This is a genomic window from Streptomyces sp. NPDC048291 (genome assembly GCF_043201715.1).
GTDB lineage: Bacteria > Actinomycetota > Actinomycetes > Streptomycetales > Streptomycetaceae > Streptomyces.
In genome coordinates, this window is sequence record NZ_JBICZC010000002.1 from 647737 (window position 1) to 702576 (window position 54840).

At 70.9% G+C, this 54840-nt stretch carries 53 protein-coding genes, 2 tRNA genes and 1 riboswitch (1 of these 56 only partly in view); of the genes, 18 read left to right on the forward strand and 37 right to left on the reverse strand.

Annotation, left to right across the window (positions count from 1 at the left end):
* Positions 1 to 131: 131 nt before the first annotated feature.
* From ACGF5O_RS07220 to ACGF5O_RS07235, 4 genes are all read right to left on the reverse strand, one after another.
* The gene (locus ACGF5O_RS07220; RefSeq protein WP_393808887.1) at positions 132 to 875 is read right to left on the reverse strand and encodes a DUF1707 domain-containing protein; all 744 of its coding nucleotides are present in this window, start codon (positions 873 to 875) and stop codon (positions 132 to 134) included.
* 50 nt (positions 876 to 925) lie between these two features.
* Complete coding sequence (locus ACGF5O_RS07225; RefSeq protein WP_393808888.1) at positions 926 to 1987, reverse strand: ATP-binding cassette domain-containing protein; 1062 nt, start codon at positions 1985 to 1987, stop codon at positions 926 to 928.
* Positions 1988 to 1991: 4 nt separating this feature from the next.
* A complete protein-coding gene (locus ACGF5O_RS07230; RefSeq protein WP_393808989.1) occupies positions 1992 to 2756 on the reverse strand; it encodes an ABC transporter permease in 765 nt (254 codons plus the stop codon).
* A 76-nt stretch (positions 2757 to 2832) separates the two neighbouring features.
* Complete coding sequence (locus tag ACGF5O_RS07235) at positions 2833 to 3627, reverse strand: ABC transporter permease (protein WP_393808990.1); 795 nt, start codon at positions 3625 to 3627, stop codon at positions 2833 to 2835.
* Between the two features lie 734 nt (positions 3628 to 4361).
* On the opposite strand from ACGF5O_RS07235, the gene ACGF5O_RS07240 reads away from it, so the two are divergent.
* Complete coding sequence (locus ACGF5O_RS07240; protein ID WP_393808991.1) at positions 4362 to 6686, forward strand: transglycosylase domain-containing protein; 2325 nt, start codon at positions 4362 to 4364, stop codon at positions 6684 to 6686.
* A 35-nt stretch (positions 6687 to 6721) separates the two neighbouring features.
* Here the strand turns inward: ACGF5O_RS07240 and ACGF5O_RS07245 are convergent, their stop codons facing one another.
* The 3 genes from ACGF5O_RS07245 to ACGF5O_RS07255 form a co-directional block, all read right to left on the reverse strand.
* The gene (locus ACGF5O_RS07245; protein ID WP_393808889.1) at positions 6722 to 7045 is read right to left on the reverse strand and encodes a DMT family transporter; all 324 of its coding nucleotides are present in this window, start codon (positions 7043 to 7045) and stop codon (positions 6722 to 6724) included.
* A 34-nt stretch (positions 7046 to 7079) separates the two neighbouring features.
* Positions 7080 to 7153: riboswitch (guanidine-III (ykkC-III) riboswitch) on the reverse strand.
* Between the two features lie 98 nt (positions 7154 to 7251).
* The gene (locus ACGF5O_RS07250) at positions 7252 to 7608 is read right to left on the reverse strand and encodes a co-chaperone GroES (protein WP_046730549.1); all 357 of its coding nucleotides are present in this window, start codon (positions 7606 to 7608) and stop codon (positions 7252 to 7254) included.
* 24 nt (positions 7609 to 7632) lie between these two features.
* A complete protein-coding gene (locus ACGF5O_RS07255; protein WP_089106679.1) occupies positions 7633 to 7965 on the reverse strand; it encodes a DUF3618 domain-containing protein in 333 nt (110 codons plus the stop codon).
* Between the two features lie 104 nt (positions 7966 to 8069).
* Between ACGF5O_RS07255 and bcp the strand changes: the two genes are divergently transcribed.
* Both bcp and ACGF5O_RS07265 read left to right on the forward strand, forming a co-directional pair.
* Positions 8070 to 8537 carry a thioredoxin-dependent thiol peroxidase gene (gene bcp / locus ACGF5O_RS07260; RefSeq protein WP_393808890.1) on the forward strand — a complete coding sequence of 156 codons (468 nt, stop codon included), beginning with the start codon at positions 8070 to 8072 and terminating at the stop codon, positions 8535 to 8537.
* Between the two features lie 428 nt (positions 8538 to 8965).
* Positions 8966 to 9050 (forward strand) — tRNA-Leu (locus tag ACGF5O_RS07265).
* 45 nt (positions 9051 to 9095) lie between these two features.
* Here the strand turns inward: ACGF5O_RS07265 and rdgB are convergent.
* The 4 genes from rdgB to ACGF5O_RS07285 all read right to left on the reverse strand — a co-directional run bounded on the left by rdgB (position 9096) and on the right by ACGF5O_RS07285 (position 11715).
* Positions 9096 to 9701, reverse strand: a complete 606-nt coding sequence (gene rdgB, locus ACGF5O_RS07270; protein WP_393808891.1) for an RdgB/HAM1 family non-canonical purine NTP pyrophosphatase — start codon at positions 9699 to 9701, stop codon at positions 9096 to 9098.
* Between the two features lie 33 nt (positions 9702 to 9734).
* On the reverse strand, positions 9735 to 10142 hold the full coding sequence (locus ACGF5O_RS07275) for a hypothetical protein (protein WP_393808892.1): 408 nt from the start codon (positions 10140 to 10142) through the stop codon (positions 9735 to 9737).
* Between the two features lie 142 nt (positions 10143 to 10284).
* A complete protein-coding gene (rph, locus tag ACGF5O_RS07280; RefSeq protein WP_393808893.1) occupies positions 10285 to 11022 on the reverse strand; it encodes a ribonuclease PH in 738 nt (245 codons plus the stop codon).
* 189 nt (positions 11023 to 11211) lie between these two features.
* Positions 11212 to 11715: an NUDIX hydrolase gene (locus ACGF5O_RS07285; RefSeq protein ID WP_393808894.1), complete on the reverse strand. Its 504-nt coding sequence runs from the start codon at positions 11713 to 11715 to the stop codon at positions 11212 to 11214.
* Positions 11716 to 11968: 253 nt separating this feature from the next.
* Here ACGF5O_RS07285 and ACGF5O_RS07290 point away from each other — a divergent pair, with 253 nt between their 5' ends.
* The gene (locus tag ACGF5O_RS07290; RefSeq protein ID WP_393808895.1) at positions 11969 to 13171 is read left to right on the forward strand and encodes an RNA-guided endonuclease InsQ/TnpB family protein; all 1203 of its coding nucleotides are present in this window, start codon (positions 11969 to 11971) and stop codon (positions 13169 to 13171) included.
* 36 nt (positions 13172 to 13207) lie between these two features.
* On the opposite strand, the gene ACGF5O_RS07295 is transcribed toward ACGF5O_RS07290, so the two are convergent.
* Positions 13208 to 13441, reverse strand: coding sequence for a glucose PTS transporter subunit EIIB (locus ACGF5O_RS07295; RefSeq protein ID WP_390042646.1), 234 nt, complete (start codon positions 13439 to 13441; stop codon positions 13208 to 13210).
* A 169-nt stretch (positions 13442 to 13610) separates the two neighbouring features.
* On the opposite strand from ACGF5O_RS07295, the gene ACGF5O_RS07300 reads away from it, so the two are divergent.
* The gene (locus tag ACGF5O_RS07300; protein ID WP_393808896.1) at positions 13611 to 14909 is read left to right on the forward strand and encodes a PTS transporter subunit EIIC; all 1299 of its coding nucleotides are present in this window, start codon (positions 13611 to 13613) and stop codon (positions 14907 to 14909) included.
* A gap of 132 nt (positions 14910 to 15041) precedes the next feature.
* Positions 15042 to 16289, forward strand: a complete 1248-nt coding sequence (locus tag ACGF5O_RS07305; protein ID WP_393808897.1) for a PTS transporter subunit EIIC — start codon at positions 15042 to 15044, stop codon at positions 16287 to 16289.
* 85 nt (positions 16290 to 16374) lie between these two features.
* Here ACGF5O_RS07305 and ACGF5O_RS07310 read toward each other — a convergent pair whose 3' ends face one another.
* Entirely contained in the window at positions 16375 to 17127 is a 753-nt protein-coding gene (locus tag ACGF5O_RS07310) for an MBL fold metallo-hydrolase (RefSeq protein WP_362586438.1), read from the reverse strand.
* A gap of 237 nt (positions 17128 to 17364) precedes the next feature.
* Here ACGF5O_RS07310 and ACGF5O_RS07315 point away from each other — a divergent pair, with 237 nt between their 5' ends.
* Positions 17365 to 17820: a type II toxin-antitoxin system PemK/MazF family toxin gene (locus tag ACGF5O_RS07315; protein WP_393808898.1), complete on the forward strand. Its 456-nt coding sequence runs from the start codon at positions 17365 to 17367 to the stop codon at positions 17818 to 17820.
* 62 nt (positions 17821 to 17882) lie between these two features.
* Here ACGF5O_RS07315 and ACGF5O_RS07320 read toward each other — a convergent pair whose 3' ends face one another.
* The 9 genes from ACGF5O_RS07320 to clpS form a co-directional block, all read right to left on the reverse strand.
* Complete coding sequence (locus ACGF5O_RS07320; protein WP_393808899.1) at positions 17883 to 18383, reverse strand: hypothetical protein; 501 nt, start codon at positions 18381 to 18383, stop codon at positions 17883 to 17885.
* 135 nt (positions 18384 to 18518) lie between these two features.
* A complete protein-coding gene (locus tag ACGF5O_RS07325) occupies positions 18519 to 20591 on the reverse strand; it encodes a putative Ig domain-containing protein (protein ID WP_393808900.1) in 2073 nt (690 codons plus the stop codon).
* A gap of 245 nt (positions 20592 to 20836) precedes the next feature.
* A complete protein-coding gene (locus tag ACGF5O_RS07330; RefSeq protein WP_393808901.1) occupies positions 20837 to 21787 on the reverse strand; it encodes a PLP-dependent cysteine synthase family protein in 951 nt (316 codons plus the stop codon).
* Between the two features lie 7 nt (positions 21788 to 21794).
* The gene (locus ACGF5O_RS07335; RefSeq protein WP_393808902.1) at positions 21795 to 22073 is read right to left on the reverse strand and encodes a MoaD/ThiS family protein; all 279 of its coding nucleotides are present in this window, start codon (positions 22071 to 22073) and stop codon (positions 21795 to 21797) included.
* 88 nt (positions 22074 to 22161) lie between these two features.
* Positions 22162 to 22257, reverse strand: coding sequence for a putative leader peptide (locus ACGF5O_RS07340; protein ID WP_362586420.1), 96 nt, complete (start codon positions 22255 to 22257; stop codon positions 22162 to 22164).
* A 244-nt stretch (positions 22258 to 22501) separates the two neighbouring features.
* A complete protein-coding gene (locus tag ACGF5O_RS07345; RefSeq protein WP_393808903.1) occupies positions 22502 to 22924 on the reverse strand; it encodes a Mov34/MPN/PAD-1 family protein in 423 nt (140 codons plus the stop codon).
* Positions 22925 to 23058: 134 nt separating this feature from the next.
* Positions 23059 to 24507, reverse strand: a complete 1449-nt coding sequence (locus tag ACGF5O_RS07350) for an amino acid permease (protein ID WP_393808904.1) — start codon at positions 24505 to 24507, stop codon at positions 23059 to 23061.
* A gap of 342 nt (positions 24508 to 24849) precedes the next feature.
* Positions 24850 to 25455, reverse strand: coding sequence for a DUF2017 domain-containing protein (locus ACGF5O_RS07355; RefSeq protein WP_393808905.1), 606 nt, complete (start codon positions 25453 to 25455; stop codon positions 24850 to 24852).
* A 96-nt stretch (positions 25456 to 25551) separates the two neighbouring features.
* Complete coding sequence (gene clpS / locus ACGF5O_RS07360) at positions 25552 to 25869, reverse strand: ATP-dependent Clp protease adapter ClpS (RefSeq protein WP_362586408.1); 318 nt, start codon at positions 25867 to 25869, stop codon at positions 25552 to 25554.
* Positions 25870 to 25926: 57 nt separating this feature from the next.
* Here clpS and ACGF5O_RS07365 point away from each other — a divergent pair, with 57 nt between their 5' ends.
* Positions 25927 to 27273: a nicotinate phosphoribosyltransferase gene (locus ACGF5O_RS07365; RefSeq protein ID WP_393808906.1), complete on the forward strand. Its 1347-nt coding sequence runs from the start codon at positions 25927 to 25929 to the stop codon at positions 27271 to 27273.
* Positions 27274 to 27421: 148 nt separating this feature from the next.
* Entirely contained in the window at positions 27422 to 28006 is a 585-nt protein-coding gene (locus ACGF5O_RS07370) for an isochorismatase family protein (protein WP_393808907.1), read from the forward strand.
* Positions 28007 to 28285: 279 nt separating this feature from the next.
* Here the strand turns inward: ACGF5O_RS07370 and ACGF5O_RS07375 are convergent, their stop codons facing one another.
* Both ACGF5O_RS07375 and ACGF5O_RS07380 read right to left on the reverse strand, forming a co-directional pair.
* Positions 28286 to 28615: a hypothetical protein gene (locus ACGF5O_RS07375; RefSeq protein ID WP_393808908.1), complete on the reverse strand. Its 330-nt coding sequence runs from the start codon at positions 28613 to 28615 to the stop codon at positions 28286 to 28288.
* 121 nt (positions 28616 to 28736) lie between these two features.
* Positions 28737 to 31100, reverse strand: coding sequence for an immune inhibitor A domain-containing protein (locus tag ACGF5O_RS07380; protein WP_393808909.1), 2364 nt, complete (start codon positions 31098 to 31100; stop codon positions 28737 to 28739).
* A 424-nt stretch (positions 31101 to 31524) separates the two neighbouring features.
* Between ACGF5O_RS07380 and ACGF5O_RS07385 the strand changes: the two genes are divergently transcribed.
* The gene (locus tag ACGF5O_RS07385; protein WP_393808910.1) at positions 31525 to 31818 is read left to right on the forward strand and encodes a hypothetical protein; all 294 of its coding nucleotides are present in this window, start codon (positions 31525 to 31527) and stop codon (positions 31816 to 31818) included.
* A gap of 115 nt (positions 31819 to 31933) precedes the next feature.
* On the opposite strand, the gene ACGF5O_RS07390 is transcribed toward ACGF5O_RS07385, so the two are convergent.
* On the reverse strand, positions 31934 to 32641 hold the full coding sequence (locus ACGF5O_RS07390) for an RDD family protein (RefSeq protein WP_393808911.1): 708 nt from the start codon (positions 32639 to 32641) through the stop codon (positions 31934 to 31936).
* 175 nt (positions 32642 to 32816) lie between these two features.
* Positions 32817 to 34229 (reverse strand): RDD family protein, encoded by a 1413-nt coding sequence (locus ACGF5O_RS07395; RefSeq protein WP_393808912.1) that lies wholly within the window; start codon positions 34227 to 34229, stop codon positions 32817 to 32819.
* Between the two features lie 254 nt (positions 34230 to 34483).
* Here ACGF5O_RS07395 and ACGF5O_RS07400 point away from each other — a divergent pair, with 254 nt between their 5' ends.
* Positions 34484 to 34897 (forward strand): SsgA family sporulation/cell division regulator, encoded by a 414-nt coding sequence (locus ACGF5O_RS07400; RefSeq protein WP_393808913.1) that lies wholly within the window; start codon positions 34484 to 34486, stop codon positions 34895 to 34897.
* An 18-nt stretch (positions 34898 to 34915) separates the two neighbouring features.
* On the opposite strand, the gene ACGF5O_RS07405 is transcribed toward ACGF5O_RS07400, so the two are convergent.
* Complete coding sequence (locus tag ACGF5O_RS07405) at positions 34916 to 36322, reverse strand: FAD-binding oxidoreductase (protein ID WP_393808914.1); 1407 nt, start codon at positions 36320 to 36322, stop codon at positions 34916 to 34918.
* A gap of 92 nt (positions 36323 to 36414) precedes the next feature.
* On the opposite strand from ACGF5O_RS07405, the gene ACGF5O_RS07410 reads away from it, so the two are divergent.
* A complete protein-coding gene (locus tag ACGF5O_RS07410; RefSeq protein WP_393808915.1) occupies positions 36415 to 37908 on the forward strand; it encodes a tetratricopeptide repeat protein in 1494 nt (497 codons plus the stop codon).
* 21 nt (positions 37909 to 37929) lie between these two features.
* Here ACGF5O_RS07410 and hppD read toward each other — a convergent pair whose 3' ends face one another.
* Positions 37930 to 39078 (reverse strand): 4-hydroxyphenylpyruvate dioxygenase, encoded by a 1149-nt coding sequence (gene hppD / locus ACGF5O_RS07415; protein WP_393808916.1) that lies wholly within the window; start codon positions 39076 to 39078, stop codon positions 37930 to 37932.
* 121 nt (positions 39079 to 39199) lie between these two features.
* On the opposite strand from hppD, the gene ACGF5O_RS07420 reads away from it, so the two are divergent.
* Positions 39200 to 39679, forward strand: coding sequence for an Lrp/AsnC family transcriptional regulator (locus ACGF5O_RS07420; RefSeq protein ID WP_393808917.1), 480 nt, complete (start codon positions 39200 to 39202; stop codon positions 39677 to 39679).
* 48 nt (positions 39680 to 39727) lie between these two features.
* Here ACGF5O_RS07420 and ACGF5O_RS07425 read toward each other — a convergent pair whose 3' ends face one another.
* From ACGF5O_RS07425 to ACGF5O_RS07435, 3 genes are all read right to left on the reverse strand, one after another.
* Positions 39728 to 40516, reverse strand: coding sequence for a S16 family serine protease (locus ACGF5O_RS07425; RefSeq protein WP_393808918.1), 789 nt, complete (start codon positions 40514 to 40516; stop codon positions 39728 to 39730).
* A gap of 131 nt (positions 40517 to 40647) precedes the next feature.
* Complete coding sequence (gene menC / locus ACGF5O_RS07430; RefSeq protein ID WP_393808919.1) at positions 40648 to 41757, reverse strand: o-succinylbenzoate synthase; 1110 nt, start codon at positions 41755 to 41757, stop codon at positions 40648 to 40650.
* Complete coding sequence (locus ACGF5O_RS07435) at positions 41754 to 42566, reverse strand: chorismate synthase (protein ID WP_393808920.1); 813 nt, start codon at positions 42564 to 42566, stop codon at positions 41754 to 41756. Before ACGF5O_RS07435 ends, menC begins: the two co-directional genes overlap by 4 nt.
* A gap of 125 nt (positions 42567 to 42691) precedes the next feature.
* Here ACGF5O_RS07435 and ACGF5O_RS07440 point away from each other — a divergent pair, with 125 nt between their 5' ends.
* Positions 42692 to 44239, forward strand: a complete 1548-nt coding sequence (locus tag ACGF5O_RS07440; protein ID WP_393808921.1) for a PucR family transcriptional regulator — start codon at positions 42692 to 42694, stop codon at positions 44237 to 44239.
* Here ACGF5O_RS07440 and dapE read toward each other — a convergent pair.
* The 5 genes from dapE to ACGF5O_RS07465 form a co-directional block, all read right to left on the reverse strand.
* On the reverse strand, positions 44217 to 45305 hold the full coding sequence (dapE, locus tag ACGF5O_RS07445) for a succinyl-diaminopimelate desuccinylase (protein ID WP_393808922.1): 1089 nt from the start codon (positions 45303 to 45305) through the stop codon (positions 44217 to 44219). The two genes, ACGF5O_RS07440 and dapE, sit on opposite strands and share 23 nt — an antisense overlap.
* Positions 45302 to 46750: an amino acid permease gene (locus tag ACGF5O_RS07450; RefSeq protein ID WP_393808923.1), complete on the reverse strand. Its 1449-nt coding sequence runs from the start codon at positions 46748 to 46750 to the stop codon at positions 45302 to 45304. Before ACGF5O_RS07450 ends, dapE begins: the two co-directional genes overlap by 4 nt.
* A 318-nt stretch (positions 46751 to 47068) precedes the next feature.
* Positions 47069 to 47710 carry an IclR family transcriptional regulator gene (locus ACGF5O_RS07455; RefSeq protein ID WP_393808924.1) on the reverse strand — a complete coding sequence of 214 codons (642 nt, stop codon included), beginning with the start codon at positions 47708 to 47710 and terminating at the stop codon, positions 47069 to 47071.
* A gap of 367 nt (positions 47711 to 48077) precedes the next feature.
* A complete protein-coding gene (locus ACGF5O_RS07460; RefSeq protein ID WP_393808925.1) occupies positions 48078 to 49871 on the reverse strand; it encodes a DEAD/DEAH box helicase in 1794 nt (597 codons plus the stop codon).
* Positions 49872 to 50005: 134 nt separating this feature from the next.
* A complete protein-coding gene (locus ACGF5O_RS07465) occupies positions 50006 to 51442 on the reverse strand; it encodes an MFS transporter (protein ID WP_393808926.1) in 1437 nt (478 codons plus the stop codon).
* A gap of 209 nt (positions 51443 to 51651) precedes the next feature.
* On the opposite strand from ACGF5O_RS07465, the gene ACGF5O_RS07470 reads away from it, so the two are divergent.
* Positions 51652 to 51723: transfer RNA gene (locus ACGF5O_RS07470), tRNA-Cys, on the forward strand.
* 74 nt (positions 51724 to 51797) lie between these two features.
* Here the strand turns inward: ACGF5O_RS07470 and ACGF5O_RS07475 are convergent.
* Positions 51798 to 52355, reverse strand: coding sequence for a DUF3566 domain-containing protein (locus ACGF5O_RS07475; RefSeq protein WP_393808927.1), 558 nt, complete (start codon positions 52353 to 52355; stop codon positions 51798 to 51800).
* A gap of 239 nt (positions 52356 to 52594) precedes the next feature.
* On the opposite strand from ACGF5O_RS07475, the gene ACGF5O_RS07480 reads away from it, so the two are divergent.
* The 3 genes in view from ACGF5O_RS07480 to ACGF5O_RS07490 are tightly spaced (at most 14 nt apart) and all read left to right on the forward strand, a layout consistent with a single transcriptional unit that may run on beyond the window.
* Positions 52595 to 53434, forward strand: coding sequence for a CPBP family intramembrane glutamic endopeptidase (locus ACGF5O_RS07480; protein WP_393808928.1), 840 nt, complete (start codon positions 52595 to 52597; stop codon positions 53432 to 53434).
* On the forward strand, positions 53431 to 54621 hold the full coding sequence (locus ACGF5O_RS07485) for a sensor histidine kinase (protein ID WP_393808929.1): 1191 nt from the start codon (positions 53431 to 53433) through the stop codon (positions 54619 to 54621). The genes ACGF5O_RS07480 and ACGF5O_RS07485 overlap by 4 nt, the downstream gene beginning before the upstream one ends.
* Before the next feature lie 14 nt (positions 54622 to 54635).
* Positions 54636 to 54840 carry the 5' portion of a response regulator gene (locus ACGF5O_RS07490; RefSeq protein WP_393808992.1) on the forward strand. 512 nt of this gene lie beyond the right edge of the window, so only the first 205 of its 717 coding nucleotides appear in the window; the start codon lies at positions 54636 to 54638; the stop codon falls past the right edge of the window.

Here is a 54840-nt window from a genome sequence, read left to right on the forward strand (position 1 = left end):
CCGCTCCCCCACACTCCGCCGCCACGGTGCTCAGCCGCGACGGCGATGCCCGGCGGTGCCGAAGCGGCCGGTGGGCGCCTGCGGGCCGGTGGGGGCTCGCCGCGCAGTTCCCCGCGTCCCTTTGGGGCGGCTCAGTAGTCGCCGTGCCTTCGGCGGTCGCGTTCCTCGCGGCGTTGGTGGTGTCGCTCCTGGCGGGCGGCGTGGAGTTCGTGGCGGGCGGACTTGCGGTCGAGTTGTTCCTGGCGGCGTTCGTCCTTGAGGCGCTGGCGTTCTGCCTTCGTCACCTTGTGGGCCACCTCGACGCCGCCCCAGAACGCGAAGCCCGTCACCACCACCCTCGGGGCGTCCGGGTCAGGTGACATGTCGTGCTCGCGCTCGTCGAAGCCGCCCATGATGCCGATGCCGCGCATCACCACCTCGACGCCCGGCGGCACGATCACGCTCATCCCGCCCATGATCGCGATGCAGTTGATCACGACCTCGCCGTCCGCGAAGTTCGCCTCGCGCAGGTCGATCTCGCCGCCGCCCCAGAACGCGAAGGAGGTGAAGCGCCTCGGCACCGTCCAGCGGCCCTTGCGCTGGAAGCCGGACATCACGGCCACCGCCCAGGACGAGGAACCCTCGCCGCCGACGATCCGGTGACCCCAACTGCCGTTCCGCACCGGCGGCTTGGAGAGTGATACGGCCGGTGACGCGGGCAGGTCCCTGGTGATCGGCGTCAGCTCGCCGTACGTACGGGCCTGGTACGTCGCCTCCAGCCGTTCCTCGAACTCCGCCATGTCGAGCCGCCCCTCGGCGAGGGCGTCCCGCAGGATCTCGGCGACTCGTTCACGATCGGCGTCGGAGGCGCGCAGCTCCGGGGCATCGTCGGTCATGGATGCAGCCTACGAGTTCGCGGCGCCGGGGACCACGGGGGCTACGGCCCCTATGCGGTGGCCCGGTCCGCGTACATCTTCGCGATCACCGCCTCGATGTCCGGCTCCCGAACCGACAGGTCGGCCAACGGGTACTCCGCCGCGATCCGCGCCACCAGCGGCGCCGCCGACTCCGACGCCGGGAACGCCAGCCACTGCCTCGGCCCCTCCACCCGCACCACCCGGGCCGCCGGCCCGGCGTCGATCGGCGGGAGCTCCCGCTCCAGGTCGACCACGAGGGTGCGCTCGCTCTCCCCCGCCTCGTGCAGGCCGGCGAGCGGACCGTCGTACACCAGCCGTCCGTGGTCGATGACCATCACCCGGGAGCACAACTGCTCGATGTCCTGGAGGTCGTGGGTGGTGAGCAGGACCGTGGTGCCGCGTTCGGTGTTCAGTTCGCGGAGGAAGTCGCGGACCCTGGCCTTCGAGACGACGTCCAGGCCGATCGTCGGTTCGTCGAGATAGAGGACGTCCGGGTCGTGCAGGAGCGCCGCCACGATGTCGCCGCGCATCCGCTGGCCGAGGGAGAGTTGTCGTACCGGGACGTCCAGGAGGGTTTCCAGGGAGAGGAGTTCGACCAGACGGTCCAGGTTCTCGGCGTAACGGGCGTCCGGGATGCGGTACATGCGGTGCATCAGGCGGTAGGAGTCGATGAGGGGGAGGTCCCACCACAGGGTCGTCCGCTGCCCGAAGACCACGCCGATACGGTGGGCCAGGCGGGTGCGTTCGCGGGACGGGTCGATGCCGGCCACCCGGAGCCGGCCGCCGCTCGGGGTGAGGATGCCGGTCAGCATCTTGATCGTGGTCGACTTCCCGGCGCCGTTCGGGCCGATGTAGCCGACCATCTCGCCGCGCGCCACCGTGAAGGAGAGCGAGTCGACCGCCCGTACCTGCCGGCGTTCCCGTTTCAGGAAGCCGGTCCTCTTCCGGACCTCGAAGACCTTCTCGACCCCGTCGACCTGGATGAACACCTCGTCGGCCTCACTGGCTTCAATGGCCCCGTCGGCCTCACTGGCTTCAATGGCCCCGTCGGCCTCACTGGCCTCATTGGCCTCGTTCGACACGTCCGGCATCGGATCAACTCCCCGTACTTCGATACGACCTGAGACCGGCCCGCCATGCCAGGCCCGCCAGCGCGCAGCACGCCACCGCCACCAGCGGTGTCGACCACGCCGTCCACGCCGGCAGCCGCAGCGGATACGGCCGCCCCAGCACGTACGCGGCCGGCACCCAGTTGACGAAGGCCAGCGGCAGCATGAACGTCACCCCGCGCACGAAGTCCTTCCCGAACACCGTCGGCGGGTACTGGAGCAGCGTCGTACCGCCGTACGTGAACGCGTTCTGCACCTCCGCCGCGTCCTGCGCGAGGAACTGGAAGGCCGCGCCCGCCACGAACAGCGCGCAGAAGATCGCCGCGCCGCCGGCCAGCATCAGCGGGACCAGCAGCACCTTCGCCGGCGTCCACGCGACGTCCACGGAGACCAGTGCCCAGCCCAGCACCAGCGCGCCCTGGGTGATCCGGCCGAGGCGGCGCAGCGCGAAGTGGTCCGCTCCTATCTGGGCGAGCACCGGGGCCGGCCGGACCAGCAGGATGTCGAAGGAGCCGTCGCGGATCCGGGCGCCCAGCACGTCCATCGAGCCCAGCACCAGGTCGGCCACCCCGAACGCGGTCGCCGAAAGCCCGTACAGGAAACAGACCTCGGGCAGCGACCAGCCGCCGAGCGAGTCGACCTGCGAGAACATCAGCAGGATCGTGGCGAAGTCCAGCCCGGTCACCAGCAGGTTCCCGGCCATGGTGATGGCGAAGGACGTGCGGTAGGTCATCGTGGAGCGGATCCACATCGCGGCGATCAGCCGGTACGCCCGCAGACCGTCCAGCGCACGCTCACCCGCCCCGTGCCTGCCCTGCGCAACACGCTCACCCACCCTGCACCACCACCCGTCGTGTCGCCGCCGACTGCAGCAGCCGGCCCGCCGCCAGCAGCACCACCGCCCACCCGGCCTGGAAGGCGAGCGCCCCCGCCACCCCCGCCGCCCCCGTCTCGCCCAGCAGCACGTCCGCCGGCATCTGGATCTGCGCCGCCCACGGCAGGACGCGGACGACCTCGCCGAAGCCGCCCGGGAAGACGTTCAGCGGCAGGGTCATGCCCGAGAAGAAGATCCCCGTGATCATCAGCACCTGGTTGACGCCCATCCCGTCCATCAGCCAGAACGCGCTCAGCGCGACCAGGTAGCGGATGCCGAAACTGACGAGCATCGCGAGGAGGAGCGCGACCAGGAAGGCGGCCCAGGTGCCGGCGTCCGCGGGCAGCGCCATCGGGAAGAACACCGCGCCGACCAGGAAGGGGATCACGCCCCGCCCCAGCATCTGGAACAGCGAGCGACCCAAATCGGTCGCCAGCCACCACATTTGAAGATCGGCCGGACGGTACAGGTCGATCGCGATCGCGCCGGTGCGGATACGCTCCATCAGGTCTTTTTCGACGCCCCCGCCCTGGATCGCGAGCGTCGCGTACAGGCACTGCCCGAGCCACACATAGGTCACCGCCTGCGCCTGGTCATAGCCTCCGAGGTGCGGTTTCTCGTCCCACAGCGCCAAGTAGGTGTAGACGAGGATGATCCCGAAGGCGGTGTTCGTGAACACCCCGGCGGCGGTGGCGGCCCGATACGTCGCGTACCGTCGGAAACCCCCCGCCGCGACGGCCGTGTACAACCGTCCCGCGCCCACGCCAACCGACCTCCCGGACCGCCCGACACCGAAGCGCAGGAGCTTACTGCGCCGACGACATCGCAGGCCACGCAATTTCCGTGACCGAAGCGTGCCGGAATCCGGGAACGGAACGCGCGGTGCGAGAGTCTTCAACAGGGGGCGCAGAAGCGTACGAGGTCGTACGGGAACGAATGTACGACGCGAAACAGGAGTCCGTGCACGACATGAGCGACGAGCCGCAGCCGCAACAGCCGAACCAGGGCGGCGGAGGCCCGACGGAGCCGCCGGCTGCGGCCGAGGAGAAGAAGACCCCGGCGCAGCCGACGGCCGGGACGAAGCAGCCGGAGCCGCCCGCGGCGGCGGAGAAGACGACGACGGAGCCGCCCGGCGCGGAACCGTCCGACGTCACGCCGCCCCGCGCGGAGCGGCGGCCTGCCGCCGAGGACCCGCAGACCCGGCAGCTCGCCGCGGTCAGGGTGCCGAAGGCGCGACCGCCCGCGGCGGCCGAGGACAGACCCAACACGCAGAACGCGCAGAGCGCACAGGGCGCACAGGGCACGGAGAACGCGCAGAGCACGGAGCACGCACAGAACGCGCAGGACACGCAGACACGGCAGCTCGCCGCGATCAGGCCTCCCAAGACGGAGGCACTCGCCGCGGTCACACCGCCCGGGGCGGCACCGCCCGGCACGGAGCCGCCCGCGGCCGGCGCGCAGACGACGGGGGGCGGGAAGAAGATGAAGCGGCCCAAGCGCACCGGATGGCGGCGGATCATCCCGACCTGGCGGATGGTGCTCGGCACCTTCGTGCTCGGGGTACTGCTGGTGATCGGCCTGTTCTTCGTCGGCTACTCGATGGTGAACATCCCGGCGGCCAACACGTTCGCGACCAAGCAGTCCAACGTGTACCTGTACGCCGACGGCTCCCAGCTCGCCCGGGACGGCGAGGTCAACCGGGAGAACGTGGACCTCTCCCAGGTCTCCGCCGACGCCCAGCACGCCGTGCTCGCCGCCGAGGACCGCGACTTCTACACCGAGTCCGCCGTCGACCCCAAGGCGATGCTGCGCGCCGCCTGGAACACCGCGACCGGCAAGGGCACCCAGTCCGGCTCCACGATCACCCAGCAGTACGTGAAGAACTACTACCTCGCCCAGGAGCAGACCGTCACCCGCAAGGTGAAGGAGTTCTTCATCTCGGTCAAGCTGGACCGCAGCGAGTCCAAGGACCAGATCCTGGAGGGCTACCTCAACACCAGCTACTTCGGCCGCAACGCCTACGGCATCCAGGCCGCCGCCCAGGCCTACTACGGCGTCGACGCCATCGACCTCGACCCGGCCCGCGCCGCCTACCTCGCCGCGCTCGTCAACGCGCCGAGCGAGTACGACGTCGTCGCCCACCCCGAGAACAAGGCGGCCGCGGTCGCCCGCTGGAACTACGTCCTCGACGGCATGGTCAAGAAGGGCTGGCTCACCGAGTCCAAGCGGGCCGGCATGAAGTTCCCGATGCCCAAGCAGCAGACCGTCTCCACCGGCATGTCCGGGCAGCGCGGCTACATCGTCAACGCGGTCAACGACTACCTGATCAAGAACAAGATCGTCGACTCGGACGCCCTGGAGGCCGGCGGCTACCGCATCACCACCACCCTGCAGAAGAACCGGCAGAACGCCTTCGTCAAGGCCGTCGACGACAAGCTGATGTCGAAGCTGAGCAAGAACAACAAGGTCGACAACTACGTGCGGGCCGGCGGCGCCTCCGTCGACCCGAAGACCGGCAAGGTCGTCGCCATGTACGGCGGCATCGACTACGTGAAGCAGTACACCAACGGCGCGACCCGCGGTGACTTCCAGGTCGGCTCCACCTTCAAGCCCTTCGTCTTCGCCTCCGCCGTCGACAACGGCTCCACCACCCAGTCCGGGCAGACCATCACCCCGAACACCTACTACGACGGCACCAACAAGCGCACCGTCCAGGGCTGGCCCGGCGGCGCCTACGCGCCGGAGAACGAGGACGAGAAGTCGTACGGCCAGATCACCGTCCGCAAGGCCACCGACCTCTCCGTGAACTCGGTGTACGCGCAGATGGCCGTCGACGTCGGCCCGTCCAAGGTCAAACAGACCGCCGTCGGCCTGGGCATCCCCGCCGACACCAAGGACCTCCAGCCGTACCCGTCGATCGCCCTCGGCACCGCCACGGCCAGCGTCCTCGACATGGCGGAGGCCTACGCCACGCTCGCCAACCACGGCAAGCACGGCACGTACACGATGGTCGACAAGGTCACCAGGGACGGCACCCAGGACATCAAGCTGCCGGAGTCCAAGACCACCCAGGCCGTCAGCCGGCAGGCCGCCGACACCACCACCTCCATCCTGCAGAGCGTGGTCGACAACGGCACCGCCACCGCCGCGCAGGCCGCGGGCCGCCCGGCCGCCGGCAAGACCGGCACCGCCGAGGAGGACACCGCCGCCTGGTTCGCGGGCTACACCCCGGACCTGTCCACCGTCGTCTCCGTGATGGGCCAGGACCCGGTCACGGCCGCCCACAAGTCGCTCTACGGCGCGCTCGGCCTGGAGCGCATCAACGGCGGCGGGGCCCCGACCGAGATCTGGGCGCAGTACACCAAGGACGCCCTGAAGGGCACCACGGCCGCCGACTTCGACCTGGACCTCCAGGCCGGCGCCGAGACCGTGGCCCCGCCCACCCAGAGCACGGCCACCCCGGGTACCGGCGGCCAGGACAACGGCGGCACCACCGGCGAGAACCAGGACAACGGCGGCACCACCGACGGCGGCCAGGACAACGGCGGCACGACGGACGGCTCCACCACCGCCGGCACCACCGACGGCTCCACGACCGACGGCTCGACCACGTCCGGTACGACCACGTCCGGTACGACGACCTCCGGCACCGACTCCGGTACGACCACCTCGGGAACGGACTCCGGAACCTCCACCGGCACCTCGACCGGCGGCACCAGTACCGGCACGACGACCTCGGGCACCGACACCGGCACCAGTACCGGCACCACGGCGGGCGACGGAGGCGGGTTCGGGTTCGTCCAATGACCGCCGGTCACCGATCGCCGGTCACCTACCGGCGATCAGTGACCGCTGGTCGCCTTGAGCCCGACCACGGCGACCAGCAGCAGGCACACGAAGAAGATCCGGGCGGCGGTGGCCGGCTCCCCGAGCACCACCATGCCGACCACCGCCGCCCCCGCCGCCCCGATCCCCACCCACACGCCGTAGGCGGTACCGATGGGGAGCGTCCTCGCGGCGTAGGACAGCAGCAGCATGCTGGCGACGATCCCGCCGCCGGTGAGCAGACTGGGGACGGGCCGGGTGAAGCCGTCGGTGTACTTCATCCCCACCGACCAGCCGACCTCCAGCAGACCGGCGACGACAAGCAGAACCCAGGCAACCATGACGAGCACCTCCGAGACGATTCACTGAACGCGGGGTGCGTCGTCTTTGCCTTCACGGTCCCGGTACGGCGCGTCTCGTCGGGCTGGCTCCTTCGAAAATAGCAAAGAAACGACAAAGGGGCCTGGTGACCACAGTCACCAGACCCCTCCACCCCTCTGAATCAGAGATATCCAAGATCTCAGAGACTTCAGAGGCTTCAGAGATTTCAGAGATACAGACCGGTCGAGTCCTCCGAGCCCTCGAACCGGTCGGCGGCCACCGCGTGCAGGTCGCGCTCCCGCATCAGCACGTACGCCACCCCCCGCACCTCGACCTCGGCACGGTCCTCCGGGTCGTACAGCACCCGGTCGCCGGGCTCCACCGTCCGCACGTTCTGCCCGACCGCGACCACCTCGGCCCAGGCCAGCCGGCGCCCGACGGCCGCCGTGGCGGGGATCAGGATGCCCCCGCCCGACCGGCGCTCGCCCTCCCCGGTGTCCTGCTTGACCAGAACCCGGTCGTGCAGCATCCGGATGGGCAGCTTGTCGTGCTGGCTGCTCTGCTCGTCTCTCTTGGCGCTCACGCCTGTGAACCTACCTGCCTCTGATCAGCTCTTACGCCGCCGGGTACCGCTGAAGACCAGCAGCCCGACCACGCCCACGGCGACGAGCGCGACCGGCACCACCCGCTCCAGTCGGGGCGCGCCCTCTTCGTCCACGAACTGGGCCCGCACCTCGCTCACGACCCGGTTGACCTGGACGTAGGCCCTCCCGAGCGTGTGATCGACGTTGGCCGCCACCTTGGCCTTCGCATCGCCGACGATGGTCTTCGGGTGCACCCGCACCCCGATCTCGTCCAGCGTCTCGGCCAGCACCTCGCGGCGGCGCTTGATGTCCGCCTCGATCTGCGCCGGGGTTCTGGTGTCCGACGTCTCCGCCACCGTGGGCCCTCCGAAGTCTGCCGTACTGCCGCACTGCCTGTTCTGGACAGTCTGTCAGCTCTCACCGCCGCCGCACGGTCAGGACCCCCCGTTACGCTAGACCGATGAGCGAGCGACTCCAGCCCGGGGACGTAGCCCCCGACTTCACCCTCCCCGACGCCGACGGCAACGAGGTGTCCCTCTCCGCCCACAAGGGCCGCAAGGTCATCGTCTACTTCTACCCGGCCGCCCTCACCCCCGGCTGCACGAAGCAGGCCTGCGACTTCACCGACAACCTCACCCTCCTCGCCGACGCCGGCTACGACGTCCTCGGCATCTCCCCGGACGCCCCCGCGAAACTCGGCAAGTTCCGCGAGAAGGAGAACCTCAAGGTCACCCTCCTCGCCGACCCCGACAAGAAGGTCCTCGACGCGTACGGCGCCTTCGGCGAGAAGATGAACTACGGCAAGACCTACCTGGGCGTCATCCGCTCCACGATCGTCGTGGACGAGGAGGGCAAGGTCGAAAAGGCCCTCTACAACGTCCGCGCCACCGGCCACGTGGCCAAGATCATCAAGGATCTGGGCATCTGAACACCACCTGATCCACCGCCACAGACGGCTCGCACGGGGAGAGACCTGGTGCGAGCCGTTTTCCTTTGCCGAACTCCGGGCGCGACCGTCCGACAAACGTTTCGTTACTCCGCGCGAGGCGCCGAACGGGGCAACGCCGAGGCTGCCGCCATTTCCCCGGCATGGACCGTGCCGAAGTGGACCTTCCCCTCACGGTCGAGGAGTTGAAGGTCGCTGCGGCGAGGTCGGGGCAGACGATCACTTTGCAGATCGACCACGTCAACGGCGACTGGCGCGACAACCGCCGGGAGAATCTTCGGTATCCATGCCCCGACCGTCACGCACTGACGGAGACGTGGTGCCGCCGGAAGGCGATGGATCCCCTCGTCGCCCAACGCTCTCTACCCGTACACTGAACGCTACCGGTCGAGCATGCTGACCGTTTTTGAGCGGCCGTGATGGAATTTGGCAGTCATGCTGGGTTTAGGTCCCAGTGGGTTCACACCCGTGTGGGTTCGAGTCCCACCGGCCGCACAAGCACAGAGGGGCTGCCCGACCAGGCAGCCCCTTTCTCAGTCTTCAGCCCAACAACTCCCGCACCACCGGCACCAACGCCCGGAACGCCTTCCCCCGGTGGCTGATCGCGTTCTTCTCGGCCGGGGTCAGCTCGGCGCAGGTTCGGGTCTCCCCCTCCGGCTGGAGGATGGGGTCGTAGCCGAAGCCGTTGGTGCCGGTGGGGGTGTGGCGCAGGACGCCTCGGAGTTGGCCCTCGACCACGCGTTCCGTGCCGTCCGGCAGCGCGAGGGCCGCCGCGCAGGCGAAGTGGGCGGCGCGGTGTTCGTCGGCGATGTCGGAGAGCTGGGCGAGGAGCAGGTCGAGGTTGGCCTTGTCGTCGCCGTGGCGGCCGGCCCAGCGGGCGGAGAAGATGCCGGGGGCGCCGTTCAGGACGTCCACGCAGAGGCCGGAGTCGTCGGCGACGGCGGGGAGGCCGGTGGCCTGGGAGAGGGCGTGGGCCTTCAACAACGCGTTCTCGGCGAAGGTGACGCCCGTTTCCTTGACGTCGGGGATGTCGGGGTACGCGTCCGCGCCCACCAGTTCGTGGGGCAGCCCCGCCTCCGCGAGGATCGAGTGCAGCTCGGTGATCTTTCCGGCGTTGCGGGTGGCGAGGATCAGGCGGGTCGTCATGGCCAGCAGTATCGCAAGGGCCGGGGCGGTGCCTTAAGGGGTGCAGACCTTGGTCAGTTCGCCGGCCGCGTCGGTGACCGGGGTGACGTCGGGGGTGGAGTCGCCGTTCCTGACCGCCGTGCGGACGTTGTCCACGGCCTGCTGGAGGTGGTCGACCGCCTTGTTGACGTCGGCGTCGTCGGTCTTGTCGCCGATCTTCTTGAGGTTCTGCTGGATGGAGTCGAGGGAGGCCTCGGTACGGGTGGGGTCGTCGGCAGCGTTCTCCACGGCCTGCTGGAGCGCGGTGACGCTGTCGGCGATGGAGTCGGCGGTGCGGACGCAGTCGAGTGCCGTGTTGACGGAGTCGCAGCCGGTGAGAAGGGCGCCGGTGAGTGCGGCGGTCGCGGCTACGGCGGCGATGGTGGTGACGCGACGGCGTCCTCGGCGTCGGCTGGCGGCCATGGTGGTGTCCCTCCCCGTGGTACGGCTGGCCGGGCGCACGGTTGTACGTGCCGTGCGCCCGTATTGATAGGGACGCGGGGTCGGGCGTCGGGGTTGCCCCGTCGTACCTCGGGTTTTTCCCTTCCCTTTACTTCTGTCGCCGCTACTTCCCGAGGGCCTCGTCGAGTGCCGCCTGCTGGATGGTGGCGAGGTCGGTGCAGCCGGCGACGGCGAGGTCGAGGAGGGCGTTGAGTTCGTCGCGGGCGAAGGGTTCGGCCTCGGCGGTGCCCTGGACCTCGACGAAGCGGCCGTCGCCGGTGCAGACGACGTTCATGTCGGTCTCGGCCTTGACGTCTTCCTCGTAGCAGAGGTCCAGGAGCGGGACGCCGCCGACGATGCCGACCGAGACGGCGGAGACCGTGCCGGTGAGGGGCTGGCGGCCGGCCTTGATGAGCTTGCGTTCCCTGGCCCAGGTGATGGCGTCGGCGAGGGCGACGTACGAGCCGGTGATGGCCGCGGTGCGGGTGCCGCCGTCGGCCTGGAGGACGTCGCAGTCGAGGACGATGGTGTTCTCGCCGAGGGCCTTGTAGTCGATGACGGCGCGCAGGGAGCGGCCGATGAGGCGGGAGATCTCGTGGGTGCGACCGCCGATCCTGCCCTTGACGGACTCGCGGTCGCCGCGGGTGTTGGTGGCGCGGGGGAGCATGGCGTATTCCGCGGTGACCCAGCCTTCGCCGCTGCCCTTGCGCCAGCGGGGGACGCCTTCGGTGACGGAGGCGGTGCAGAAGACCTTGGTGTCGCCGAAGGAGACGAGGACGGAGCCCTCGGCGTGCTTGCTCCAGCCGCGTTCGATGGTGATCGGGCGGAGTTGTTCGGGGGTGCGGCCGTCGATTCGAGACATGGCGACGAGCCTAGTCGTCTGCGCGGAAGGGCTCCCTTCCGCAGCGGGAGAGTGAGCCGGAGCGAGCCAGTTGTCGTCAACCCGACACCCTGACCAGGGGGTTTCTGGACTGCTGAGCATGACAACTGTCGTCAGATTCGCACCGTTCTTGGCATCTACCGCGCTTATTGCAAGCAAAGGCGGGCAAGGTCAGGACTGCGCGGTTCGGAACGCGAGATACCGGCTGAAGACTTCGTGGCTGTCGGGGGTGAAGCGCCACTCCGGCAGGGCCGACCGCAGCTCTGACTCCGTCAGCCAGCCATGCCAGGCGACCTCATCGGGATCGGGGACCACGGCATCCGGCACCACGGCTTCGTGCACGCCGAGCCAGTGAGGGCTCAAACCGCTGCGGTTGAGGAATGTGAACAGCAAGCGCGGCAGCACATGAATGCCCAGCTCTTCAGCCAGCTCCCGCGCAGCGGCCTGTTCATAGGACTCACCGACTTCCACAGCGCCACCGGCCTCGACCTCGTAGAACCCGGGGAAGCGCGACAGCTGCTCCGACCGCCGATGGACGAGAATCCGTCCACGCTCATCACGGCACACCGTCACGGCGATCCGGTGTAGCCAACCCTCCCGGATGGCCTGCCGGCGGCTGACCACCACCCCCAGCACCCGATCGTGATCGTCGACACGCTCCACCAGTTCATCCACGACGCAGACCCTGGCAGAGCCCACCGACAACGCCACTTCCCGGCGACCAGGAGGTCGGACACGTATGACGACAGTTGTCGCCCCCAGGCCCGGAAAGGGAGCACAGAGGCAGTGACCGCCCAAGTCGATCAACTCGAACACGAAAGCCGCAAGTTCATCCGGGAGAGTGAAAACGATGGAATAGACGTACAGGTGCACGGGAGTCACACGTACGGTCTGAAGTGAAGCCAATAGACAGGGCGGGGGTGACGGAGTGGCAGCGGCGAAGCTGGTGAACAGCCCCGGGAACGCGCGGTTCACGTATCGGTTGCGAACTCCGTCCGCCGCCCGCGCGAAGTTGCTGGCGGAGTGGGGCCGATGTAGGTGGATCTGGAACGAGTGCGTGACTCGCGCGAAGAAGGCCCACAAAGACGGGGAGGAGTGCGGCCCAGCCCGGCTGGACCGGATGCTGACCGGGGCCCGCGCCGTCACGCCGTGGCTGGCCGAGGGCGCCAGCGTCCCACAGCAGCAGGTGGTCCGCGACTTCGGCAAGTCCCGCACTAAGGCACTGAAGGACATCAAGGACCGGCTGCCGATAACGCGTCGGGCTGGACTACCAACGCACAAGAGGAAGCACAAGGCTGATCCGAGTCTGAACTACACGCGGCGCGGCTTCCGGCTGAAGGACGGGCGGCTGCATCTTGCAGGCGGGATCATCCTGAGCGTGGTGTGGTCCCGGGCACTGCCCGCCGAGCCTTCATCTGTGCGGGTGTACCGGGACAGCGTTGGCGACTGGTACGCCTCGTTCGTCGTCCCCGCCCAGGTCGAGCAGCTGCCTGCGGCCGGTGCGGTGCTCGGTGTGGACTGGGGCGTGAAGGAGATCGCGACCACCACCAGCGATACACACGACCTGTCCCACCTTGAGCACGGCAAGAAAGCGAACGGGAAGTTGCGCCGGTACGACCGGATGATGGCCCGCCGCAAACCGAAGAAGGGACAGATTGCCTCGAAGGGGTACCGGGAGGCAAGGAGATGGCGGGCTAAGACTTACCAGAAGATCGCCCAGCAGCGGCAGGACTCCGCTCGCAAGTGGGCGAAGAAGGTCGTTCGGGATCACGATGTGATCGCGGTGGAGGACTTCCGCCCGAAGTTCCTCGCCAAGACGTCGATGGCGTGCAAGGCGGCGGACGCCGCGATCGGCGCCGTCAAGAAGGCCCTGGTCGAGATGGGCCGCAAGCACGGGCGGGACGTGCGCCTGATCAATCCCGCACACACGACCATGGACTGCGGCAGGTGCGGAGCGAGAGCCAAGCACGCACTCCCGCTGTCGGAACGTACCTACACCTGCACCGCGTGCGGAGCCACGTCTTCCAGGGACAAGAACTCCGCACGTGTGATGCTCGTCCGGGCGGGTCTGAACCCGGCTGGTGTCGAGGACACAAGACCTCCCGGAGCGCTGCTCCGGGAGGCTGTCTGAGCCAGGAATTCCCTTCCCCTTCAGGGAGGGAAGCGGTCAAATCATGTCTTCGATCTCCGCGGCGATCGGGTCGGCGTCGGTGCCGATGACGACCTGGATGGCGGTGCCCATCTTGACGACCCCGTGGGCGCCGGCGGCCTTCAGCGCGGCTTCGTCGACCTTCGCGGGGTCGATCACCTCGGTGCGCAGGCGGGTGATGCAGCCCTCGATCTCCTCGATGTTGTCGAGTCCGCCGAGCCCGGCGACGATCTTCTCTGCCTTGGTGGCCATATCATTTCTCCCTGATCTGAACCGCTTTGTCGCAGTAACCCACAGTTGGCCCATCTTTGCGAGCGGTCGTAGCGCGTGTGCCGAATGATGGCGAGCAGCGCGGCGGAACCGTCTGCCGACTGGTCTACACCAGCTGGTGGGCGGTCGACAAACCCCGGAGGAGGCGCCCGTGAGTGCCGAGAGCGCCGGCAGTGCGGTCGGTCCCGCGCGGGAGCGGTGGCACGCCCTCTTCCAGGGGTTGCAGAAGATGGGCCGGAGTCTGCAGCTGCCGATCGCGGTGCTGCCGGCGGCGGGGATCCTGAACCGGCTGGGTCAGCCGGACGTGTTCGGTGACCAGGGTCTTGGCTGGACGGCCGTGTCCAAGGTGATGAAGGGGGCGGGCGGGGCGCTGCTCGACGGGTCGGTCGGGCTGCCCTTGCTGTTCTGCGTCGGGGTCGCGATCGGGATGGCGAAGAAGGCGGACGGTTCGACGGCGCTGGCGGCGGTGGCGGGCTTTCTCGTCTATTACGGGGTGCTGCACCAGTTCCCGGAGGACTGTCCAGGCGGGTCGAGGGCACTGCCGGGGATCGGGTGCCAGGTGCGGGACGGGTCGGTGTCGACGTTCACGTTCCAGAATCCCGGGGTGTTCGGCGGGATCGCGCTGGGGCTGCTGACCGCGTTCTTCTGGGCGCGGTACCACCGGACGAGGCTGGTGGACTGGCTGGGGTTCTTCAACGGGCGGCGGCTGGTGCCGATCATCATGTCGTTCGTGGCCATCGCGTTCGCCGCGTTGTGTCTGTGGGTGTGGCCTCCGATCGGCAGCGGGCTGGAGAGTTTCAGCCACTGGCTGCGGGACGCGGGGGCGTGGGGTGCGGGGGTGTTCGGGCTCGCGAACCGGGCGTTGCTGGTGGTGGGGCTGCATCAGTTCCTGAACGTGCCCATCTGGTTCCAGTTCGGCAGTTACACCACGCCGGGCGGGCAGACGGTGCACGGGGACATCAACATGTTCCTGGCGGGTGATCCGGACGCGGGCCAGTTCACGTCGGGGTTCTTCCCGATCATGATGTTCGCGCTGCCGGCCGCCGCGCTGGCGATCACGCACTGCGCGAAGCCGCACCGGCGCAAGGAGATCGGCGGCCTGATGCTGTCGGTGGCGCTGACGTCGTTCGTGACGGGCATCACGGAGCCGATCGAGTACTCGTTCATGTTCGTCGCGCCGTTGCTGTACGGGGTGCACGCGGTGCTGACGGGGGTGTCGATGGCGGTGACGTGGGGTCTCGGGGTGCACGACGGGTTCAGTTTCTCGGCGGGGCTCATCGACTACGTCATCAACTGGAAGCTGGCGACGCGGCCTTGGGCGATCGTGCCGATCGGGCTGTGCTTCGCGGCGGTCTACTACGTGATCTTCCGGTTCGCCATCACGCGGTTCGACCTGAAGACCCCGGGCAGGGAGCCGGAGGACGAGGTGGAGGACGTCACCGGGGCCTGAGCGGGCTGTGGCCGAATGACATACACCGCGTAGCGCTCCGGTTGCGGAATTGACGGGTTCCTTATATCGCCCCCATCGTGTACAACAGGTCTACACCACTGAGTGGTGTAGACCACCACCGATGGAGGAAGTATGACAACCGCCACCGCGACGGCGGCCCCCACAAAGAAGTGGGGATCCGGTCTTTTCCAGGGTCTGCAGAAGATCGGCCGCAGCCTTCAGCTGCCGATCGCCGTGCTGCCGGCTGCGGGCCTGCTGCTCCGCTTCGGTCAGCAGGACATCCATGACAAGCTGCATCTGCCGGACAAGGTCACGGCGGTGTTCGCCACCGCGGGTGGCGCGATCTTCGACAACCTCCCGCTGCTGTTCTGCGTCGGTGTCGCGATCGGCTTCGCCAAGAAGGCGGACGGCTCCACCGCACTCGCCGCGCTCGTCGGCTTCCTCGTCTACAAGAACGTGCTCACCGCGTTCCCCGTCACCGACGCCAAGGTCCAGGCGGGCGCGGACATAGCGGCCACCTACAACAACCCCGGTGTGCTCGGCGGCCTGGTGATGGGTCTGCTCAGCGCGGTGGTCTGGCAGCGCTTCCACCGGACCAGGCTGGTGGACTGGCTCGGCTTCTTCAACGGCCGCCGGCTCGTCCCGATCATCATGGCCTTCGTCGGCACGATCATGGGTGTCTTCTTCGGCCTGATCTGGAAGCCCGTCGGTGACGGCATCTCCGACTTCGGCAAGTGGATCACCGGCCTCGGCGCCCTCGGTGCCGGTCTGTTCGGCCTGATCAACCGTGCGCTGATCCCGGTCGGCATGCACCAGTTCGTGAACACCGTCTCCTGGTTCCAGATCGGCGACTACAAGACGGCGTCCGGCACGATCGTCCACGGCGACCTCACCCGCTTCTTCGCCGGTGACCCGACGGCCGGTCAGTTCATGTCCGGCTTCTTCCCCATCATGATGTTCGGCCTCCCGGCCGCCGCCCTGGCCATCGCGCACACCGCCCGCCCGGAGCGCCGCGCTGCCGTCATGGGCATGATGCTGTCGATGGCACTGACCTCCTTCGTGACCGGTGTGACCGAGCCGATCGAGTTCACCTTCATGTTCATCGCGCCGCTGCTGTACGCGATCCACGCGGTGCTCACCGCCCTGTCGATGGCGGTCACCTGGGCGCTCGGGGTGCACGCGGGCTTCACCTTCTCCGCGGGCGTGATCGACTACATACTCAACTGGAACCTGGCGACCAAGCCCTGGCTGATCATCCCGATCGGCCTGGTCTTCGGAGCGGTCTACTACTTCGTCTTCCGCTTCGCCATCGTCCGCTTCAACCTCCCCACCCCGGGCCGCGAGCCCGAGGAGGAGATCGAGGACCTCACGAAGGCGTGAGTCCCTCCACGGTGTGGCGAAGGCCCCCGCAGCCCGGCGGCTGCGGGGGCCTTCCCGTCGTACGGCCCTGAACGCCGTACGTGCGTCAGATCTCGTACGTCGCGCGCGGCGCCGCGAGATCCACCGGGCCGTCGAAGGCCTCGCGGGCGTGGGCGAGGTTGACGGCGGGATCGGTCCACGGCGGGATGTGGGTGAGGACCAGGCGGCGGGCGGCGGCCCGGGCCGCGGTCTCGCCGGCCTCGCGGCCGTTGAGGTGCAGGTCCGGGATGTTCTCCTTGCCGTGCGTGAAGGCGGCCTCGCACAGGAACAGGTCGGTGTCCCGGGCCAGGTCCTCCAGCGCCGGGGTGACGCCGGTGTCGCCGGAGTACGTCAGGGACTTCCCGGCGTGCTCGACGCGGATGCCGTACGCCTCCACGGGATGCCGGACGCGCTCGGTGTGGACCGTGAACGGGCCGACGTCGAACGTGGACGGCTTGACCGTGTGGAAGTCGAAGACCTCGCTCATCGAGGAGGCGGTGGGGGTGTCGGCATAGGCGGTGGTGAGGCGGTGCTCGGTGCCCTCGGGGCCGTAGACCGGGATCGGGGGGCACGGTCCGCCGTCGTGGCGGTAGTAGCGCGCCACGAAGTAGGCGCACATGTCGATGCAGTGGTCGGCGTGCAGATGGCTCAGGAAGATCGCGTCGAGGTCGTAGAGACCGCAGTGGCGCTGCAGCTCGCCCAGGGCGCCGTTGCCCATGTCGAGGAGCAGCCGGAAGCCGTCGGCCTCTACGAGGTAGCTCGAGCAGGCCGATTCCGCGGACGGGAACGACCCCGAGCAGCCGACGACGGTGAGCTTCATGAAGCAGAAACCTCCGTTGGCGGAAACCCAGACGCACTGGGAACCGGAGTCGGGAAAAAGGGCATGACGGGGGTCGTGCGGTTTGTCGAGCGTAAGGCGCAAAAGAGCCGGTCGCTCCTCTGCCAGGGGCCGTTGTGGGCGAACTCACCTGTGGTGTCACCGGTTCGGCTGGACCGGGGGCGCATGAGGATTGCGCAAGGGCGCGCATTGATTATCTCGCGCCGGTAACGTCGTCGTATGGACACGTCTTGGTGGCTCGCGCTCGCGGCAGTCGTTCTGCTGGCGCTGGTCGCCACGCTCGTCGACGGCTGGGGCAGGGGCCACCGGCCGCGCGGGCACCGCACCCGACCTCCCGGGCATCCGCGCGGCACGCACCCGCAGACCGCGCGGCCCCACCCGGGGGACATCTGGTGGGCCAACGTCCCCTACGAGGACGGTCCCGGCGCCAAGGACCGGCCCTGCCTGGTGCTGGCCGTGCACGGCAACCGGGCGACGATCGCGAAGATCACCAGCAAGTACCACGACGAGCGCGCCGGGGTGATCCCGCTGCCGCCGGGCTCGGTCGGGGACGCCCAGGGCCGGCCGAGCTTCCTGGAGACGGACGAGCTGCGGGAGATCGCGGTGTGGGAGTTCCGGCGCCGGGTGGGCGTGGTCGACCCGGTGCTGTGGGACCAGGTGCGGCACCTGGCGTAGGGCGCGCGGGGCTGGTTCCGTAGGGCGCGCGGGGCTGGTTCCGTAGGGCGCGCGGGGCTGGTTCAGCTCACCTTGACGGTGACCCGCCACTCCTGGATTCCCTTGCAGGAGACGCCGCCGGGCGCGGTGGGCTGGGCGCACAGGGGGCGGGTGGAGGAGAGGGTGACGGTGCCGGCAGCCATGGCCTGGTAGGCGGATCCGGCGTCTTCGCCGCGGAGCATGATCCCGTAGTTGATCTCCTTGAGGGCGGCCGTGTCCCCGGCCGCGGTGATCTTCTTCCAGGGGCGCTGCTCGGAGCCGGTCAGGGTGATGCGGAAGGTGCCGTCCTTGGCCAGGCAGTAGGTGCGGCCGCTGTCGGCGGTGGTGAGTTCGGTGGTCAGCGGCGTGCAGCCGGCGGCGGAGCCACTGGCCGAGGGGCTCGGGGTCGAGGTGGTGGTCGGTGTCGGTTTCGCGGAGACCGCGCCGCTGCCCTTGTCGTCACCCCCGCTCTGCGAGCCGCAGGCCGCCAGCAGGAGCAGGCTCGCCGCGGCGAGCGACGCGCGGTGGAACGTCGTACGGCGCATGAGGTGTCCGCCTTTCCGTCGGGGAACGGACCCTGGATGCCGATATGACGTATCCGCCCCTCGTACGGATCCCGCACCCGGACGGCTTCCGGGTGCGGGATCCGGTCAGTTCACTGGATCAGCTCACGGGCGGCGTCAGCCGGTCGTGACGGCGGTGTCGTCGACGACGAAGCTGGTCTGGAGCGAGGAGTCCTCGACACCGCTGAACTTCAGGGTGACGGTCGAGCCCGCGTAGGACCCGAGGCTGAAGGACTTCTGCACGTACCCGGAGGCCGCGTTGAGGTTGGAGTACGTGGCCAGCGTGGTCGAACCGGCGGTGACCGTCAGCTTGTCGTACTGGGTGCTGGTGGTGGTCTCGGCCGTGTCGATGTGCAGGTAGAAGGTGAACGTGGTCGCGGTGCAGCCGGACGGGATCGTCACCGACTGGGACAGCGTGTCGGTGTGGGTGGAGCCGTAGCCGTCGAGCCACGCCTTGTACGAACCGGCGTGGGCCGCCTCACCGCTGTCGCTGGTGATGACACCGCTGGACGCGGTCCAGGTGGTGTTGCCCGACTCGAAGCCCGGGTTGCCCAGCAGCTGCGAGGAGGTGCAGGTGCCGCCGCCGCTGGTGCTGACGGTCCAGGTGAAGGAGGCCGAGCCGGAGGCGCCGGTGGAGTCGGTCGCGGTGACGGTGGCGCTGTAGGTGCCCGCGGTGGACGCCGTGCCGGAGATCAGGCCGGTGGAGCTGGAGATGGACAGGCCGGTGGGCAGGCCGGAGGCGCTGTAGGTGAGGGTCGCGCCCGCGCTGTCGGAGGCCGAGATCTGCAGGCTGACCGAGGAGCCGGTCGCGGTGGACTGGCTGCCGGGGTTGGTGACGGTCACCGTGTTGCCGGTGCTGGTGCCGGAGGCGAAGGCGGTGGTGCCGTTCGGGGTGCCCCAGCCGGTCGGGCCGTCGTAGCCGGTGCCGGCGGTGCAGAAGTACGACGTCGAGCAGGAGCCGTTGTTGCCGCTGGTGACGTCGTACAGGTTGCCGGTGTGCGAGTAGGGGTACTTCGCCGGGTAGTCGCTGGAGCCCGGGGTGCCCGCGAGGGCGTAGACGCCGGCGATGATCGGCGAGGAGGCGCTGGTGCCGCCGTAGACCGCCCAGCCGGAGCCGCCGTAGGTGTCGTAGACCGCCACGCCGGTGGCCGGGTCGGCGACCGCGGAGACGTCGGACTCCATGCGCTTGGTGCAGCCGGTGTCGGTCTGCCAGGTGGGCTTGGCGTCGTAGGCGGAGCAGCCGGAGCCGGTGCCCTCGGAGGAGCTGGTCTTCCACACGGACTCGGTCCAGCCGCGGGTGGAGGAGGAGGTGGAGAGCGCGGTGCCGCCGACGGCGGTCACGTACTGGGAGGTCGCCGGGTACTCGGCGCCGTAGTCCTCGTCGCCGGCGGAGACGGTGATCGCCACGCCCGGGTGCTTGAAGTACGAGGTGTCCTCGCTGGTCTGGGAGGAGGACTCGGAGCCGCCCCAGCTGTTGGAGACGAACTTGGCGCCGAGCGCGACGGCCTCGTTCTCGGCGGTGCCGAGGTCGGAGTCGGTGGCGGAGCTGGCCTCGACGAGGATGATGTTGCAGTTCGGGCAGACGGCGCTGACCATGTCGATGTCGAGCGCTTCCTCGCCGGCCCAGCCGGAGTCGTTCGTCGGCAGCGAGGTCGTCGAACCGGTCTGGCTGACCTGCTTGAAGCAGCCGTTGGCGACGGTGCACGCCGACAGGCCGTACTGCGAGCGGTAGGTGGCCAGGTCCGAGGCGGCGTTCGGGTCGTTGTAGGCGTCGACCACGGCGACCGTCAGGCCGGAACCGCCCGTGGAGGGCAGGTTGTAGGCGCTGTGCAGGTTGGTCGGGCTCAGGCCGGAGGGGGCGGCGGCGAGCGCCGAGGACAGCTGCTGCCTGATGTCGGTGCGGCGCTGCGCGAAGCAGTTGACCTCACCGGGCTTGGAGACGGTGGCGCACAGGTGCTTGGTGGGCACCTTCTGGCCGGCCTTGCCGGTGCTGTGCACGGCCTGCCGGGCGGGGTCGGTCAGGGCCTTGGCGTTCTGGGTGGCCCGGGTGGTCTGGGCGGTGACCTGGGGGGTGGTGGTGTGTGCCTGTGCCTGTGCGGCCGGTGCCGCGACGAATCCGGAGACGGCGAGGGCGAGGGCGGGGAAGGCGAAGGCCAGAAGTCTTCGCAGGCTCCGTCGTGATTCACGCATGGGGGTACTGCCTCCATCGGTGGGGTTACAAGGCAGGCCCGTGACGCGCGTAGCGGCGGCAGAGTGCGCGGTCATGAGCATGACACTTCGAACACCCTGGGATGCCGATGAGCGTGGCATGACAGGACGGTGAGGAACCTAGCCGGGTTCACCGGGGACCGGTTCCCCCGGACGAAGATCTTTGCATCGCCATAGGCAGCGCTTAGCCCCCTCATAGAGGGGGTTTGGCGCGTACATGATGAGCACTATGCCCAGAGCTGACCCTGCAGGGTCTCGATGGCTTCCTCGGTGGTCGCGGCGGTGTACACGCCGGTCGACAGGTACTTCCAGCCGCCGTCGGCGACGACGAACACGATGTCCGCGCTCTCGCCGGCCTGTACGGCCTTCTTCCCGACGCCGATCGCGGCGTGCAGCGCGGCGCCGGTGGAGATGCCCGCGAAGATGCCCTCCTGCTGGAGCAGCTCCCGGGTCCGGGTCACCGCGTCCGCGGAGCCGACCGAGTAGCGGGTGGTGAGCACGGAGGCGTCGTACAGCTCGGGCACGAAGCCCTCGTCGAGGTTCCGCAGCCCGTACACGAGGTCGTCGTACCGGGGTTCGGCGGCGACGATCTTCACGTCGGGCTTGTGCTCGCGCAGGTACCGCCCGACACCCATCAGCGTGCCGGTGGTCCCGAGCCCGGCCACGAAGTGGGTGACGGACGGCAGGTCGGCGAGGATCTCGGGACCGGTGGTCGCGTAGTGCGCACCGGCGTTGTCCGGGTTGCCGTACTGGTAGAGCATCACCCAGTCCGGGTGCTCGGCGGACAGCTCCTTCGCCACGCGCACGGCGGTGTTGGAACCGCCCGCGGCCGGGCTGGGGATGATCTCCGCGCCCCACATCCCCAGCAGGTCCCGCCGCTCCTGCGAGGTGTTCTCGGGCATCACGCAGACCATCCGGTAGCCCTTGAGCTTGGCCGCCATGGCGAGCGAGATGCCGGTGTTGCCCGAGGTCGGCTCCAGGATGGTGCAGCCCGGGGTGAGCCGGCCGTCCTTCTCCGCCTGCTCGATCATGTGCAGGGCGGGACGGTCCTTGACCGAGCCGGTCGGATTGCGGTCCTCCAGCTTGGCCCAGATCCGGACGTCGGCGGACGGCGAGAGCCGCGGCAGGCGCACCAGGGGGGTGTTGCCCACCGCGGCCAACGGGGAGTCGTAGCGCATGCCGATCTCAGGCCATGCCGCCGGCGACGGCCGGCAGGATCGTCACGGTGTCGCCGTCGGTGAGCTTGGTGTTGATGCCGTCGACGAAACGGACGTCCTCGTCGTTCAGGTACACGTTCACGAAGCGGCGCAGCTTGCCGTCGTCCACGATGCGGGCGTGGATGCCCGCGTGCCGGGTCTCGAGGTCGTTGAAGAGGTCGGCGATGGTCTCACCGCTGCCCTCCACCGCCTTCTGACCGTCGGTGTACTGGCGGAGGATGGTCGGGATGCGGACCTCGATGGCCATGATCGCGGGCTCCTGTCGGAAAGTCTGGGGTGGTTGGGCGCGCACAGCAGCACGCCGCGGCTCATGGCCGTACGGCGGCAGGGAAACGTCAACAGATGGCGCTGTTCAGCCTGCACAGGTCGACGTGCAGCCGCGCCACGAGCATGCTGCCCGGCGCCCTCTCGCTCACGTCCTTCAGAACCATGGGGTCATCGTATCGATTCCCGGTACCGGTTCCGGAGTGTGATTCCGGATGCTGGACGGATTCTGACCGCACTTTGAGACGAGGGTCCCGCCGGCCCACGTGAAGGGGCGCGGGGAACTGCGCGACCGGCCCCCACCGGGCCGCAGGTGCCCACCGGCCGGTCCGGCACCGCCGGAATCCGCCGTCGCGGCTGAGCGCCGTCGCGGCGGAAAGAAGGGGAAGCGTCGACCACAAGCGGGGCGCGTCAGTACGCCTCGACGATCGTGACCTCTTCTTCCGTCACCTCACCCTCCACGATGCGGTACGAGCGGAACTGGAAGTCGCCGAGGCCGTCGGTGTCGGCGGTGGAGACGAGGACGTAGTGGGCGCCGGGCTCGTTGGCGTACGAGATGTCCGTCCGGGACGGGTACGCCTCCGTGGCCGTGTGGGAGTGGTAGACGACCACCGGCTCCTCGTCGCGGTCGTCCATCTCGCGGTAGAGCCTGAGCAGGTCGCCGGAGTCGAACTCGTAGAACGTCGGGGACATCGCCGCGTTGAGCATGGGGATGAAGCGCTCGGGGCGGTCGGAGCCCGCCGGCCCGGCGACGACACCGCACGCCTCGTCCGGGTGGTCCTTGCGCGCGTGGGCGACGATCTGGTCGACGAGGGCCTGGGTGATGGTCAGCATGCTGGCCAGGATAAGCAAGGGGCCGCCCCGTACCGAAGGCTGGTACGGGACGGCCCGGATGCCGGACGCCCTGAGCGGCTGCCGCAGGGGGGCGCCACGAGTGCTCCCCGCGGCGGGCGTCCCGGAGGGGTTGGTCAGTTCACCTTCTCCAGCGGTGCCGGCTCGCGGCGCTCGGCGACCTCGGGGTTGCGGTTCTTCAGGACCAGCCAGCCCACGCCGAGCGCGGCGGCCCAGCCGGCCATCACGTACAGGCAGACCCGGGAGTCGCCGTCGTACGCGATCAGGCAGGTGACGAAGAGGAGGAAGGCGATGGCGATCCAGCTGCACTTGGCGCCGCCGGGGGCCGGGAAGGCGGAGGCCGGCAGGCGGCCCGCGTCGACCGCGCGGCGGTAGAGGACGTGGCTGATCAGGATCATCAGCCAGGTCCAGATGCCGGCCGCGGTGGCGACGGAGGTGACGTAGCCGAACGCCTTCTCCGGGACGACGTAGTTGAGGATCACGCCGATGCCCATGAAGAGGACCGAGACGGTGATGCCGAACGCCGGGGTCTTCGACGCGGACAGCTTGCGGAAGACGGCCGGGGCCTCGCCGCTGTCGGCCAGGTTCCGCAGCATGCGGCCCGTGGAGTACATGCCGGAGTTGCAGGAGGACAGGGCGGCGGTCAGCACGACGAAGTTGACGATGCCGGCGCCGGCCGGGATGCCGATCTTCGCGAAGGCGGCGACGAACGGGGAGACGCCGGGGGCGAACTCCGTCCACTTGACGACGCACAGGATGACGGTGAGCGCGCCGACGTAGAAGAGGGCGATGCGCCAGGGGAGGGTGTTGATCGCCTTGGGGAGGGTCTTCTCCGGGTTCTCCGACTCGCCGGCGGTGACGCCGACCAGCTCGACCGCGAGGTAGGCGAACATGACGCCCTGAAGGGTCATCAGGGAGGAGCCGACGCCCTTGGGGAAGAAGCCGTCGAACTGGTAGAGGTTGGCGACCGACGCGGTGTCACCGGCGGAGCTGAAGCCGAAGGTGAGGACGCCGAGACCGATCACGATCATGCCGATCAGGGCGGTGACCTTGACCATGGAGAACCAGAACTCCAGCTCTCCGAAGACCTTCACGGAGATCAGGTTGACCCCGAAGAGGACCACCAGGAAGACCAGGGCCGTCACCCACTGCGGGACCTGCGGGAACCAGTAGTTCACGTAGATCGCGGCGGCCGTCAGCTCGGCCATGCCGGTGACGACCCACATCAGCCAGTACGTCCAGCCGGTGAAGTAGCCGAAGAACGGGCCGAGGAACTCCCGGGAGTACTCGGCGAAGGAGCCGGAGACCGGGCGGTAGAGCAGGAGCTCGCCGAGGGCTCGCATGATGAAGAAGATGATGCCGCCGGCGAGGGCGTACATCAGGATGAGGCTGGGGCCGGCCTTGGCGATGTTCGCCCCGGCGCCCAGGAAGAGCCCGACGCCGATGGCGCCGCCGATGGCGATCATCTGGACCTGGCGGCTGCCGAGCCCGCGCTCGTACCCCTCTTCGGAGCCTTCCGGGGAGTTCGCGGAACTCCCCGACGTGTCGACCTGAGCGGAGGTCATGTGTGGTGTGCGCCTTTCTCCATGCCGACCCGGGCCTCTCGTCGGCCTCGGATCGGGTTTCGATCCCCCCGGATTGCTGGAGCGGTGCCTGACCGGTGGTGGCCGGTTCGGTGGCGCACCCGGCGTGCACGTGGGTGGTGCTCGCCGGGCGGTCGTGAAGATTTATCACGGGCGCAACACTGATCACCGGGTTCCGCCGAGAGGGATTGTGGCGCACACCACTGGAAGAAGCGGACATAGTGCGGCCGAAACGGTCATATCAGGCCGCAACGGTGACGGGATCGTTATCCGGATTTGAGCGTCCTCTGAGCGAACGCGGAACCGGCAGGAAATCGGGGCGTACTACGGCATAAGGGTCGCGACCAGGGTTTCCTGGAGGCCGCCGAGCCACAGGTACGCCATCACCATCGGCTTGCGCGGGTCCTCGTCCGGGAGCCGGTAGAGGAGGTCGGTGTCGTCCTCGTCGGTGATGTCGAGGCGGCAGCCGATCGCGAGGCGCAGGTCGGTGAGGGCGCCGAGCCACTGCCGGGACTCCTCGGGCGACAGCTTCAGGACCGCCTCGCCCTTCTCCCCCGGGGCGAGCGAGTCGAGGCAGCGGATCACCGCGAGGGCGGTCTCCCGCTTGCCGGCCCTGAGGTCGTTCTCGGTGTAGCGGCGGAACTCCGCGGAGTGCGCCTGCCGCTCCTCGGCCTCCTCCGGGGACTGCGGGAGCCGCTCCGGGTCCCCGTAGGCGTCCGGGAAGAGCCGGCGCAGCACGGGATCGGCGGGTGCCTCGCTCGGGCCCTCGGCGAAGAGCTCGGCGAGCGGGTCGGCGGGGGCGTCCTCGGCGGGCCCCGGACCGATGAGCTCCAGGAGCTGGACGGCCAGCGACCGGATGATGGAGATCTCGACGTCGTCGAGCGCGACGGCCGCGCCGCCGCCGGGGAGCGGTTCGAAGATTCCTGGCATGGAGTGGATTCGCTGCTTCCGGAGCTGATCGAGGAGGAGCCGGTCGGGGCCGGGCGGAGAAGGGCCGGGCGGAGAAGGGCCGGGCGGAGAAGGGCGCTACTTCCGGTCCTGCTGGAGGGTGGCCCACAGGCCGTAGCCGTGCATCGCCTGCACGTCGCGCTCCATCTCCTCGCGGCTGCCGCTGGAGACGACCGCGCGGCCCTTGTGGTGGACGTCCAGCATGAGCTTGGTGGCCTTGTCCTTGGGATAGCCGAAGTACGTCTGGAAGACGTACGTCACGTAGCTCATGAGGTTGACGGGATCGTTGTGGACGAGCGTGATCCACGGGACGTCGGGCTCGGGGACGGCGAAGGTCTCCTCCGCCGACTCGGTGCGTTCGATCTCTACGGGAGCGGGTGACGTCACAAGGCCCATGCTGCCACGGGCCCCACAAATCGTCACACTGACGCGAAGGGGTGTAGCATCTTCGCCATGAACACTGCGGACCTTGGGCTGCCGGTGGACGTCCCGTCGACGGCGCTCTTCACGGACCAGTACGAGCTGACGATGCTGCAGGCCGCCCTGAAGGCGGGTACGGCCGAGCGGCGCAGCGTCTTCGAGGTCTTCACCCGGCGGCTGCCGGAAGGGCGCCGCTACGGCGTCGTGGCGGGCACCGGACGCGTCCTGGACGCGGTCGAGAACTTCCGCTTCGACACGGACGTCCTCGACTTCCTGGCGGAGCGGAACATCGTCGACGGGCCGACCCTGGAGTGGCTCGCCGGCTACCGCTTCAGCGGCGACATCTGGGGCTACCCGGAGGGCGAGGTCTACTTCCCGGGCTCGCCGATCATGCGGGTCGAGGGGTCCTTCGCCGAGTGCGTGCTGCTGGAGACCGTGATCCTCTCCATCCTCAACCACGACTCCGCCATCGCGGCCGCCGCCTCCCGGATGTCCTCGGCCGCCGGAAACCGCCCGCTGATCGAGATGGGCGCCCGCCGCACCCACGAGCTGGCCGCCGTCGCCGCCTCCCGCGCCGCCTACGTCGGCGGCTTCGCCACCACCTCCGACCTCGCCGCCGGCTTCCGCTACGGCATCCCGACGGTGGGGACGAGCGCCCACGCCTTCACCCTGCTCCACGACCACGAGCGGGACGCCTTCCGCGCCCAGGTCGACTCGCTGGGCCGGGGCACCACCCTGCTCGTCGACACCTACGACGTCGCCGAGGCGGTCCGTACGGCCGTGGAGGTGGCCGGGCCCGAGCTGGGCGCGGTCCGCATCGACTCCGGGGACCTGCTCCTCGTCGCGCACCGGGTGCGCCAGCAGCTGGACGAGCTGGGCGCGACGCACACCCGCATCACCGTGACCTCCGACCTCGACGAGTACGCCATCGCCTCGCTGGCCGCCGCCCCGGTGGACGCGTACGGCGTCGGCACCCAGCTGGTGACCGGCTCCGGGCACCCCACCTGCTCCATGGTCTACAAGCTGGTCGCGCGTGCCGAGTCCGCCGACCCGAAAGCGCCGCTGGTGCCGGTCGCCAAGAAGTCGACCGGCGGGAAGACGTCCGTCGGCGGGCGCAAGTGGGCGGCGCGGCGGCTGGACGCCGACGGGGTGGCGGAGGCCGAGGTGGTCGGCACCGGCGAGGTCCCGGCCGGCCTGGTCGACCGGCAGCTCCTGATCGAACTGGTGAAGTCAGGCGAGGTCGTCGCCCGCGAGCCGCTGGACGCGTCCCGGGCCCGGCACCAGGCGGCACGGGCGAACCTGCCGCTCTCCGCGACCCAGCTCTCGCGCGGGGAACCGGTCATTCCGACGGAGTACGCGCAGGGGCGCTCGGGTAGCTAGAGCGGGTGCCCGCGTACGCGCCCTGCAAAGCCCCCTCCCCTACGCCCCCGTAAGTCTCTACGCTCGGAGGTTCAGGCCGGGCCCGCACCCCTTCTTTCCGCGTCTCCCCCGTCGACGGACCCGCTACCGATAGCGAAGGACATCCACCATGCGCCGCGCCTTGATCGTCGTCGATGTGCAGAACGACTTCTGCGAGGGGGGCAGCCTCGCGGTGGCCGGCGGGGCCGATGTGGCCGCCGCGATCACGGAGCTGATCGGGCAGGCGCCCGCCGGCTACCGCCACGTGGTGGCGACCCGCGACCACCACATCGCGCCGGGCGGCCACTTCGCCGACAACCCGGACTACGTGCACAGCTGGCCGGCGCACTGTGTCGCCGGCACGGAGGGCGTGGGCTTCCATCCGAACTTCGCCCCGGCGGTCGCCTCCGGCGCGGTGGACGCGGTGTTCAGCAAGGGGGCGTACTCGGCGGCGTACAGCGGCTTCGAGGGCGTCGACGAGAACGGGGTCAAGCTGGCGGAGTGGCTGCGGGCGCGGAAGATCGACGAGGTCGACGTGGTCGGCATCGCCACCGACCACTGCGTGAGGGCTACCGCCCTGGACGCCGTGCGGGAGGGCTTCCGCACCCAGGTCCTCCTCGACCTCACGGCGGGCGTGGCCGAGGCCACCACGGAACGCGCCCTCGAAGAACTCCGCACAGCAGGCGTGGAACTCACCGGCAAGCCGGTGGTCTGAGGACCGAGCCCTTCCCCTCCGCCCACCTCACCTCTTGCCCGCGCAGACCTCTTTCCGCCGGTCACATCGATTTCCGCCGCAGCGGCGCTCCGCCACGACGGCGGAACCGGCGGCGCCGAACCGGCCGATGACCACCTGCGGGCCGGTGGGGGCCGGCCGCGCAGTTCCCCGCGCCCCTGGGTGGGCTGCAGGGGGGCGATCAGTGTTCAGCCCCGTCGCCCTCTTCCCGCCGCAGCGGCGCACCGCCACGACGCTGGAATCCGGCGGTGCCGGACCGGGTCAGGCTGGGGTTGGTCTTCGGAGGAGGGATTTGATGGGTCTCCAGAGTTCGAGGGCCGTGACACCGTTGTCAGGGGCCGTTCGCCATATGAGGCCGTCGGGGTGGTGGAGGACGGCGGTGATCTCGTCCGGGGTCGGCGGGGCGGCGTTGCCGCGCAGGTAGACCGCTCGCATGCCGAGGTTGCGGAGCCGGGTCAGGGCGCGGGCGCGGTTCTGGGCGTGGACGAGTACGCGGACGGCGGACGGGCCGTCCGCGGTGGCGGGACTGGGCAGGTTGAGCGCCACCACCACCCTGCCGTTCGGCAGCTTGCAGAACCCTCCTGCGGTCATGCGGTCACACCCCCGTGTGCGTCGGTGTCAATAAGAAAGCCACAGGACGCACCTAAGCACGAGCGGCGGCGACCCGCCAAGGGGTCGCCGCCGATACGTGTCTGACCTGCGGAAATGCGGATTACTTCACCGCGGGGCCGACCTGGAGGGAGATCGTCGAGCCGTCCCGGGCCTCCGTCACGATGTTGATCTTCGTGTTGGTGTCAGTGATCTTGACACCGGCGGCCGGGTTCGAGGCGTCGTAGTAGTCGCTCTTGTGGTCGTTGAAGACAGACACCCCGGAGGACTGCCTGATCTTCGTCGCCACGTCCGCCTTGTGGAGGGTGATGCCGTCGCTCGCGTAGAGGCTGAACGGCGAGTCGTAGGCCTGGATGCGGTTACGCATCAGCGTGCCGTCGGACCACTTCATGGCCGTCGGGTGCGAGTCGATCGGGAGGATCAGACCGGTGCCCGGGTGACCGCCGTCGCCCGTGTGCGTGTTGTTGTCCGCCTGGGAGGTGTCCCACTTCCAGATCAACAGGCCGTTCTGGTACGGGTAGTGCTCCACCCAGTCCGGACGGGTCGTCGAGAAGCCGAAGTTGTACGGACCGGTCTTGAGGGTCTTGTCGTACGACACGTACTGGCGGTTCTCCGCGATGTAGTACTGCGCGTAGTCCTTGGTGAAGGACGCGCCGATGCGGGAGAAGCCGGAGGCGGACCAAGCCGCGTCCGCGGACTCCGCGCTGTCGGAGAAGAGGGTCGAGCCGTCCGCGGTCAGCGTGATCTCGTCGGCCGCGAAGCCCTTCAGCGCCACACCGCCGTCGGTCTGGTAGCGGAAGCGGAGCTGGATCTTCTGGCCCGCGTAGGCGTCCAGCGGGTACGCCAGCTTGGCGTACGCGGCGATCGAACCGGTGAGCGCCGGCTTGTCGCTGCCGTCGCGCGGGAGGGCGGCACCGTCGACCGTGCCGTCCAGGGCGGTCCAGTTGGCGCCGCCGTCGGTGGAGACCTCGGTGTAGAGGTAGTCGTAGCCCGACTCGATGTCGTACCAGCCGTCGAGCGACAGCGTGGCCGACGACTTGCCGGTCAGGTCGACGTCACGGGTCAGCGTGTTCTTGAGGTTGTCGCCGCTGCCGCTCCACCACTGGGTCGAGCCCTCGGCCGGGGTCACGACCGTGGTCGTGACCGCCTTGTCGGGGAGGGTGACCACGAGGGCCTGCTTGTTCTTCGTGTTGTACTCGGCGACGCCCAGCTTGTGGCTGGACTTCGTGCCGGCCTTGGCCACGTCGTAGTTGAGCCAGCCGAGCTGGAGCTTGTCCCAGGCGTTCATGTCGCCGGGCAGGTCACCGATGGCCTCCTTGCCGGTGCCCAGCCAGGAACCGGAGGACATCAGGGTCCAGAAACCGGTGGAGTTCTCGCCGCCGTCGGTGTCGTACTCGTCCGGCAGGCCGAGGTCGTGGCCGTACTCGTGGGCGTAGACGCCGAGTCCGCCGTTCTCCGGCTGCATCGTGTAGTCGCCGACCCAGATGCCGGTGTCGCCGACCTGGGTGCCGCCGAGCTTGTTGTCGGCCGGGCCGGTGGCGCCGGCGTCGGTGCCGAAGGCGTACCAGCGGTGCGCCCAGATCGCGTCGGTGCCCTGGGCGCCGCCGCCCGCGGACTCGTCCTCGCCGGCGTGCACGATCTGGAAGTGGTCGATGTAGCCGTCGGGCTCGTTGAAGTTGCCGTCGCCGTCGTAGTCGTAACGGTCCCACTGGTCGTACTGCGCGAGGTCCGTCTTGATGTCGGCGGCGGACACGCCGGCCGCCTCCTGGTCGGCGACCCAGGCGTTCACGCCGTCCTTCACCAGGTTCCAGACGCTGGAGCAGGTGGTGGAGCCGCAGGCGTTGTTGCCGTAACGGGCCTCGTTGTAGGGGACCTTGACCCAGTCGGTCACCTCGCCGTCGACCGAGTAGCGGCCCGAGGACTGCTTCTCGTAGTACTTCTTCAGCGACTCGGTGCTCTTGCCGGTGCCGAAGTAGAGGTCCTGGAAGTGCTGCTGGTTGTAGTCCGCCTGCCAGGCCGTGGAGTTGTCCTTGGTGCGGTCCGGCGCGGCTATCTGGTTGTGCAGCGGGCCGGCCGTGCCGTTGTACCGGGGGTCGGTCTGGTCGCCGAACTCCACCAGGATCGTGAAGATCCTGTCCGTCTTCTCGCGGCCGAGTTCGACGTACTTGCTGTCGCCCTTCTTGCCCTTGAGCTGGACGACCTTGGAACCGTCGCGGTCCTTGACCTGGGCCTTGCCGGATATGACCTGGTCGAGGGCTTCCTGGCGCTGGGCCTCCTGGGTCTTGCTCAGGGGGCCGTCGAGGTTGTGCTCCTCCTGCTTCGTCGACGGGTCGTGCCGGTCGACGGTGGCGGTGGTCGCCGCCGGAGTCGTGGACGCCGCGACCGCGAAGGTGGCGAAGCCTACGGAGGCGGTCGCGAGCGTCACGCCGACGGCGAGCGCTCGGAACGTCCAGGGTCTGCTGGTCACTTGAGTTCCTCCCCCGCGCCGCGCGCACGGCAAGGAGGACCGGGTGATGGTTGGGGGTCCGTGCGCGCACGTTCAACGCGTCGATTCAAGTGACGATATTTGACTACTGGTTTACGAGAAAAGACAGACCTTGACTCAGAGCGTTCAACTGCACTATGCGGAGCGGAAGTTCGCTTTACGGACGCCGGGGCGCCCGGGTACCCCGGAACGGCCTCACCCAACCGGCGCGCATATGCCTCCGGTTGCCGTATGCCATGCGACCGTGCGCCCCCTGTGCACCGGTACCGTGGGTTAGGTCACGCTTACCGGACGTTCCTCTCGGGCATGCACGCGAATAGAGTCGAACGGTGGAACGTCCGGAAGCCGGTGGAAACCAAGGCCGGTTCCCCGTCTCACCCCCAAATCTTCCGAGGACACGATTGCCATGCCTCGTCCGACCCCGGCACAGCTCGTCTACGGTTCGGCCACCGTGATCTGCTCGACGCTCGCCATGCTGCTGCTGTCACAGACGAGTTCGGGCATCGGGATCGCGGTCATCGCGCTCGCCGCGCTCGGTCTGGGACTGCTGGTGGCCATGACGGTCCCGCTCCCCCGGCCGCGCACGGTCGCACAGTCCCTGCCCGCCCCGATCGCACCGCCCGAGGTGCGGGTGCCCCTGCACCGGGAGACCGTGGCCGCCGCCACGGCCGAACCCGTGCGGGAGCCCACCGCGCCCTGACACACGCACACCAGTGAAGTCGGCGGGTCCGTGAGACTGACGGACCCGCCGACTGCTTGTGCGCCCCCGGTACCGGCCGCCCCCGGTACCGGCGGCCCCCGGTACCGAGGCCCCGCTACGAGCCCGTGCTGACCACGACCGTCTTCGCGGCCTTGTCGTGCAGCCCCTGTTTGTACGGCTTGTCGAAGAAGCTCCAGCCGCCGCAGATCACCGTCCAGATGCAGGCGCAGCAGAAGGCGAACGGCACCCACAGCACCAGGGCGCGCAGCAGCGAGGTCTGGGTGGAGGGGGTGGAGCCGTCGGACAGGTTGGCGACCCGCATGCCGAGCCACTTCATGCCGAGGGTCTGCCCCGACCTGGCGATCAGCAGGGTGTCGTACGCGACGAACAGGACGGCGGCGACGAGCGACTGGGCGAGGGACCGGCCGGCCGAGATCTTGTCGCCGTCCATCTGGTACTCGCTCACCCCGAACGCCAGGGTGAGCAGGACGACCACGATGCCCACCAGGATCATGTCGATGATCCGTGCGAGGGTGCGCCTGCCGCTGTCGGCGAGGGGCGGCATCCCGGCGAGCGGATCGGCCGGGTAGCCACCGGTACCGCCGCCGCCTCCGTAGGGGCCGCCGCCCGCGCCGTAGGGGCCGCCGCCGTAGGAGGGCGGCGGGGGCTGCGAGCCGCCGTAGGGGGTGTCGTACGGCGAGCCCGAGCCCGGCCCCTGGCTCTCTCCCCCGCCCTCGCTCGGGCCCGGCGGGGGCTGCTTCCTGAACGGATCGTCCTCCGGCGGCTCTCCCGAGCCCGGGGGCGGGGGCGGTTCGGTGCTCATGGCCCGAGTGCACCGCGACGCGGCCGGGCCCGCATCCGGCGAGCGGCCGTACGGGGTACGACCGCTCCGAACGGGCCGAACGGCAGCGCCCCGAAAGGGGCGCGGGAACTGCGCGACCGGCCACGACGACGCCGCGGACGAAGGACGGCACCTCACGGCGCCGCCGGCGAAGCGCTCAGCCGGCGACGAAGGTGTGCGCCGCCTTGTCGTGCCAGCACTGGTGCCAGGGGCGGTCGAACAGGCACCAGGCGACGCCGAGGATCCCGATGCCGAGCAGGCCGGGCACGGTGTACACCAGCCAGCGGCGCAGCGCGGCACCGAAGGCGGGCGGCTCGTGGCCCTCGATGTCCCGTACCTCCAGGCCGAACAGCTTCTTGCCGAGCGTGCGGCCCCACTTGGCGGTCGGCAGCACCTCGTAGAGGACGCCGGCGACGAGCAGGACGGCGAGCACGATGCCGAGGTACACGCCGGTCGTGCCGTCCAGCAGCCAGACGGTCTCGGTACGGCCGGAGAGCTTGGCCACGTCGATCTTGTGCTGCACGTGGTCGGCGGCCTTGGCCGCGAACGGCACGGCGGCCGCCGCGGTCACCGCGCCGACGACCAGGCTGTCGACGAGCCGGGCCGCGAACCGCTTGCCGAGTCCGGCCGGCCGGGCCGCCGCCTGCCGCCGGGCGGCCGCCTGGAAGACGTCCTCCACCGGCGGCTTCCAGGGGGCGGCCTGCGGGTCACCGGCGAGCTGGTGCACCTGCTGGGCCCAGGAGGACTGCCCGCCGCCGGCGCCGGCGGCCATCGGAGCGGCGGAGGCCATCGGGGACTGGGGCGCGGCGGACTGCTGCGGGGGCACGGCCGGGGCGACGGCGTGCGGGGCGGCGGGCTGGGGAGCCGCGGCGGGCGCCGGGGGCTGGGCAGAAGGCGGCTGGGCCGCGGCGGCGCGGGCGGCTGCCGCCTTTCCGGCGCCGAAGCCGGGGCGCGCGGAACCGGCGGGACCCGCGGTGCCGGGAGCACTGACCGGGCCCTGCGTACCGGTACCCGCGGCGCCCGGGCCACCGGGGTTCGGCGTGCCCTCGCCCCGGACCGGCCGGAAGGTCAGCGTGCCGTCGTCCATGGGCGGCGGGCTGCCCGCCGGGCCGACCGTCGGCCTGCGGAAGATGAACGTGCCGCCTGAGTCGAGGTCCCCCTGGCCCCCCTGGTCCGTCCGGTCCGCCTGGTCCGCCTGGTCCGCCGGCGGGATCGACGCCGTGCCGTCCGTGCGGGCCGACCGGTCGTCCGGCCGGGCCGGGGAGCCCGCCGCCCGGGGGTCGTTGCCCCAGGCGCTCCCCTCCGCCGTCCAGCCGGACGCGCCGCCCGGCTGCGGGTCCTCGTCGAAGAAGTGCGGGCCGGTCTCCTCGACCGCCGCCGGGGCCGCGGGCCCCGCCGGGTGCGACCCCGGCGGCGGGACGAGCGGTTCGCCGTCGGACGGGGCCGGGCGGCTGGTGCCCGGCACCCACGCGGCGCCGTTCCAGTAACGGACGTAGCCGGGGATGGACGGGTCCGGGTAGTAGCCCTCGCGGGGCCGTTCGTCACCGGGTGCCGGGGTTGGGGCGGTCATGTCCGTCATCCCGTATCTGCTCGGGGGTCGTGTGGGAGGCTCCACATCTATCAGACCCGGATGCCCGGCACCGCCAGTCCCGCAGGACCCGCCCCTTTCCGGGCAGCCCTGTGCACCTCCTTCACCGCACCGGTCACCGCGGCGGAAAAAAATTTCCCGGAACCCGCGTAATGCTCGCGGCCCCAGCCGCTCTCCACTCGTACGGGCCCACCCGCAGGCGCCCGCACGACTGTCCGAGAGAGGAAACGCACGTCATGCATCACACCGTGGTGGAACGTGAACTGGAGCTGCGGCTCATCCTGTCACCCGAGCGGAGCATCCCGGTCCCGGCCCGGCTGACCTACCGCTCCGACGACCCGTACGCCGTGCACGTCAGCTTCCACATCAACTCCGAGCAACCCGTCAACTGGACCTTCGCCCGCGACCTGCTCGTGGAGGGGGTGTTCCGGCCGTGCGGGCAGGGGGACGTACGGGTGTGGCCGACGAAGGTGGAGGGCCGCAGCGTCGTGCTGATGGCGCTGAGTTCGCCCGACGGCGACGCCCTGCTCGAAGCCCCGATCCCCCAGGTGTCCGCCTGGCTTGAGCGGACGCTGCGGGTGGTGCCCCCGGGGAGTGAGGGCGGGCAGCTCGGGATCGACGACGCGCTCGACCAGCTGCTCGCCCAGTGAGGCCGCCGGCGGATGGGATCAGAACAGCTTGCCGGGATTGAGGATGCCCAGCGGGTCGAAGACGTGTTTCACGGCCCGCTGCATCTCCACTCCCACCGGCCCGATCTCCCTGGCCAGCCACTCCTTCTTCAGGACGCCCACGCCGTGCTCGCCGGTGATGGTGCCGCCGAGTTCCAGGCCGAGGCCCATGATCTCGTCGAAGGACTCGCGGGCGCGGCGGCATTCGTCGGCGTCCTGGGCGTCGAAGCAGACCGTGGGGTGGGTGTTGCCGTCGCCGGCGTGCGCGACGACCCCGATGGTCAGCCGGTGCTTGGCCGCGATGCGCTCGACGCCCTCGATCATGTCGCCGAGCCGGGACCGGGGCACGCACACGTCGTCGATCATGGTGGTGCCCTTGACTGCCTCCAGGGCGACGAGCGAGGACCGGCGGGCCTGGAGCAGGAGTTCGGACTCGGCGGCGTCGTCGGCCGGGACCACCTGGGTGGCGCCCGCGTCCTCGCAGAGCCTGCCGACGGCGGCGAGGTCGGCGGCCGGGTCCGGGGTGTCGAAGGCGGCGAGCAGCAGCGCCTCGGTGGACTCCGGCAGGCCCATGCGGGTGAGTTCGTTGACCGCCTTCACGGTCGTGCGGTCCATCAGTTCGAGCAGGGACGGCACATGGCCGCCCTCCATGATCCGGCACACCGCCGCGCAGGCGGCGGCCACGGAGCCGAACTCGGCGGCCAGCACCAGCTGCTGCGGCGGCTTGGGCTTCAGCGCGAGCACGGCCCGCACCACGACGCCGAGCGAGCCCTCGGAGCCGACGAAGAGGCGGGTGAGGTCGTACCCCGCGACCCCCTTCGCGGTACGGCGGCCGGTGGACAGCAGGCGGCCGTCGGCGAGGACGACGTCCAGGCCCAGCACGTACTCGGCGGTCACCCCGTACTTCACGCAGCACAGGCCGCCCGACGCGGTCCCGATGTTGCCGCCGATCGTGCACATCTCCCAGCTGGAGGGGTCCGGCGGGTAGGAGAGGCCGTGTTCCTCGACCGCGCGGGAGAAGGCGGCGTTGACGACGCCCGGCTCGACGACCGCGATGCGGTCCACCGCGGAGATCTCCAGGATCCGGTCCATCCTGGTCAGGGAGAGCACGATGCAGCCGTCGGTGGCGTTGGCCGCGCCGGACAGGCCGGTGCGGGCGCCCTGCGGGACGACCGGGACGCGCAGTTCGGTGGCGACGCGCATGACGTGCTGGACCTGCTCGACCGTGCGCGGCAGCACGACGACGGCCGGGGTGCCGGCCGGACAGAAGCTCGCCATGTCGTTGGCGTAGGAGGCGGTCACGTCGGGGTCGACGAGAACCGCGTCGGCCGGCAGACCCGCGAGGAGCCGGTCGGTGAGGTTGCTGGTGGCCTCGTCCCGAGGCGCTTCGATACGGCTCATGATCACAGCGTCGCACCCGGGGCCATCGGTGTGAACCCCACAGGTGCCGTCCTTGGGCCGCCCGGATGCGGTCGTCGTATTGACGCACAGTGTCCGACATGTGCGCGCTGGATAACCGACCGTCCCCACCCGCCACCTCGCTTCTCCCGGAACCGGCGCCACCGCGCCGCCGCGGCCGGGTGCTGGTACGGCTGCTGACCGTCGCGCTGTCGGCCGGGGTGGCGGCCGGCGGCACGCTGCTGCTGTGGCCGCACGAGCCGCACCGCGCCGCACCGGCCCCGGCCGCCGGGCCGCGGGCCCAGACGGCCGCGCGGGCGGCGGCCCTCGCGGCGGCGCAGACGGCCGTCCTGAGCGGCCTGCCCGCCGCGCTGCCCGACCTCACGACGCTGATCGGCGCCCGCGAGGCGCGGGTGCGGGCGCACCCGAAGGACGCGGCGGCCTGGGCGGTGCTCGGGGCCGCCTACGTCGAGCGGGCGCGCCGGACCGCCGACACCGGCGACTATCCGCGCGCCGAACGCGCGTTGCAGACCTCCCTCAAGGCGGCCGGGAAGAACGACACCGAGGCGCTGGGCGGACTGGCGGGGCTGGCCGTGGCGCGCCGGGACTTCGCGGGCGCCCGGCGGTACGGCGAGGACGCGCTGAAGGCGGCGCCGAAGCGGTGGTCGGCGTACCCGGTGCTGATCGACGCCTACAACGGGCTCGGCGACTACAAGGCGGCCCGGTCCGCGCTGGACAAGCTGATGGCGCTGAAGGTCGGGGCCGACGTGAAGCCGGCGGTGATGGCGCGGGCCTCCGCCGTGTACCGGGACCGGGGCTGGCGCGAGGACGCGGCGGCCCAGGTGACCGACGCGGCGGCGGCCGCCCGGACGCCCGCCGAGCAGGCCGCGTACCTGTGCCAGGCCGGGCAGCTGGCCTGGGAGCGGGGCGACCGGGAGGACGCGCTGCGGCACTTCACGGCCGCCGTACGCCTGGACCCCGACCAGTCGGCCGCGCGGGCCGGGCAGGGGCGGGCGCTGGCCGCGCTGGGCCGGACGCAGGAGGCGCTGACCGCCTACCAGGGGTCACTCGCGCACCGGCCGACCCCGCAGGTCGCCCTGGAGTTCGGCGAGTTGTACGAGTCGCTGGGGATGGGGCAGCAGGCGGAGGCGCAGTACGAGCTGATGCGCACGCAGGTGCGGCGGGAGCTGGAGTCCGGGGTCGACGACGATCTGGTGATCGGGCGGTACGAGGCGGACCACGGGGACGTCCAGGAGGCGGTGGAGCGGCTGACCGCCGAGTGGGAGCGCCAGCCCGGCATCGAGGTCGCGGACTCCCTGGGGTGGGCGCTGCACCGGGCGGGCGACGACAAGGAGGCGCTGGGCTACGCCTCGATCGCGACGGACTCCACGAAGGGCGGCGGGGTGCGCAGCGCGCTGTACGCCTTCCACCGGGGCATGATCGAACAAGACCTCGACCTGGAGGCGCCGGCCCGCCGCCACCTCCAGGACGCCCTGCGGACCAACCCGTACTTCTCCCCGCTGCAGACCCCGGCGGCCCACGCCGCCCTCACGGCGCTGGGCGGCCAGCCGCCGGAGGAACCCCTCCCGGGCTGACCGCCGCCCGATCCCTTCGGCTCACAGGTTGCCGCGGCGGTCCTGTTCCCGTTCGATCGCTTCGAAGAGGGCCTTGAAGTTGCCCTTGCCGAAGCCCATGGAGCCGTGGCGTTCGATGATCTCGAAGAAGACCGTCGGACGGTCCTGGACCGGCTTGGTGAAGATCTGGAGCAGGTAGCCGTCCTCGTCGCGGTCGGCGAGGATCTTCAGCTCGCGCAGGGTGCCGACCGGGACGCGGGTGTCGCCGACCCACTCACCGAGGGTGTCGTAGTAGCTGCCCGGGGTGTCCAGGAACTCGACGCCGGCCGCGCGCATGGTCCGTACCGTCTGGACGATGTCGTTGGTGTTGAGCGCGATGTGCTGGACGCCGGCCCCGCCGTAGAACTCCAGGTACTCGTCGATCTGCGACTTCTTCTTCGCGATCGCCGGTTCGTTGATCGGGAACTTGACCTTGAGGGTGCCGTCGGCGACCACCTTCGACATCAGCGCGCTGTACTCGGTGGCGATGTCGTCGCCCACGAACTCCTTCATGTTCGTGAAGCCCATGACCTTGTTGTAGAAGCCGACCCATTCGTTCATCCGGCCGAGTTCGACGTTGCCGACGCAGTGGTCGACGGCCTGGAAGGTGCGGTGGGCGGGGGGTTCGACGATCGGGGACGCGGCGACGAACCCCGGGAGGTACGGGCCGTCGTACCCGGTCCGCTCGACGAGGGTGTGGCGGGTCTCCCCGTACGTGGCGATCGCGGCCAGCACCACCGTGCCGTGCTCGTCCTTCAGCTCGTAGGGCTCGGCCACCGGCCGCGCGCCGTGCTCGACGGCGTAGGCGTACGCGGCGCGGGCGTCCGGGACCTCGATGGCGAGGTCGACGACCCCGTCGCCGTGCTCGGCCACGTGCCGGGACAGGAAGGTGCCCCACTCCGTCTCCGCCCGGACGACGGAGGTGAGGACGAACCGCGCCGAGCCGTTCTCCATGACGTAGCTCGCGGTCTCGCGGCTGCCCGTCTCCGGACCGGAGTACGCGACCAGCCGCATGCCGAAGGCCGTGGAGTAGTAGTGGGCCGCCTGCTTGGCGTTGCCCACGGCGAAGACGACCGCGTCCATTCCCCTGACCGGGAAGGGGTCGCTCTGCCGGACGGCCGCGTCGGGAGTGTGCTGTGTGGTCTGCGTCATGTCCGAAGGGTGAACCCGGCCCACAAGGTGCGCAATAGATGTCGTTTCCACTGGGCAATATGCTCAGCGGTACGGCCGTACCGGCGGACTTTCTGTACAGGGTGACCACTCGGAGGCGGGCATGGCGATCGATCATCTGGACGGGCGGATCCTGGTGCTGCTGGCCCGGGAGCCCCGCATCGGGGTCCTGGAGATGTCCCGCAGGCTGGGCGTGGCCCGCGGGACCGTGCAGGCGCGCCTGGACCGGCTCCAGTCGACCGGCGTGATCCAGGGGTTCGGCCCCCAGGTGGACCCCGCGGCCCTCGGCTACCCGGTCACCGCGTTCGCCACCCTGCAGATCCGGCAGGGCCAGGGCCCCGACGTACGGGCACACCTGGCGACCGTCCCGGAGGTGCTGGAACTCCACACCACCACCGGCACCGGCGACATGCAGTGCCGCCTGGTGGCCCGCTCCAACGCCGACCTCCAGCGGGTGATCGACCGGGTCGTCGGCTTCGAGGGCATCGTCCGCGCCTCCACGGCGATCGTCATGGAGAACCCGGTTCCGCTGCGGATCATCCCCCTGGTGGAACAGGCAGCGGCGGACAGCGCCGCCCCATAGGGGCGCGGGGAACTGCGCGACCAGCCCCCACCGGCCCGCACCCGAAACTCAACAGCTCGGAACGCTTTCCCCGTTCTCCAACGCCACCAGACCGGACACGGCCCCCTTCAGCGAGGTCACCGGCACCAACCTCAGCCCCTTCGGCAACTCCGCCTTCGCATCGGCGCATTCGTCCTTCGGCACCAGGAACACCGTCGCCCCGTCCCGCCGCGCGGCCTGCGTCTTCAGCGCGACCCCGCCCACGGCCCCCACCGCGCCGTCCGCGCTGATGGTCCCCGTGCCGGCGATGTTCCGGCCCCCGGTGAGATCGCCCCCGCTGCCGTTCCCGTCCAGCTTGTCGATGATCCCGAGCGAGAACAGCAACCCCGCGCTCGGCCCGCCCACGTCCGCCAGTTTCAGGGTCACCTTGACCTTGCTCGCGCTCAGGTCCAGGTACTTCAGCGCGGCCTGCGTCGCCGCGTCCTGCGACTGCTCCATCTGCTCGGTGTTGTGCTGCTCGATCTCCTGGACGCTGTTGCCGCTCGGGTAGACCGAGTCGCGCGGCATCACGGCCCGGTCCGTCCGGAACCAGTTGCCGATCACGTCGCCGAGCGAGACCCGCGCGTCCGGCCCGGTCGCCTCGATCGTCGTCATCCGCAACTGCCCGCTGGTGGTGCGGGTGGGCGCCCCGGAGACGCTGATGACCGGGGTGCCCCTGTTGGCGCCGAGCACGTTCGCCGTCATCCCGGGCTGGGCCACCGAGAACGGCAGCGGCGCGAAGACGGCCGTACCGATCAGGGCCACGACGGGAACCGCACAGACGGCGACGGCCTGGAGACGCGTGAGACGTGAGAGCACGGAGTCAATCTAACGCGGCGACCTGTTCAGGCCACCGCCCCGACCCCGCCCTGCCCTCGCCCCGCGCCCGCCTTCCGCCCGCCTTCCGCCCACCTTCCGCGCGCCTCCCGCCCGCCTCCCGCCCGCCCCGGTCAGCGCGGGAGCAGTTCGCGGCGCCCGCGGGTGAACCGGCGCAGTGCGTCCGGCAGCGGCTCGATGCCGATCCCGGGACCGGTCGGCACCGGGAGATGGCCGTCCTCCAGGACGAACGGCTCGGTGATGTCCTCGGCGAAGTACCGGCTCGACGCCGAGGTGTCGCCCGGCAGCGTGAACCCGGGCAGCGCCGCGAGCGCCAGGTTGGGCGCCCGCCCGATCCCGGTCTCCAGCATGCCGCCGCACCACACCGGCACCCCGTGGGCGCGGGCCACGTCGTGGATGCGGCGGGCCTCCAGATAGCCGCCGACCCGTGCGGGCTTGACGTTCACCACCCGGCACGCGTCCATGGCGATCGCGGCCGCCGTGTCCCGCGCGCCGTGCAGGGACTCGTCGAGACAGACCGGCGTGGTGATCCGGCGCTGCAGTTGGGCGTGGCCGTGCAGGTTGTCCTCCTCCAGCGGCTCCTCGATCAGCAGCAGCCCGAACTCGTCGAGCCGCCGCAGGTGCTCCGCGTCGGCGAGGCCGTACGCCGTGTTCGCGTCGACCTGGAGCGGCAGCGCGTCCCCGAACCGCTCGCGCACCGCCCGGACCGGCTCGATGTCCCAGCCGGGCTCGATCTTCAGCTTGATCCGGACGTACCCCTCGGCCAGGTACCGCTCGACGTCGTCCAGCAGCTCGCCGACCGAGTCCTTGATGCCGACCGAGACACCCGCGGGCACCCGGTCCCGCACCGATCCCAGGAACACCGACAGCGGCATCCCGTAGGTCCGCAGCTCCGCGTCGAGCACCGCCGTCTCCAGCGTGGCCTTGGCCAGCTCGTGCCCCTTGATCTTCGCGGTCGCCGGGCCGACCGCGGCGGCGGTGAGGTCCCGCAGCGCCGCCACGCGCGGCACCAGGAAGTCGCGCAGCACGAGCTCCGCGCCGGCCGTGAACTCCGAGCAGTACAGCGGCTCGGGGTCGGCGGCGAACTCCGACCAGCCCTCGGCGGTGTCGGTGACGACGTGGAGCAGGAAGGTGTCCTTCGTCGTCATGGTCCCGAAGGACGTACGGAAGGGCGTGACCAGCGGGATCGCGACCTGCACGATCTCCACACGCGCCAGCTTCATGCCATCCCCTCCGTCTTCTCCGTCGTGCGGGCGAGCGTGTACCAGCCGTCCCTGGACATCCCCACGGCCCGGAAGCCCTCGGCGAAGGCCGCCGTGAACACCTCGCGGACGGCGTACCGCCAGCGCAGGGCGAGCGCCGGGTCGGCGGCCCGCAGCCGTACGACGTCCTCCGGCACCCGGCACCACACGGCCCGGCCGCCGGGGTCGCGGCGGGCGAGGACCTCACCGTCGGGGCCGCGGTGGCTGGCCGGGGCGTCGTGCCTGTCGTACGACGCGGAAGGCGGCGTGGCAGGCGGCGTGGCGGACGGCGCGACGGGGTCCGCCGTCAGGTCCCAGGTCACCGTCAGCCGGTCGCTCTCGTCGCCGTCGTTCACGCCGTCGGCCATCGGGCCGTAGAAGTCGACGAGGTACTCGGTGCCGGTGGCGCCCAGCTTGACCAGGTTGAAGCGGGCGTTGCGGCCGACCAGCGGGTCGAAGGTCCAGCGCATGGTGCGGGCGCCCAGGTCCAGGGCCCAGTCGCGCTGGGCCCGCTTCACCGCGTGCCCGAGGCCCCGGTCGGCGGCGGCGACGAGGGAGTAGGTGTCGCGGTCCGGGCCGAACACGGCGACGGCCGCCCCGGCCAGCCGCGTGCCGTCGTAGGCGGCGTGCACGGCGCCGCCCGCGTGGACCAGGCTGTGCAGGACCTCGGCCGGGTAGGGCGGGGCGGTGCGGGGCGTCTGCCAGACGTCGCTGAAGTAGTCGGTCACGGCCGCGAGCCCGGCCACGTCGTGGACGGTACGGATGCCGACTCCGGTCACGGTCAGGGTCATGATCCGAGTCTCGGAGCGGACCCCCTCCCGCGTGTTGTGCGGACGGACAAGGAATGCATATCTTCGTGAGGAGATCGGCCAAGCATCCGATCGGCCAAGCATCCCCTGTTCCCCTGAGGACTCCCATGGACGCCTGCACCCTCGGCGACCTGCTCGACGTCGTCGGCGGTCCCTCCGTCCGGCTGCACACGGCCCCCGCCGGGCTGGCCGTGCCGGTGACCGAAACGCTGCTGTACGACGCCCACGCTCCGCTGCCCCCGCGGCCCGGGGCACTGCTGCTGGCGGTCGGGGTGCGCGCGGCGGCGGCCGGGCCGCTGGTGCGGGCGGCGGCCGAGGCGGGGCTGACCGGGGTGGTGGTGCGGGGCGCGGACGGGCCGGTCGGGGAGGCGGAGACGCACGGGATCGCGTTGCTGTCGGTCGACGAGGACGCCGCCTGGCACCACGTCCACCTGCTGCTGGCCTCCGCGATCGGCGCCCGCCCGGCGGCCCCCGGGAGCGGGCTCGGCGACCTGTTCGCGCTGGCCGACGCGATCGCGGCCGGGGTCGGCGGGGCCACCGCCATCGAGGACCCCCGGCAGCGGATCCTCGCCTACTCCACCGTCGCCGGGCAGCCGGTCGACGAGGACCGCCGGCAGGGCATCCTCGGCCTCCAGGTACCGGCCAGCGCCGAGAACACCGAGCAGTACCGGACCCTGTTCGCCGCCGAACGGCCGGTCCGGCTCCCGGCGTTGCGGGACGCCGACCTGCCCCGGCTGGCGATGGCGGTGCGGGCCGGCGGCGAGACGCTCGGCTCGGTCTGGGTGGTCGACGGCGGGACGCTCGCGCCGGACGCCGAGGAGACCCTCGTCCAGGGCGCCGCCACCGCCGCACTGCTCCTGCTGCGCGCCCGCGCGGCGCAGGAACTGGCCCGGCACCAGAGCGGCGACCTGCTGCGCCGGCTCCTCGACGGCACGGCGGACGCCCCGGCCGCCGCGGCCCGCCTCGGGGTGGACGGCGAGGTACGGGTGGCCGCGTTCGCGCTCGACACCAGCGCGAACGTGCCGGACGCCGAGCGCACCGCGCTGCGTCTGCTGGACGTCGTACGGCTGCAGTGCGAGGCGCGCTACGGGCGGCAGGCGTGCGTGCTGGTCGACGGGGTGGTGTACGCGCTGCTGCCCGGCCCGGGGGCCCGGCACCGGCCGCTGGCCGAGGACATCGTGCGACGGGCCGGGCTGGCGCTGCGGGTTCCGGTGCGGGCAGGGCTCGGCGAACCGGTCGCGGACGTGGGCGAGGTGGCCGGCTCCCGGGCGGACGCGGACCTGGTGCTGCGGGTCCTGGACGCGGAGCGCCCGGTGGCCACCGTGGACGAGGTGCGCCCCCGGGTCACCCTGCTCCGGCTGGCGGAAGTACTCGGCGAGCGACGGGAGTTGACTGCGGGGGCCTGGCAGCGGGTGCTGGCGTACGACGCCGGGCACGGCACCGAGTACGCCCGCACCCTGGTCTGCTGGTTCGACGCGGGCTGCGACATGGCGGGCGCGGCCGAGCTGCTCGCCGTCCACCCCAACACCTGCCGCTACCGGCTGCGCCAGCTCCGGCAGCACGTCGGGATCGACCTGGACGATCCCGACGAACGGCTGGTGCTGTGGCTGCAGTTGCGGGTGCTGGCCGGGCTCAGCGCAGCAGCCACGCCCTGAGGCTCTCCTCGCAGGCGCGCAACTGCCCGACCGGCACGTACTCCCCCGCCGTGTGCGCCAGCGAGGGGTCCCCGGGGCCGTAGTTGAGCGCGGGCACGTCCAGCGCCGCGAACCGCGCCACATCGGTCCACCCCAACTTGGGCCGGGGTACGGCCCCGAGCGCCTCGACGAGCCCGGAGACCCGGTCGAGGCGCGGCAGCGCACCGGCGACGACTTCGGTGACCCGGACCTCGTACTCCGGGAACAGCCCTCGTACGTACGCCTCCGCGTCCGCCGCCGAACGGCTGGGCGCAAACCGGTAGTTGACGCTCACCACGCACTCGTCGGGTACGACGTTCCCGGCGACCCCGGCCCGCACGGCGACCGCGCTCAGCCCCTCCCGGTACTCAAGGCCGTCGATCACGACCCGCTCGGCGGTGTGGTCGTCGAGCCGCTGGAGCACCCGGGCGGCCCGGTGGGCGGCGTTGACGCCCTGCCAGGCGCGGGCGGTGTGCGCCCGTCGCCCGCGCACGACGACGTCGGCGCTCAGGAACCCCTGGCAACCGGCCTCCACCCCGGCGTCGGAGGGCTCCATGAGAATGGCGAAATCGGCGGCGAGCACCTCGGGGCCCAGGTGGTTGAGCCCGTTGCGCTCCCCCTCCACCTCCTCGCACTCGTAGAGGACGAAGGTGAGGTCGACGGCCGGTTCCGGGACGGTGGCGGCCAGCCGCAGGGCGACCGCCACCCCGCCCTTCATGTCGCAGGCGCCGAGGCCGTGCACGCAGTCGTCGGCGAGCCGGGAGGGCAGGTTCCCGGCGGCCGGGACGGTGTCCAGGTGCCCGGCGATCAGGACCCGCCGGTCCCGGCCGAGGGCGGTGCGGGCGACCACGGTGTTGCCGACCCGGTCGACCTTGAGGTGCCCGAGGCCGCGCAGCGCGTGCTCCACCGCGTCCGCGATCCGGTCCTCCGCCCCGCTCTCGGAGGGGAGGTCGACGAGGGCCCGGGTGAGGTCGACGACGTCGGCGGTGAGGTCGAGGGCGTCGGCGGTGGGGTCGGGGGCGTCGGCCGAGCGGTCGGGGGCGGTCATACGGAGTCCTGTGCGGTGGTGACCCGGGCGGCGAGCTTGGAGTGGCGGATGCCGTAGCAGCCGTAGATGACGAGTCCGACGACCATCCACAGCCCGAAGGCGATCCAGGTGTCGGCGCCGAGGCTGAACAGCAGGTAGCCGCAGAAGCCGATGCCGAGGACGGGCACGACCGGGGAGAACGGCACCCGGAAGGAGCGGGGCGCTTCGGGGCTGCGCCGCCGCAGGATCACCACGGCCACGTTGACCAGCATGAACGCGAAGAGGGTGCCGATGCTGGTGGCGTCGGCGAGGCTGCCGAGCGGCACCAGGGCGGCGAGGACGGCGATGAAGGAGGAGACGATCACGGTGTTGGCGCGCGGCACCCCGGTACGCGGGTGGACCTTGGCGAACAGCGGTGGCACCAGCCCGTCCCGGGACATCGCGTACAGGATCCGGATCTGCCCGTACTGCACGGTGAGGACGACGCTGGTGGTGGCGACCACGGCGCCGACGGAGAGCAGGATCGGCCACAGGTCGCCGCCGCCGACGGCCCGCACGAGCACCTCGCTGAGCGTCGCCTCGGTCCCCGCGAACTGCTTCCACGGCATCGCGCCGAGCGCGGCGACCGCCACCAGGACGTACAGGGCCGTGACCAGGACCAGGGAGAGGATGATCGCCCGCGGCAGGTCGCGCTGCGGGTTGCGGGCCTCCTCGCCCGCGGTGCTCGCGGCGTCGAAGCCGATGTAGGAGAAGAAGAGCGAGGCGGCCCCCGCGCTCATCCCGGCGGCGCCGAGCGGGAAGAGCGGCTGGAAGTTCCCGGCGTGGAACGCGGTGAAGGCGACGGCGCAGAACATCACGAGAGCCGCGATCTTCACCCCGACCATGACGACGTTGGCGACGGCGCTCTCCTTCGCCCCGCGCAGCAGGACGACCATCGCGAGGACGACGATGAGCGCGGCCGGGACGTTGAGCGTGCCGCCGGCGCCGGGCGGGGCGCTGAGCGAGTCCGGCAGGGTGACGCCGAAGGCGAGGCCGAGCAGTTCGTTGACGTACTGCCCCCAGCCGACGGCGACGGCGGCCACCGACACGCCGTACTCCAGGATCAGACACCACCCGCAGACCCAGGCGACGAGTTCGCCGAGGGTGGCGTAGGCGTAGCTGTACGAGGAGCCCGAGCCGGGGATCATGCCGGCGAGCTCGGCGTACGACAGGGCCGAGAACAGGGCGGTGACACCGGCCAGTACGAAGGAGACGACGATCGCCGGGCCGGCCTCGGGCACGGCCTGCCCGAGCACGACGAAGATGCCGGTGCCGAGGGTCGCGCCGACGCTCAGCAGGGTGAGCTGGGTGACGCCCATGGTCCGCTTCAGCGGACTCGCGTCCGCCTCGCCGACGAGGGCGCCGACGGACTGCCGCCGGGTGAGCCGGCCTGCGGTGCCGACCTGTTGCCGGGGCCGTGTACCCACTGTCTCCACTGTGCCGTTCCCTCCGCCGTGGGCTCTTTGTCTGGCCCTGATGATGCGGAGGGAACGGGCCTGGGCGACTGGGGGGATCGGTCAGAGGTTGGGGGGTGGGATTGGCGGATCGGCCAATGTGGATGGGTGGCCGAAACAAAGGGGTGGTTCGGTGGTCTGCGATCTGCGGGTGCGTGGGGGCTGAGCGCGCAGTTCCCCGCGCCCCTTACGGGGGCTCACTCAGCTGCGGGCATGCGTGCCGCTAGGGGCGGCACGGGTGGGCGCAGCGGCACTCGGCCAGCGCCGGTGAGCGCCCCCACCCAGCGCCCCCTACCTCAGCGCTTCCGCGACCTCGCGCGCCGCGTCCATCACGCGCGTCCCGACCCGCTCCGGCACGGAATCCGCGAGCATCACGACGCCGACGCTGCCCTCGACCCCGGTGACCCCGATCAGCGGCGCCGCGGCCCCGCTCGCGCCGGCCTCCAGTTCGCCGTGGGTCAGCGTGTACCCGGGGTCGTCCCGCGCGGAGTGCCGGGCGGCCAGGATCGCCTTGCCCGCGGCACCGCGGTCCAGCGGGTGCCGGAACCCGGCCCGGTAGGCCACGTGGTAGTCGGTCCAGGTCGGCTCGACGACCGCGACGGCGAGCGCCTCGGTCCCGTCGACCAGGGTCAGGTGTGCCGTCGCCCCGATGTCCTCGGCGAGCGACCGCAGCGCCGGCAGGGCTGCTTCCCGTACCAGCGGATGCACCTGCCGGCCGAGCCGCAGCACCCCCAGCCCGACCCGGGCTCGCCCGCCCAGGTCACGCCGTACCAGCGCATGCTGCTCAAGTGTGGCGAGCAACCGGTACACCACGGTCCGGTTCACGCCCAGTTTGTTGGAAAGCTCGGTGACGGTCAGCCCGTGGTCCGTGTCGGCCAGCAGTTTGAGGACTCTGAGTCCCCGGTCGAGCGTCTGAGAGGTCTCCGCGGTCACGACGCCCACTCCTTAGGTGGTGAGGCCGGCAACCTCCGACGCGGCGGATGCGTCGCCGAGTCCCGTCAGCGACGCGCTTCAGAGGCCGCCGATCGGCAGGACGGCCCGGCGGCTCCGGGCCCAGTCGCTTCACGGCTGCGCTCCGCGGCGGCGCTGCCACGGGGCGTGTGCGTAGGCGGACAGTAGCGGTGCGGGTTCGCTGAGCGGAAGCCTCCGTCCAGAATCCGGTCACACGCCGGTATGGACTACTTCGGTTTGTATCGGAATGCGTCCACATGAAGCGCCCCGTCAGGGGCGCGGGGCTGCTCTGCACATGCGGCTCCGCCGCGTGGGCGCGACCAGCCCTCACCCCGCCGCACCCGACCGACTACCGCATCCGGGTAGCCCACTCCTGCACCTTGGCGATCCGCTGCCGCAACTGCCCCGCAGTCGCCTCCGCACTCGGCGGCCCCCCGCACGCCCTGCGCAGTTCCGTATGAATCACCCCGTGCGGCTTCCCGCTCTGATGCACATACGCGCTGACCATCGTGTTCAGCTGCTTCCGCAGCTCCATCATCTCCTTGTGGGAGACCACGGGCCGCCGTTCCGCGGGCAGTTCCAGCAGGTCCGCCTCGTCGTCCGGCTTCTTGCGGCTGTGCGCGATCTGCCGGGCCTGCCGCTTCTGCAACAGCAGCTGCACCTGGTCGGGTTCGAGGAGCCCCGGGATGCCGAGGTAGTCCTGCTCCTCCTCGCTCCCCGGGTGCGCCTGCATGCCGAACTCGGCGCCGTCGTACAGCACCCGGTCGAAGACGGCCTCGGACTCCAGCGCCTCGAAGGCGAACTGCTCCTGCTCGCCGGTGTCCTCGTCCTGCTCCTTGTTCGCCTCCTCCATCTCCTTCTCGGACTCGGCGTACGGATCCTCCTCGCCGTCCTTCTTCGGCTTGTCGAGGGCGTGGTCGCGCTCGACCTCCATCTCGTTGGCGAAGGTCAGCAGGTCCGGGACGGTCGGCAGGAACACGGACGCGGTCTCGCCGCGCCGCCGCGACCGCACGAAACGGCCGACGGCCTGGGCGAAGAAGAGGGGGGTCGAGATGGTGGTGGCGTACACCCCGACCGCGAGCCGGGGCACGTCGACGCCCTCGGACACCATCCGCACCGCGACCATCCACCGGTCGCCGCTCGCGCTGAAGTCGTCGATGCGCTTGGAGGCACCGGTGTCGTCGGAGAGGACCAGCGTCGCCTTCGTCCCGGTGATCTCGCGGATCAGCTTGGCGTAGGCGCGCGCCGAGTCCTGGTCGGAGGCGATGACGAGGGCCCCGGCGTCCGGGATGCCCTTCCGCACCTCGGTCAGCCGCTGGTCGGCGGCGCGCAGCACGGCCGGCATCCACTCGCCGCGCGGGTCGAGCGCCGTACGCCAGGCCTGGCTGACGGCGTCCTTGGTCATCGGCTCGCCGAGCCGGGCCGCGATCTCGTCACCGGCCTTCGTCCGCCAGCGCATGTTGCCGCTGTAGGAGAGGAAGATGACGGGGCGCACGACGTGGTCGGCGAGCGCGTTGCCGTATCCGTAGGTGTAGTCGGCGGAGGACCGCCGGATCCCGTCCTGCCCCTCCTCGTACGTCACGAAGGGGATGGGGTTGGTGTCCGAGCGGAACGGCGTACCGGTCAGGGCCAGCCGCCGGGTGGCCGGCTCGAACGCCTCGAGGCAGGCCTCGCCCCAGGACTTGGAGTCACCGGCGTGGTGGATCTCGTCGAGGATGACCAGCGTCTTGCGCTGCTCGGACCGGTTGCGGTGCAGCATGGGCCGCACCCCGACACCGGCGTACGTGACGGCGACCCCGTCGTACTCACGGCTGAGCGGCCCAGCGCTGTACTCGGGGTCCAGCTTGATCCCTATCCGGGCCGCGGCCTCCGCCCACTGCTTCTTCAGGTGCTCGGTGGGGGCGACGACGGTGACCTGCTGCACGACGTGGTGGTGCAGCAGCCAGGAGGCGAGCGTCAGCGCGAACGTCGTCTTCCCGGCGCCGGGCGTGGCCACGGCCAGGAAGTCGCGCGGCTGCTCCTGGACGTACTTCTCCATGGCCCCCTGCTGCCAGGCACGCAGCTTGCCGGCGGTACCCCAGGGCGCCCGGCCCGGGAAGGCCGGAGAGAGGTGATGGGAGGAGGAAGCGGCGGTGGTAGTCACGGTCTCCGTAGAAAAGGGGTCGGGCGGCGGTACCGGGGGTCGGGTGGCTACGTATGACAACCGGGCCACCCTACCGGCGCGCCCCGGCGGTCAACGTGCGGACAAGGCCGCCTCACCCCCGGGTGGGACTCACGTCACAGATCACGAAGCCGGGTCGCCACCCAGGCCCCGGCGAGGGCCACCCCCGCCATCGGCAGGAACACCGCGGCGAAGGCCGCCGGATGGGAACCGGCGCCCGCCGCCCCCGACATGCTGCCGCCGCCGAGGGAGGCGAAGGCCGCGCCGGCCACGGCGAGCAGGACGACGTTCGAGAGGGCGTCGGAGATCTGCAGGGCCGCCGAGTTGGCACCGGCCTCGGCCGGGGCGGAGAGCCGGAGCATCAGCACGCTGGCCGAGGCGATCACCAGGCCCATCCCGAAGCAGCCGAACGCCCAGGCGACGGCGACGGTCCACACCGGCACACCGGGCACGAGCACCGCCGGCGCCGCCGCGACCGCCGCCGCCACCAGCACCATCCCCACGGTCATCAGCCGCTCCCGGTACGGCTCCATGCGGGGCCGCGCCTGCACCCACGAACCCACCGCCCAGGTCACCCCGCCGGCCGCCAGCGAGAACCCGGCGAGGGTGGGCGACAGGCCCCGCTGGGTGACGAGCATCAACGGCACGAAGGACTCGGCGGAGACGAAGGCGCCGGCCGCGACCCCGCGCAGCAGGACGACGGAGGGCAGACCCCGCGCCGCCCGATACGTACCGCGGGGCAGCAGCCCGAGCACCGCGGGCACCAGCAGCGCACCGCCGAGCAGTCCGGGGATCACCGACACCCACCGCAGATCCTGGGCCGCGTACTGCAACAGCCCCGCACCCAGCGAGATACCGAAGGCGAGCCGGATCCGCCGCCGGTCGAAGGCTCCCCGCCCCCCTTCCGCCGCCACCGGCCCGCCGGCCCGGCGCCGTATCTGCGGCAGGGCCAGCGCCACCGGGAAGACCACGAGCACCGGGATCCCGAGGAACACCCACCGCCACCCGAGCTGCTCGGTCACCGTGCCCGCGGCCAGCGGCCCGACGATGGACGGCACCACCCAGCCCGCGGCGAAGGCGGCCATGATCGCGGGCCGCAACCGCTCCGGGTAGGCCCGCCCCACCACGACGTACAGCGCGACGATGACCAGCCCGCCGCCGAACCCCTGCACGGCCCGCCCCGCGACGAACACCCACATGCCCTGCGCGGTCCCGGCCACCACCAGCCCGGCGGCGAAGGCCCCGATCCCCGCCGTCAGCGCGCCGAGCGGCCCCTTCCGGTCCGACCACTGCCCGGCCAGCACCATCCCGAACAGGCTGGTCGTGAAGTACCCGGAGAAGGCGAACGCGTACAGCGACAGCCCGTCCAGCTCCCGGGCCGCCACCGGCATCGCCGTTCCCACGGCCGTCGCCTCGAAGGCGATGAGCAGCACGACGGAGACGATCCCCACGCTCAACGCCCGATACGACCGCCCCAGCACCCCGCCGGCCTCGTCGACTCGGTCGGCGGTCTCGTCCACGACAACGGCGTCGCTCGGTTCAAGGGCGGTCATGGTGACCACGGTAAGCCCCAATCCCCACCTTGACCCCTGTCGCAAGCCCCACCCCACCTCCGACCTTGGTCGTACGCCACGAGCCCCCGCCCCCAGTCCACCGCCCCGCTGCCCCCCGTTTCATGAACGCGGTATGGCAGTCCCGTTGCAGCCCGACCGATCCCCTTGAGCCCCTCCCCCGCACCCCCATACCTTCAACTCACGCACACGGCCGTGTGCCCGAGTGGTTTAGGGACTCGCCTGCAAAGCGAGTTACGTGGGTTCGATTCCCGCCACGGCCTCTGACTGCCTGACCGGGCAGAACGTAAAGGGCGGCGCCTCGGAAGGGGGGCCGCCCTCGTCGTTGTCGTGGGGGCTACGGCCTCCGGGCGTCGAAGCGGCGGCGGGCGCGGGCGTGCAGGCGGGTCAGGAGTTGGAGGGCCTGGGCGGCCGGTGGGGGGTCGGTGAGGTCGGCGGTGAGGGCTACTTCGACGCCGCCGCTGAACCGGGCGGTGCAGTTGTACATGAAGCCGCACAGGCAGGCCAGGACGGTGCCCAGGAAGATCTCCAGGGAGACGACGCCCGTCGCGATGATCAGCGTCTCCCACGGGTTCGGCCACTCGCCGGGGGCCACGAGGGACAGCAGCACCGACGTGGCGAGCGCGGCGCCGAGGACGCAGACGCCCAGGCCCGTCAGGAAGAAGAAGCTCATCACGGTGACCGACCACGGGTTGGTCCCGGATATGCGCATGCGGGTGGGGCGGCGCGGCGGGCCGTGCGGGAAGTCGTGGTCACGGGGCGGCGCCGGCTGCGGCGACCCGCGTTCGGGTGCCGTCGGAGTGGGCGCCGTCGGTGACGTCACCATGCGGGACGAGATCCTCGGCGCCGGCTTACGGGCCGTGCCGCGGGTCCTGCTGCGCTTGGTTCGGCTCATGTCCGCTCCCTCGCTGGTCCTCACCTGCGACGTTATGCGGAGGCGTGCGGTCCCGCATCCCTGGCGGTGACGGTGAGTGAGCGGGGGCAGGCCTGCCCGGGCGGTGACGGGCGTTCGGGGTTGTCCCCCGTGCGAGCTACACGCAGGTGTCCACTGAGCGGTGACGATCGCGGGGCTGCCGATCCGTAGCGTTCGGGCCAGTCGCGGCGCTCGGCCGCGGATCCTGTGAGGGAGTCATCATGAGGCTGGTCTGGCAGCTCCTGGCGGTCGCGGCGGTCGCCTTCGTCGGGGGGCAGGGGGTCGCCGCGGTGCAGGGGAACTGGTTCCTCACCCTGGTCCTCGGCCTGCTCACCGCCGCGGTCGCGGTGGCGGTCTACGGGTGGGTGGTACGGCGGACCGAGCACCGGCCGGCCGTCGAGGTGGGGCGGGACGGTGCGCGGGCCGCGTTCGGGCGCGGGGCGCTCATAGGGGTGGCGACCTTCGCCTGTGTCATCGGGAACATCGCCTTCCTCGGGGACTACACGGTCCGTGGCGCGGGGTCGGTGACGGGTGCCGTGGGCCTGGTCGGGTTCATGGCCGCCGCCGCGGTGACCGAGGAACTGCTGTTCAGGGGCGTGCTGTTGCGGATCGTCGAGCAGCGCTTCGGGACGTGGATCGCGCTCACGTCGACCGGCGTGCTGTTCGGGATGATGCATCTGCTCAACAAGGACGCGACCGTGTGGGGCGCCCTGGCCATCGCGATCGAGGCCGGCGGCATGCTCGGTGCGGCGTACGTCGCGACCCGCACCCTCTGGCTGCCGATCGGCCTGCACTTCGGCTGGAACTTCGCCGAGTCCGGCATCTTCGGCACCGAGGTCTCCGGCAGCGGCGGAGCGCAGAAGGGGCTGCTGGACGCCACCACCTCGGGCGCGGAGCTGGTCACCGGCGGGCAGTTCGGGCCGGAGGCGAGCGTGTACTCGGTACTGCTGGGGCTGCTGGTGACGGTCGCGTTCCTGTGGCTGGCCAGGCGGCGGGGGCACCTGGTACCGCGCCGGCGCCGGGACGTGCCGGCCGAAGGCGTCGCTACACTGCCCCGGTGATCGGTCCTCGGCGGGCGCCCGGCTGGTGGCACCAACTCGACGTCACGGTACGGGATCTGCCGCTCGGGCTGCTGCTCCTGGCCGGGTCGTTCCTGCCGGCGCTGTACGGCAAGGGCACCCAGGTCGGGGATCTGCCGACCCGCCCCTTCGACGCGCTGACGATCGCGGTACTCGCCCTGGAGTGCCTGCCGCTCGCCGGGCGCCGCCGGTGGCCGGCCCTCTCGCTGGCACTGGTGTCCCTCGGCTTCGCGATCGACCAGCTGCGCGGCTACCACTCGGTCGCCGGCACCGCGCTGCCGCTCGCCCTGATCAGCACCGGCACCCATCTGGCACGGCACCGGCGGGCCTCCGCGCTGGTGTTCTCCGTCGCCTACGTGCCGTTGGCGGTCGCGCTCTACCGGCTGGGGTCGGGGGGCGAGACGGTGAGCGGGTTCGTGACGTTCTATCTGGCGCTGGTGCTCGCCTGGGGCATCGGGGCGTGGCTGCGCTCCACCCGGGCCGCGGAGGCGGAACGGCGGCAGCGGGTCGCCGAGGACACCCGTACCGCCGAACGCACGCGGATCGCACGCGAGTTGCACGACGTGGTGACCCACCATGTGACGGCGATGGTCGTGCAGGCGGAGGCGGCCCGGTATCTGACCGCCGCGCCGGACCGTCTCGACCAGACGCTGACCGCGGTCAGCGACACGGGGCGACGGGCCATCTCCGACCTGCGCCATCTGCTCGACCTGCTCGATCCCGGTCACGGGGCCGATACCGATACCGGTGGCGGAGGCGGAGGCGGAGGCGGCAGGACACCGCCGGCCGGCCGGCTGCTCACGCTCGTGGAGCAGACGCGGCGGGCCGGGCAGCCGGTGGAGTTCACCGAGGAGGGCACGCCGACCCCGTCGGCGGGCAGCGCCGACCTGGTGGCCTACCGGGTGGTGCAGGAGGCTCTGACGAACGCCCTCAAGTACGCCCACGGCAGCCGTACTTCGGTCCGGGTGCGGCACGGCGGGAAGGAGATCACCGTGGAGGTCGGCACGGACGGGTCCGGCCCGCCCACGGCGTCCCCGGGCGGGAGCGGGCGGGGCCTGGCCGGTCTCCGGGAGCGTGTGGCCGTGCTGGGCGGCGAGTTCAGCGCCGGGCCCGCGGACGACGGCCGCTTCGTCGTCCGGGCCCGGATACCCGCGGGGAGCCCGGCATGACAGGCGCGACCGGCATGAACGGGGTGAACGGCGCGCCCGGCGGTGGCACCGGGGCCGGCAGCGGCGGTGGCGGGGCGCCGATCCGGGTGCTGGTCTGCGACGACCAGGTGCTGATCCGCACCGGTCTCGCGACGATCATCGACGCCCAGCCCGACCTGGAGGTGGTGGGCGAGTGCGGGGACGGGCAGGCCGCGGTCGACCTGGCCGGCCGGCTGCGTC

What these genes read in the sequence shown, in the direction of transcription:
- ACGF5O_RS07220 (WP_393808887.1), bottom strand. Translation starts at nt 875, where the DNA reads ATGACCGACGATGCCCCGGAGCTGCGCGCCTCCGACGCCGATCGTGAA.
- ACGF5O_RS07225 (WP_393808888.1), bottom strand. Translation starts at nt 1,987, where the DNA reads ATGCCGGACGTGTCGAACGAGGCCAATGAGGCCAGTGAGGCCGACGGG.
- ACGF5O_RS07230 (WP_393808989.1), bottom strand. Translation starts at nt 2,756, where the DNA reads ATGTGGATCCGCTCCACGATGACCTACCGCACGTCCTTCGCCATCACC.
- ACGF5O_RS07240 (WP_393808991.1), top strand. Translation starts at nt 4,362, where the DNA reads ATGAAGCGGCCCAAGCGCACCGGATGGCGGCGGATCATCCCGACCTGG.
- ACGF5O_RS07245 (WP_393808889.1), bottom strand. Translation starts at nt 7,045, where the DNA reads ATGGTTGCCTGGGTTCTGCTTGTCGTCGCCGGTCTGCTGGAGGTCGGC.
- bcp (WP_393808890.1), top strand. Translation starts at nt 8,070, where the DNA reads ATGAGCGAGCGACTCCAGCCCGGGGACGTAGCCCCCGACTTCACCCTC.
- rdgB (WP_393808891.1), bottom strand. Translation starts at nt 9,701, where the DNA reads ATGACGACCCGCCTGATCCTCGCCACCCGCAACGCCGGAAAGATCACC.
- ACGF5O_RS07275 (WP_393808892.1), bottom strand. Translation starts at nt 10,142, where the DNA reads ATGGCCGCCAGCCGACGCCGAGGACGCCGTCGCGTCACCACCATCGCC.
- rph (WP_393808893.1), bottom strand. Translation starts at nt 11,022, where the DNA reads ATGTCTCGAATCGACGGCCGCACCCCCGAACAACTCCGCCCGATCACC.
- ACGF5O_RS07295 (WP_390042646.1), bottom strand. Translation starts at nt 13,441, where the DNA reads ATGGCCACCAAGGCAGAGAAGATCGTCGCCGGGCTCGGCGGACTCGAC.
- ACGF5O_RS07305 (WP_393808897.1), top strand. Translation starts at nt 15,042, where the DNA reads ATGACAACCGCCACCGCGACGGCGGCCCCCACAAAGAAGTGGGGATCC.
- ACGF5O_RS07310 (WP_362586438.1), bottom strand. Translation starts at nt 17,127, where the DNA reads ATGAAGCTCACCGTCGTCGGCTGCTCGGGGTCGTTCCCGTCCGCGGAA.
- ACGF5O_RS07315 (WP_393808898.1), top strand. Translation starts at nt 17,365, where the DNA reads ATGGACACGTCTTGGTGGCTCGCGCTCGCGGCAGTCGTTCTGCTGGCG.
- ACGF5O_RS07320 (WP_393808899.1), bottom strand. Translation starts at nt 18,383, where the DNA reads ATGCGCCGTACGACGTTCCACCGCGCGTCGCTCGCCGCGGCGAGCCTG.
- ACGF5O_RS07325 (WP_393808900.1), bottom strand. Translation starts at nt 20,591, where the DNA reads ATGCGTGAATCACGACGGAGCCTGCGAAGACTTCTGGCCTTCGCCTTC.
- ACGF5O_RS07330 (WP_393808901.1), bottom strand. Translation starts at nt 21,787, where the DNA reads ATGCGCTACGACTCCCCGTTGGCCGCGGTGGGCAACACCCCCCTGGTG.
- ACGF5O_RS07335 (WP_393808902.1), bottom strand. Translation starts at nt 22,073, where the DNA reads ATGGCCATCGAGGTCCGCATCCCGACCATCCTCCGCCAGTACACCGAC.
- ACGF5O_RS07340 (WP_362586420.1), bottom strand. Translation starts at nt 22,257, where the DNA reads ATGGTTCTGAAGGACGTGAGCGAGAGGGCGCCGGGCAGCATGCTCGTG.
- ACGF5O_RS07345 (WP_393808903.1), bottom strand. Translation starts at nt 22,924, where the DNA reads ATGCTGACCATCACCCAGGCCCTCGTCGACCAGATCGTCGCCCACGCG.
- ACGF5O_RS07350 (WP_393808904.1), bottom strand. Translation starts at nt 24,507, where the DNA reads ATGACCTCCGCTCAGGTCGACACGTCGGGGAGTTCCGCGAACTCCCCG.
- ACGF5O_RS07355 (WP_393808905.1), bottom strand. Translation starts at nt 25,455, where the DNA reads ATGCCAGGAATCTTCGAACCGCTCCCCGGCGGCGGCGCGGCCGTCGCG.
- clpS (WP_362586408.1), bottom strand. Translation starts at nt 25,869, where the DNA reads ATGGGCCTTGTGACGTCACCCGCTCCCGTAGAGATCGAACGCACCGAG.
- ACGF5O_RS07365 (WP_393808906.1), top strand. Translation starts at nt 25,927, where the DNA reads ATGAACACTGCGGACCTTGGGCTGCCGGTGGACGTCCCGTCGACGGCG.
- ACGF5O_RS07370 (WP_393808907.1), top strand. Translation starts at nt 27,422, where the DNA reads ATGCGCCGCGCCTTGATCGTCGTCGATGTGCAGAACGACTTCTGCGAG.
- ACGF5O_RS07375 (WP_393808908.1), bottom strand. Translation starts at nt 28,615, where the DNA reads ATGACCGCAGGAGGGTTCTGCAAGCTGCCGAACGGCAGGGTGGTGGTG.
- ACGF5O_RS07385 (WP_393808910.1), top strand. Translation starts at nt 31,525, where the DNA reads ATGCCTCGTCCGACCCCGGCACAGCTCGTCTACGGTTCGGCCACCGTG.
- ACGF5O_RS07390 (WP_393808911.1), bottom strand. Translation starts at nt 32,641, where the DNA reads ATGAGCACCGAACCGCCCCCGCCCCCGGGCTCGGGAGAGCCGCCGGAG.
- ACGF5O_RS07395 (WP_393808912.1), bottom strand. Translation starts at nt 34,229, where the DNA reads ATGACCGCCCCAACCCCGGCACCCGGTGACGAACGGCCCCGCGAGGGC.
- ACGF5O_RS07400 (WP_393808913.1), top strand. Translation starts at nt 34,484, where the DNA reads ATGCATCACACCGTGGTGGAACGTGAACTGGAGCTGCGGCTCATCCTG.
- ACGF5O_RS07410 (WP_393808915.1), top strand. Translation starts at nt 36,415, where the DNA reads ATGTGCGCGCTGGATAACCGACCGTCCCCACCCGCCACCTCGCTTCTC.
- hppD (WP_393808916.1), bottom strand. Translation starts at nt 39,078, where the DNA reads ATGACGCAGACCACACAGCACACTCCCGACGCGGCCGTCCGGCAGAGC.
- ACGF5O_RS07420 (WP_393808917.1), top strand. Translation starts at nt 39,200, where the DNA reads ATGGCGATCGATCATCTGGACGGGCGGATCCTGGTGCTGCTGGCCCGG.
- menC (WP_393808919.1), bottom strand. Translation starts at nt 41,757, where the DNA reads ATGAAGCTGGCGCGTGTGGAGATCGTGCAGGTCGCGATCCCGCTGGTC.
- ACGF5O_RS07435 (WP_393808920.1), bottom strand. Translation starts at nt 42,566, where the DNA reads ATGACCCTGACCGTGACCGGAGTCGGCATCCGTACCGTCCACGACGTG.
- ACGF5O_RS07440 (WP_393808921.1), top strand. Translation starts at nt 42,692, where the DNA reads ATGGACGCCTGCACCCTCGGCGACCTGCTCGACGTCGTCGGCGGTCCC.
- dapE (WP_393808922.1), bottom strand. Translation starts at nt 45,305, where the DNA reads ATGACCGCCCCCGACCGCTCGGCCGACGCCCCCGACCCCACCGCCGAC.
- ACGF5O_RS07465 (WP_393808926.1), bottom strand. Translation starts at nt 51,442, where the DNA reads ATGACCGCCCTTGAACCGAGCGACGCCGTTGTCGTGGACGAGACCGCC.
- ACGF5O_RS07475 (WP_393808927.1), bottom strand. Translation starts at nt 52,355, where the DNA reads ATGAGCCGAACCAAGCGCAGCAGGACCCGCGGCACGGCCCGTAAGCCG.
- ACGF5O_RS07480 (WP_393808928.1), top strand. Translation starts at nt 52,595, where the DNA reads ATGAGGCTGGTCTGGCAGCTCCTGGCGGTCGCGGCGGTCGCCTTCGTC.